Origin of the sequence: Agrobacterium sp. CGMCC 11546 (assembly GCF_013365515.1) — a bacterium.
GTDB lineage: Bacteria > Pseudomonadota > Alphaproteobacteria > Rhizobiales > Rhizobiaceae > Agrobacterium > Agrobacterium fabrum.
The window spans coordinates 566,578-619,436 of record NZ_CP047387.1 but is presented as its reverse complement, the minus strand read 5'-3'; the positions used below and the strand labels follow the sequence as shown (position 1 = coordinate 619,436).

Annotated in this window: 63 protein-coding genes and 1 riboswitch (2 of these 64 only partly in view); of the genes, 24 read left to right on the top strand and 39 right to left on the bottom strand. The window is 60.5% G+C overall.

Features of this window, described 5'->3' with window-relative positions; all coding sequences use genetic code 11:
- The 5 genes in view from GSF67_RS03145 to GSF67_RS03125 are tightly spaced (at most 19 nt apart) and all read right to left on the bottom strand, a layout consistent with a single transcriptional unit that may run on beyond the window.
- A protein-coding gene (locus GSF67_RS03145) for a Na+/H+ antiporter subunit E (protein ID WP_006316625.1) crosses the window boundary here: on the bottom strand, positions 1-98 show its beginning. Its footprint begins 382 nt before the window's first position; only the first 98 of its 480 coding nucleotides appear in the window; the start codon lies at positions 96-98; its stop codon lies beyond the left edge, outside the window.
- Positions 95-1,672 (bottom strand): Na+/H+ antiporter subunit D, encoded by a 1,578-nt coding sequence (locus tag GSF67_RS03140; RefSeq protein WP_006316623.1) that lies wholly within the window; start codon positions 1,670-1,672, stop codon positions 95-97. Before GSF67_RS03140 ends, GSF67_RS03145 begins: the two co-directional genes overlap by 4 nt.
- A 19-nt stretch (positions 1,673-1,691) precedes the next feature.
- On the bottom strand, positions 1,692-2,069 hold the full coding sequence (locus GSF67_RS03135) for a Na+/H+ antiporter subunit C (protein WP_006316622.1): 378 nt from the start codon (positions 2,067-2,069) through the stop codon (positions 1,692-1,694).
- Entirely contained in the window at positions 2,069-2,488 is a 420-nt protein-coding gene (locus GSF67_RS03130) for a Na+/H+ antiporter subunit B (protein ID WP_006316621.1), read from the bottom strand. Before GSF67_RS03130 ends, GSF67_RS03135 begins: the two co-directional genes overlap by 1 nt.
- Positions 2,485-4,854 (bottom strand): putative monovalent cation/H+ antiporter subunit A, encoded by a 2,370-nt coding sequence (locus GSF67_RS03125; RefSeq protein ID WP_006316619.1) that lies wholly within the window; start codon positions 4,852-4,854, stop codon positions 2,485-2,487. The genes GSF67_RS03130 and GSF67_RS03125 overlap by 4 nt, the downstream gene beginning before the upstream one ends.
- 201 nt (positions 4,855-5,055) lie before the next feature.
- Here GSF67_RS03125 and msrB point away from each other — a divergent pair, with 201 nt between their 5' ends.
- Positions 5,056-5,463 carry a peptide-methionine (R)-S-oxide reductase MsrB gene (gene msrB / locus GSF67_RS03120; protein WP_006316617.1) on the top strand — a complete coding sequence of 136 codons (408 nt, stop codon included), beginning with the start codon at positions 5,056-5,058 and terminating at the stop codon, positions 5,461-5,463.
- 87 nt (positions 5,464-5,550) lie between these two features.
- Here msrB and GSF67_RS03115 read toward each other — a convergent pair whose 3' ends face one another.
- The 4 genes from GSF67_RS03115 to GSF67_RS03100 form a co-directional block, all read right to left on the bottom strand.
- The gene (locus GSF67_RS03115) at positions 5,551-6,048 is read right to left on the bottom strand and encodes a GNAT family N-acetyltransferase (protein ID WP_006316616.1); all 498 of its coding nucleotides are present in this window, start codon (positions 6,046-6,048) and stop codon (positions 5,551-5,553) included.
- 102 nt (positions 6,049-6,150) lie between these two features.
- Entirely contained in the window at positions 6,151-6,819 is a 669-nt protein-coding gene (locus GSF67_RS03110; protein ID WP_006316615.1) for a hemolysin III family protein, read from the bottom strand.
- A 324-nt stretch (positions 6,820-7,143) separates the two neighbouring features.
- Entirely contained in the window at positions 7,144-7,464 is a 321-nt protein-coding gene (locus tag GSF67_RS03105; RefSeq protein WP_006316614.1) for a TraR/DksA C4-type zinc finger protein, read from the bottom strand.
- 122 nt (positions 7,465-7,586) lie between these two features.
- Positions 7,587-7,997, bottom strand: coding sequence for a universal stress protein (locus tag GSF67_RS03100; protein ID WP_006316613.1), 411 nt, complete (start codon positions 7,995-7,997; stop codon positions 7,587-7,589).
- 278 nt (positions 7,998-8,275) lie between these two features.
- Between GSF67_RS03100 and GSF67_RS03095 the strand changes: the two genes are divergently transcribed.
- Together GSF67_RS03095 and GSF67_RS03090 are read left to right on the top strand one after the other, a co-directional pair.
- Positions 8,276-9,136 carry a VOC family protein gene (locus GSF67_RS03095; RefSeq protein WP_035216910.1) on the top strand — a complete coding sequence of 287 codons (861 nt, stop codon included), beginning with the start codon at positions 8,276-8,278 and terminating at the stop codon, positions 9,134-9,136.
- A gap of 84 nt (positions 9,137-9,220) precedes the next feature.
- Positions 9,221-10,381: an AI-2E family transporter gene (locus tag GSF67_RS03090; protein ID WP_006316610.1), complete on the top strand. Its 1,161-nt coding sequence runs from the start codon at positions 9,221-9,223 to the stop codon at positions 10,379-10,381.
- Positions 10,382-10,702: 321 nt separating this feature from the next.
- Here the strand turns inward: GSF67_RS03090 and GSF67_RS03085 are convergent, their stop codons facing one another.
- From GSF67_RS03085 to GSF67_RS03070, 4 genes are all read right to left on the bottom strand, one after another.
- Positions 10,703-11,788 (bottom strand): bifunctional transcriptional activator/DNA repair enzyme AdaA, encoded by a 1,086-nt coding sequence (locus GSF67_RS03085; RefSeq protein ID WP_006312171.1) that lies wholly within the window; start codon positions 11,786-11,788, stop codon positions 10,703-10,705.
- A 114-nt stretch (positions 11,789-11,902) separates the two neighbouring features.
- Complete coding sequence (locus GSF67_RS03080) at positions 11,903-12,628, bottom strand: polysaccharide deacetylase family protein (RefSeq protein WP_176072006.1); 726 nt, start codon at positions 12,626-12,628, stop codon at positions 11,903-11,905.
- A gap of 62 nt (positions 12,629-12,690) precedes the next feature.
- Positions 12,691-13,599, bottom strand: a complete 909-nt coding sequence (locus tag GSF67_RS03075; RefSeq protein WP_006312173.1) for a dihydrodipicolinate synthase family protein — start codon at positions 13,597-13,599, stop codon at positions 12,691-12,693.
- A gap of 104 nt (positions 13,600-13,703) precedes the next feature.
- Positions 13,704-14,105: a DUF930 domain-containing protein gene (locus GSF67_RS03070; RefSeq protein ID WP_003511997.1), complete on the bottom strand. Its 402-nt coding sequence runs from the start codon at positions 14,103-14,105 to the stop codon at positions 13,704-13,706.
- 222 nt (positions 14,106-14,327) lie between these two features.
- On the opposite strand from GSF67_RS03070, the gene GSF67_RS03065 reads away from it, so the two are divergent.
- A complete protein-coding gene (locus GSF67_RS03065; RefSeq protein ID WP_006312174.1) occupies positions 14,328-16,427 on the top strand; it encodes a S9 family peptidase in 2,100 nt (699 codons plus the stop codon).
- A gap of 280 nt (positions 16,428-16,707) precedes the next feature.
- Here the strand turns inward: GSF67_RS03065 and GSF67_RS03060 are convergent, their stop codons facing one another.
- Positions 16,708-16,923, bottom strand: coding sequence for a hypothetical protein (locus tag GSF67_RS03060; RefSeq protein WP_162180286.1), 216 nt, complete (start codon positions 16,921-16,923; stop codon positions 16,708-16,710).
- Here GSF67_RS03060 and GSF67_RS03055 point away from each other — a divergent pair, their 5' ends adjacent.
- From GSF67_RS03055 to GSF67_RS03040, 4 genes are all read left to right on the top strand, one after another.
- A complete protein-coding gene (locus GSF67_RS03055; RefSeq protein WP_006312176.1) occupies positions 16,924-17,934 on the top strand; it encodes an ABC transporter substrate-binding protein in 1,011 nt (336 codons plus the stop codon).
- Between the two features lie 245 nt (positions 17,935-18,179).
- Positions 18,180-19,088: a proline/glycine betaine ABC transporter permease gene (locus tag GSF67_RS03050; protein WP_006312177.1), complete on the top strand. Its 909-nt coding sequence runs from the start codon at positions 18,180-18,182 to the stop codon at positions 19,086-19,088.
- Positions 19,081-20,178 carry a glycine betaine/L-proline ABC transporter ATP-binding protein gene (locus tag GSF67_RS03045; RefSeq protein WP_006312178.1) on the top strand — a complete coding sequence of 366 codons (1,098 nt, stop codon included), beginning with the start codon at positions 19,081-19,083 and terminating at the stop codon, positions 20,176-20,178. The genes GSF67_RS03050 and GSF67_RS03045 overlap by 8 nt, the downstream gene beginning before the upstream one ends.
- Positions 20,179-20,570: 392 nt before the next feature.
- Positions 20,571-20,858, top strand: a complete 288-nt coding sequence (locus GSF67_RS03040; RefSeq protein ID WP_006312179.1) for a hypothetical protein — start codon at positions 20,571-20,573, stop codon at positions 20,856-20,858.
- Positions 20,859-20,868: 10 nt separating this feature from the next.
- On the opposite strand, the gene dmeF is transcribed toward GSF67_RS03040, so the two are convergent.
- Positions 20,869-21,876: a CDF family Co(II)/Ni(II) efflux transporter DmeF gene (gene dmeF / locus GSF67_RS03035; protein ID WP_035215048.1), complete on the bottom strand. Its 1,008-nt coding sequence runs from the start codon at positions 21,874-21,876 to the stop codon at positions 20,869-20,871.
- Between the two features lie 78 nt (positions 21,877-21,954).
- Positions 21,955-22,227 (bottom strand): Ni(II)/Co(II)-sensing transcriptional repressor DmeR, encoded by a 273-nt coding sequence (dmeR, locus tag GSF67_RS03030; protein ID WP_006312183.1) that lies wholly within the window; start codon positions 22,225-22,227, stop codon positions 21,955-21,957.
- Between the two features lie 129 nt (positions 22,228-22,356).
- Between dmeR and GSF67_RS03025 the strand changes: the two genes are divergently transcribed.
- The 5 genes from GSF67_RS03025 to GSF67_RS03005 all read left to right on the top strand — a co-directional run bounded on the left by GSF67_RS03025 (position 22,357) and on the right by GSF67_RS03005 (position 25,480).
- On the top strand, positions 22,357-22,704 hold the full coding sequence (locus tag GSF67_RS03025) for a hypothetical protein (RefSeq protein WP_006312184.1): 348 nt from the start codon (positions 22,357-22,359) through the stop codon (positions 22,702-22,704).
- Positions 22,705-22,764: 60 nt separating this feature from the next.
- Complete coding sequence (locus GSF67_RS03020; RefSeq protein ID WP_010971227.1) at positions 22,765-23,178, top strand: helix-turn-helix domain-containing protein; 414 nt, start codon at positions 22,765-22,767, stop codon at positions 23,176-23,178.
- Between the two features lie 83 nt (positions 23,179-23,261).
- Complete coding sequence (gene pip / locus GSF67_RS03015; RefSeq protein ID WP_006312186.1) at positions 23,262-24,209, top strand: prolyl aminopeptidase; 948 nt, start codon at positions 23,262-23,264, stop codon at positions 24,207-24,209.
- A 194-nt stretch (positions 24,210-24,403) separates the two neighbouring features.
- Positions 24,404-24,892, top strand: coding sequence for a GNAT family N-acetyltransferase (locus GSF67_RS03010; protein ID WP_006312187.1), 489 nt, complete (start codon positions 24,404-24,406; stop codon positions 24,890-24,892).
- A gap of 21 nt (positions 24,893-24,913) precedes the next feature.
- The gene (locus GSF67_RS03005) at positions 24,914-25,480 is read left to right on the top strand and encodes a type 1 glutamine amidotransferase family protein (RefSeq protein ID WP_006312188.1); all 567 of its coding nucleotides are present in this window, start codon (positions 24,914-24,916) and stop codon (positions 25,478-25,480) included.
- A 169-nt stretch (positions 25,481-25,649) separates the two neighbouring features.
- Here GSF67_RS03005 and GSF67_RS03000 read toward each other — a convergent pair whose 3' ends face one another.
- From GSF67_RS03000 to GSF67_RS02975, 6 genes are all read right to left on the bottom strand, one after another.
- Entirely contained in the window at positions 25,650-25,964 is a 315-nt protein-coding gene (locus tag GSF67_RS03000) for a hypothetical protein (protein WP_006312189.1), read from the bottom strand.
- A gap of 4 nt (positions 25,965-25,968) precedes the next feature.
- Positions 25,969-26,679, bottom strand: a complete 711-nt coding sequence (locus GSF67_RS02995) for a CbtA family protein (protein WP_006312190.1) — start codon at positions 26,677-26,679, stop codon at positions 25,969-25,971.
- An 11-nt stretch (positions 26,680-26,690) separates the two neighbouring features.
- Positions 26,691-26,873 (bottom strand): CbtB domain-containing protein, encoded by a 183-nt coding sequence (locus GSF67_RS02990; protein WP_006312191.1) that lies wholly within the window; start codon positions 26,871-26,873, stop codon positions 26,691-26,693.
- Positions 26,874-27,034: 161 nt separating this feature from the next.
- Positions 27,035-27,263, bottom strand: a riboswitch (cobalamin riboswitch).
- A gap of 66 nt (positions 27,264-27,329) precedes the next feature.
- On the bottom strand, positions 27,330-28,250 hold the full coding sequence (locus GSF67_RS02985) for a c-type cytochrome (RefSeq protein WP_006312192.1): 921 nt from the start codon (positions 28,248-28,250) through the stop codon (positions 27,330-27,332).
- A gap of 87 nt (positions 28,251-28,337) precedes the next feature.
- Positions 28,338-28,772: a cytochrome c gene (locus GSF67_RS02980; protein ID WP_006312193.1), complete on the bottom strand. Its 435-nt coding sequence runs from the start codon at positions 28,770-28,772 to the stop codon at positions 28,338-28,340.
- Positions 28,773-28,972: 200 nt separating this feature from the next.
- The gene (locus GSF67_RS02975) at positions 28,973-29,617 is read right to left on the bottom strand and encodes a LysE family translocator (protein ID WP_006312197.1); all 645 of its coding nucleotides are present in this window, start codon (positions 29,615-29,617) and stop codon (positions 28,973-28,975) included.
- A 134-nt stretch (positions 29,618-29,751) separates the two neighbouring features.
- On the opposite strand from GSF67_RS02975, the gene GSF67_RS02970 reads away from it, so the two are divergent.
- Positions 29,752-30,483, top strand: a complete 732-nt coding sequence (locus tag GSF67_RS02970; protein WP_006312198.1) for a YafY family protein — start codon at positions 29,752-29,754, stop codon at positions 30,481-30,483.
- On the opposite strand, the gene GSF67_RS02965 is transcribed toward GSF67_RS02970, so the two are convergent.
- Together GSF67_RS02965 and GSF67_RS02960 are read right to left on the bottom strand one after the other, a co-directional pair.
- Positions 30,475-31,326, bottom strand: coding sequence for a metallophosphoesterase (locus tag GSF67_RS02965; RefSeq protein ID WP_006312199.1), 852 nt, complete (start codon positions 31,324-31,326; stop codon positions 30,475-30,477). The two genes, GSF67_RS02970 and GSF67_RS02965, sit on opposite strands and share 9 nt — an antisense overlap.
- 112 nt (positions 31,327-31,438) lie before the next feature.
- Positions 31,439-32,041: a superoxide dismutase gene (locus GSF67_RS02960; protein ID WP_006312200.1), complete on the bottom strand. Its 603-nt coding sequence runs from the start codon at positions 32,039-32,041 to the stop codon at positions 31,439-31,441.
- A gap of 220 nt (positions 32,042-32,261) precedes the next feature.
- Between GSF67_RS02960 and GSF67_RS02955 the strand changes: the two genes are divergently transcribed.
- Positions 32,262-32,606 carry a hypothetical protein gene (locus GSF67_RS02955; RefSeq protein ID WP_165691183.1) on the top strand — a complete coding sequence of 115 codons (345 nt, stop codon included), beginning with the start codon at positions 32,262-32,264 and terminating at the stop codon, positions 32,604-32,606.
- A 5-nt stretch (positions 32,607-32,611) separates the two neighbouring features.
- Here GSF67_RS02955 and GSF67_RS02950 read toward each other — a convergent pair whose 3' ends face one another.
- On the bottom strand, positions 32,612-33,154 hold the full coding sequence (locus GSF67_RS02950) for a GNAT family N-acetyltransferase (protein WP_035215054.1): 543 nt from the start codon (positions 33,152-33,154) through the stop codon (positions 32,612-32,614).
- Between the two features lie 96 nt (positions 33,155-33,250).
- Here GSF67_RS02950 and GSF67_RS02945 point away from each other — a divergent pair, with 96 nt between their 5' ends.
- A complete protein-coding gene (locus GSF67_RS02945; protein ID WP_006312203.1) occupies positions 33,251-34,138 on the top strand; it encodes a LysR family transcriptional regulator in 888 nt (295 codons plus the stop codon).
- Between the two features lie 226 nt (positions 34,139-34,364).
- Here the strand turns inward: GSF67_RS02945 and GSF67_RS02940 are convergent, their stop codons facing one another.
- Both GSF67_RS02940 and GSF67_RS02935 read right to left on the bottom strand, forming a co-directional pair.
- On the bottom strand, positions 34,365-36,722 hold the full coding sequence (locus GSF67_RS02940) for a methyl-accepting chemotaxis protein (protein ID WP_006312204.1): 2,358 nt from the start codon (positions 36,720-36,722) through the stop codon (positions 34,365-34,367).
- Between the two features lie 169 nt (positions 36,723-36,891).
- Positions 36,892-37,773 carry a branched-chain amino acid aminotransferase gene (locus GSF67_RS02935; protein WP_006312205.1) on the bottom strand — a complete coding sequence of 294 codons (882 nt, stop codon included), beginning with the start codon at positions 37,771-37,773 and terminating at the stop codon, positions 36,892-36,894.
- Positions 37,774-38,107: 334 nt separating this feature from the next.
- Here GSF67_RS02935 and tam point away from each other — a divergent pair, with 334 nt between their 5' ends.
- A complete protein-coding gene (gene tam, locus GSF67_RS02930; RefSeq protein WP_006312207.1) occupies positions 38,108-38,878 on the top strand; it encodes a trans-aconitate 2-methyltransferase in 771 nt (256 codons plus the stop codon).
- Positions 38,879-38,883: 5 nt separating this feature from the next.
- On the opposite strand, the gene GSF67_RS02925 is transcribed toward tam, so the two are convergent.
- Together GSF67_RS02925 and GSF67_RS02920 are read right to left on the bottom strand one after the other, a co-directional pair.
- Entirely contained in the window at positions 38,884-39,252 is a 369-nt protein-coding gene (locus GSF67_RS02925; protein WP_006312208.1) for a VOC family protein, read from the bottom strand.
- Positions 39,253-39,300: 48 nt separating this feature from the next.
- Positions 39,301-40,008 (bottom strand): YafY family protein, encoded by a 708-nt coding sequence (locus GSF67_RS02920; protein ID WP_006312210.1) that lies wholly within the window; start codon positions 40,006-40,008, stop codon positions 39,301-39,303.
- A gap of 188 nt (positions 40,009-40,196) precedes the next feature.
- On the opposite strand from GSF67_RS02920, the gene GSF67_RS02915 reads away from it, so the two are divergent.
- Both GSF67_RS02915 and GSF67_RS02910 read left to right on the top strand, forming a co-directional pair.
- Positions 40,197-41,123, top strand: a complete 927-nt coding sequence (locus GSF67_RS02915) for a bestrophin family protein (protein ID WP_006312211.1) — start codon at positions 40,197-40,199, stop codon at positions 41,121-41,123.
- Between the two features lie 110 nt (positions 41,124-41,233).
- Positions 41,234-42,061, top strand: a complete 828-nt coding sequence (locus tag GSF67_RS02910) for an aldo/keto reductase (RefSeq protein WP_006312212.1) — start codon at positions 41,234-41,236, stop codon at positions 42,059-42,061.
- A 24-nt stretch (positions 42,062-42,085) separates the two neighbouring features.
- Here the strand turns inward: GSF67_RS02910 and GSF67_RS02905 are convergent, their stop codons facing one another.
- The 3 genes from GSF67_RS02905 to GSF67_RS02895 all read right to left on the bottom strand — a co-directional run bounded on the left by GSF67_RS02905 (position 42,086) and on the right by GSF67_RS02895 (position 44,465).
- On the bottom strand, positions 42,086-42,697 hold the full coding sequence (locus GSF67_RS02905; RefSeq protein ID WP_006312213.1) for a LysE family translocator: 612 nt from the start codon (positions 42,695-42,697) through the stop codon (positions 42,086-42,088).
- Between the two features lie 117 nt (positions 42,698-42,814).
- A complete protein-coding gene (locus GSF67_RS02900; protein WP_006312214.1) occupies positions 42,815-43,636 on the bottom strand; it encodes an AraC family transcriptional regulator in 822 nt (273 codons plus the stop codon).
- A gap of 70 nt (positions 43,637-43,706) precedes the next feature.
- Positions 43,707-44,465, bottom strand: coding sequence for an SDR family oxidoreductase (locus tag GSF67_RS02895; RefSeq protein ID WP_006312215.1), 759 nt, complete (start codon positions 44,463-44,465; stop codon positions 43,707-43,709).
- Positions 44,466-44,568: 103 nt separating this feature from the next.
- Here GSF67_RS02895 and GSF67_RS02890 point away from each other — a divergent pair, with 103 nt between their 5' ends.
- A complete protein-coding gene (locus GSF67_RS02890) occupies positions 44,569-45,000 on the top strand; it encodes a helix-turn-helix domain-containing protein (protein WP_006312216.1) in 432 nt (143 codons plus the stop codon).
- A gap of 7 nt (positions 45,001-45,007) precedes the next feature.
- On the opposite strand, the gene GSF67_RS02885 is transcribed toward GSF67_RS02890, so the two are convergent.
- A complete protein-coding gene (locus GSF67_RS02885; RefSeq protein ID WP_006312217.1) occupies positions 45,008-45,403 on the bottom strand; it encodes a hypothetical protein in 396 nt (131 codons plus the stop codon).
- Positions 45,404-45,717: 314 nt separating this feature from the next.
- On the opposite strand from GSF67_RS02885, the gene GSF67_RS02880 reads away from it, so the two are divergent.
- Positions 45,718-47,280, top strand: coding sequence for a helicase HerA-like C-terminal domain-containing protein (locus GSF67_RS02880; RefSeq protein ID WP_006312219.1), 1,563 nt, complete (start codon positions 45,718-45,720; stop codon positions 47,278-47,280).
- Between the two features lie 57 nt (positions 47,281-47,337).
- Here GSF67_RS02880 and GSF67_RS02875 read toward each other — a convergent pair whose 3' ends face one another.
- The 3 genes from GSF67_RS02875 to GSF67_RS02865 are packed head-to-tail and all read right to left on the bottom strand — an operon-like array spanning position 47,338 to position 48,894.
- Positions 47,338-47,688 (bottom strand): Atu4866 domain-containing protein, encoded by a 351-nt coding sequence (locus GSF67_RS02875; RefSeq protein WP_006312220.1) that lies wholly within the window; start codon positions 47,686-47,688, stop codon positions 47,338-47,340.
- Positions 47,685-48,161 (bottom strand): carboxymuconolactone decarboxylase family protein, encoded by a 477-nt coding sequence (locus GSF67_RS02870; RefSeq protein WP_006312221.1) that lies wholly within the window; start codon positions 48,159-48,161, stop codon positions 47,685-47,687. Before GSF67_RS02870 ends, GSF67_RS02875 begins: the two co-directional genes overlap by 4 nt.
- Before the next feature lie 10 nt (positions 48,162-48,171).
- Positions 48,172-48,894: an SDR family oxidoreductase gene (locus tag GSF67_RS02865; protein WP_006312223.1), complete on the bottom strand. Its 723-nt coding sequence runs from the start codon at positions 48,892-48,894 to the stop codon at positions 48,172-48,174.
- Positions 48,895-49,016: 122 nt separating this feature from the next.
- Here GSF67_RS02865 and GSF67_RS02860 point away from each other — a divergent pair, with 122 nt between their 5' ends.
- A complete protein-coding gene (locus tag GSF67_RS02860) occupies positions 49,017-49,913 on the top strand; it encodes a LysR family transcriptional regulator (RefSeq protein WP_006312224.1) in 897 nt (298 codons plus the stop codon).
- A 47-nt stretch (positions 49,914-49,960) separates the two neighbouring features.
- Here GSF67_RS02860 and GSF67_RS02855 read toward each other — a convergent pair whose 3' ends face one another.
- The 3 genes from GSF67_RS02855 to GSF67_RS02845 all read right to left on the bottom strand — a co-directional run bounded on the left by GSF67_RS02855 (position 49,961) and on the right by GSF67_RS02845 (position 52,081).
- Positions 49,961-50,740: a VOC family protein gene (locus GSF67_RS02855; protein WP_006312225.1), complete on the bottom strand. Its 780-nt coding sequence runs from the start codon at positions 50,738-50,740 to the stop codon at positions 49,961-49,963.
- A gap of 93 nt (positions 50,741-50,833) precedes the next feature.
- The gene (locus tag GSF67_RS02850; RefSeq protein ID WP_006312226.1) at positions 50,834-51,328 is read right to left on the bottom strand and encodes a DUF1579 domain-containing protein; all 495 of its coding nucleotides are present in this window, start codon (positions 51,326-51,328) and stop codon (positions 50,834-50,836) included.
- Between the two features lie 24 nt (positions 51,329-51,352).
- On the bottom strand, positions 51,353-52,081 hold the full coding sequence (locus tag GSF67_RS02845; protein WP_006312227.1) for a thioredoxin family protein: 729 nt from the start codon (positions 52,079-52,081) through the stop codon (positions 51,353-51,355).
- 149 nt (positions 52,082-52,230) lie between these two features.
- Here GSF67_RS02845 and GSF67_RS02840 point away from each other — a divergent pair, with 149 nt between their 5' ends.
- Together GSF67_RS02840 and GSF67_RS02835 are read left to right on the top strand one after the other, a co-directional pair.
- A complete protein-coding gene (locus GSF67_RS02840) occupies positions 52,231-52,677 on the top strand; it encodes a MarR family winged helix-turn-helix transcriptional regulator (protein ID WP_006312228.1) in 447 nt (148 codons plus the stop codon).
- A gap of 85 nt (positions 52,678-52,762) precedes the next feature.
- Positions 52,763-52,859 carry the beginning of a YciI family protein gene (locus GSF67_RS02835; protein WP_006312229.1) on the top strand. The gene runs 326 nt beyond the window's last position, so only the first 97 of its 423 coding nucleotides appear in the window; it begins with the start codon at positions 52,763-52,765; its stop codon lies off the right edge, out of view.

Here is a 52,859-nt window from a genome sequence, read left to right as displayed (position 1 = left end):
GAAACGATGACGGCGAAGACGATATTCGCCAGCGTGAGGCTGCCCGTCACGGCGAGCCAGACGGCAATAAACACCAATTGCACGGTGTAGAGGCTCATGGCTTGCCCCCTTGCGGAAAGACCGACTGAATATAGGCCTGCGGATTACCAAGACCAGCCGCCGCCTGCTGGCTGAGATTGAGCAGGCTTTCCGGGAACAGGCCGAAAAACACCACCAGCAAAGTCAGCCCCACCAGCGGTGCGACAGACGGGGCCGGCGGACGGGCGGCGGGCTGCAAGGCGGGCTGGCTGGTGGACGCCTTGGCCGGACGCCAGAAACACAGCAGGAAGACCCGCCCGAAGGCGATGGTGGCGATGAAACCGGAGAGGAGGATGGCGGCAGCGAGCCACCAGGCGCCGATATCGATGGCCGATTTGACCAGAACCGCCTTCGGCCAGAAGCCGGAAAAAGGCGGCAGGCCGGAACCGGCGAAAAACAGCGCAAGCGCCAGTGCCGAAAACCACGGGGCCTGCCGGTAAAGGCCGCCAAGCGACGTGAGGCTGAAACCACCGCCGAGGCGGGCGGCATGGCCGGCAGCAAGATAAAGCGCCGTCATCAGCACCATGGAATGCAGGGCATAAAAGATGGCGCCCGATACGCCTGACGGCGTGCCGATGGCGATGCCGGCCATCATGTAGCCGATGCCCGATATGACGATGTAACCGAGCAGGCGGCGGATATCGTTCTGGGCGAGTGCGCCCATGGCGCCCAGTACCATGGTGAGTGCGGCGGAAATGGCGATGACGATGCTCAGTTCTTCCCGCTCGACCGGAAACAGCATGACCATGACGCGCAGCAGCGAATAGATGCCGACCTTGGTGAGCAGGCCACCAAAGAGCGAGGAAACGACGATGCGCGGCGTGTGATAAGAGGCGGGCAGCCAGAAATTCACCGGAAAGGCGGCGGCCTTCATGGCGAAGGCGAGCGCGAAGAGGCTGGCGAGCGTCATCAACGGCGCGATGCCACGCAGCTCCGTTGCCTTCAGCGCAATATCGGCCATGTTGAGCGTGCCGAAGATGGCATAAAGATATCCGACCGTGATCAGGAACAGGGTCGTGCCGATGAGGTTCAGGATGGCGTATTTCAGCGCGCCGTCGATCTGCTCGCGCGTGGAACCGAGCACGATGAGGCCGAAGGAGGAGATCAGCAGCACCTCGAACCAGACATAGAGGTTGAAGAGATCACCGGTCAGGAAAGCGCCGGTGACACCCGCCATCAGCAGCATCAGGAAAGGATAAAAACCATAACGCCTGCCGCTGGCATCGATATCCGCGCCGGCATGGATGGCGCCGGCAAGCGCGACGATGGCGGCGGCGAGCGACAGGAGCGCGCCGGTGAGATCGGCGGTGAAGGCAATGCCGAAGGGCGGCAGCCAGCGGCCCATGACCATGGTGAATGGGCCTTGTGTCGCAACCTTCCAGAGCAGTGCTGCGTCGAGGATCACCAGCAAAGAAAGTGCGGCTATGGCGACTGCGGCATGGTGGCGGATGGCGTGGCGCATCATCATCAGCACGGCCCCTGCGCCGATGCATAGCGCGATGGGCAGGATGATCAGCCAGTCGGCAAGCGGCACGGGCGCCATCACAAGCGCTGCGGAAAGATCGGTCACGGTTGATGTGGTGGAGGAAGCCATGTCGTCTCTGCCTCGCCGCTCAATAACCGAGCGGCGGCAAGGGCTCGCCGGCGGGTTCTGCGGTGCGCATTTCGTCCGTATCGTCGGTCTGCAATTCCTGGAAGGCGCGCCAGGTCAGAACCAGAAGGAAACAGAAGAAGGAAAAGGAAATCACGATCGCCGTCAGGATAAGCGCCTGCGGCAGCGGATTGGCGGCACCTGCGGGCAGCGTGTCCATGCCCGCCGGAATGATCGGCGGCACATCCCGCGTCAGCCTGCCCGCCGTGAACAGGAGCAGATTGACCGCATTGCCGAGAATGGCGATGCCGAGCAGCATGCGGATGCTGTGGCGCGACAGCATGAGATAGATCGCCACGGAAAAGAAGATGCCGACGAGAATGGAGAAGACCGCTTCCATCAGTCGCTTTCCCTTTCTTCCAGCGCCAGTGCAATGGAGGTGATGGCGCCGACAACGACGAGATAGACCCCGATATCGAAGGACATGACGGTGGAGAGCGGCACCTCGACGCCGAACAGGCTCGGATAGACCCAGAGGCCGGTCATGAAAGGCACGCCTGATGCCATGGAGACGAGGCCTGACAGCATGGCCAGAAGCAGCCCTGCCCCGGCAATCGAGAGCGGATGAAAGACGATGGCGCGCCGGACCGCCGTCACGCCATAGGCGATGCCGTAGATCGAGAGTGCGGAGACGGCAATCAACCCGCCGATAAATCCACCGCCCGGCTCGTTATGGCCCCGCAGCAGAACGAAGATGGAAAACAGCACCATGAGGCTGGTCACGACAGGCGCGACCGTGCGCAGGATGAGCGTGTTCATGTCCGCGCTCCCTTCTTTTTCACCGTCTTCGCCGGCCCCTTGAGGACGGCGGCGGGGCGGATGCGGATGAGCGCGAGGATGGCAAGACCGGTTATCATCACGACGGCGATTTCGCCGAGCGTATCCGTGCCGCGGAAATCGACGATGATGACATTCACCACATTTGCGCCGTGGGCGATGACCTTGGAATAGGTGTTGTAGAAGTCGGTCAGGCGGTTGTCGAAGCTCGCTTGCGTCGCCCGCATCAGGAACAGGGCAAAGCCGGTTCCGCAGGCAATGGCGATGGTGCTGTCGAGCAGTTTCTGGCCAAGCCCGCGATGGTCCGATGGCGACAGGCGTAGCCGCGTCATGACAAGCGTCAGGATGACGACCGAGAGCGTCTCGACCATGAATTGCGTGAAGGAGAGATCAGGCGCGCCGAACAGCAGGAAGATAACCGCCACCGCAAAACCCTGTATGCCGAGCGCGATGATGGCCGTCAGCCGGCTCGATGCCGTCAAGACCGCGAGGAGACCCGCCACCGCGATGACGATGAAGGTCAGCTCATGGATGGGCATATCATGCGGCCAGGCCGGGATCGACGGTAGTTCGTCATAGAGGAACAGCGGCACCAGCAGCACGGCGGCGATGACGGCGAAGGTGGCGGTGACGTAGAACTCCAGCCGGCCGGGCTGGATAAGCCGCGTGACGTGGAAGGACATCCTCACCAGCGTTTCGATGAAGACGTCAAAGCCCCTGTCCGGCCCGGCCCCGAGCGCCTTGAAGCTGCGGTCCATCAGGCTGCGCACCCTGGAAAGCTGCGTGTAGAGAGCGATGCCGAGCGCGATTGTCAACAACGACAGGCTGAGCGGCAGGCCTATATGAGGAATGAGCGAGATTTCCACCGGGCGCGGCTCTCCCGCAATCGCGCTTGCCATGGGGGTGGAGATGTAAAAATGCGCGATGCCGGCAAAAAGCGCTGTCGTGAGCCCCTTCAGCGCCAGAAGCGCCGGGCCGAGCCAGAGCAGCGGCGGTCCCTCATGCGCGTGTTTCGGCGTTTTCACCGGCTTGCCGAGGAAGGGTTTCAAGCCCACGGCAAAGGCGACGGCGAACATCAGCCCGTTGCCGAGAATGGCGATGCCGGTGAACAGCACGGCGCGCGGATTGCCATGCGCCAGCGCATAATAAATCTCTTCCTTGGCGAGGAAGCCAAAAAATGGCGGCAGGCCGGCCATGGAGATGGCTGCGGCAAGTGCGGCGGCGAAGGTGATGGGCATGGCCTTGCGCAGGCCGGCAAGCTTCGTGACGTCACGGGTGCCGGTCTCGTGATCGATGATGCCGGCGACCATGAACAGCGCGCCCTTGAACAGCGAGTGTGCCACCAGATAAAGCACCGCCGCCTCGATGGCGTGGTCCGAGCCGAAGCCCGTGAGCATGACGAGCAGGCCGAGCGAGGAGACGGTGGTATAGGCAAGCATCAGCTTCAGATCGGTCTGGCGCACGGCGAGCAGCGCGCCGGTGAGCATGGTCAGGCCGCCGAAGAAGGGCAGCAGGATCTGCCAGGCGGCAGTATCGCCGAGAACCGGGTTGAGCCTCATCAGGAGATAGACGCCGGCCTTCACCATGGTTGCCGAATGCAGATAGGCCGAGACCGGCGTGGGCGCTTCCATGGCGTTGGGTAGCCAGAAATGGAAGGGAAACTGCGCCGATTTGGTGAAGGCACCGCCAAGGACCAGAAGCAGCGCCGCCAGATAAAACGGGCTGTCGCGCAGAATATCGCCGCCGCGCACCAGCATCGACAACTGCGTCAAACCACTGATGTCCCAGATGAATATCAGCCCGGCAAGCAGCAGCAGCCCACCACCGCCCGTCACCACCAGCGCCTGTAGCGCAGCCCGGCGCGAGGCGGCGCGCTCATGGTCGAAGCCGATCAGCAGGAAGGAGGTAATCGAGGTGAGTTCCCAGAACACGAACAGCATCAGCAGGCTGTCGGAGACCACGACACCCAGCATCGCGCCCATGAACAGCAGCAGGAAGGAGAGGAACCGGCCCTGCTGCGGATGCCCCTTCATGTAACCGCCGGCATAAAGCACGATCAGCACGCCAATGCCTGTTATCAGCAGTGCGAAGGTGAGCGACAGGCCATCGATGAACCAGGAGAAGCTGAGATTGAAGCTCGGCACCCAGGCGTAACCGCCCGTCACCACGCCGCCCGCCGCAATCTGCGGCAGCATCAGCGCAAAATGCACGAAGGCAATGGCCGGCGCGATCGCGATGATCCATGCGGCATTATGGCCGAACCTTTTCACGAGGGCCGGCGCGGCAAGCGCTGCCAGAAACGGCAGAAACAGCGACAGGAATGTCAGCGCCGTGACATCTGATGTCATTCACATCTCCTGGGATGTCCCCCATCCCCGCGCGCCAATGAACGGCGTCTTTCTCAAATCGATTTTTCAGTTAAGGCATAGGCACGGTCATCTCAACCCAAATCGGTACTCTCGCCCCATAACGAACGCGTTATGACGCCTCGCCCCTTTCAATCGGCGGCGGCGATGATTATTTGAGGCGGGAACAGAAAGGATCATTCCATGAGCGATCTGACATCCCCCAAAGTCAACAAGACCGATGCCGAATGGCGTGAGCAGCTGACGCCGGAGCAATACCGTATTCTGCGCGAACAGGGCACCGAGCGCCCTTTCACCGGACCCTACTGGAACTCGACGGAAAAAGGCCTCTACCGCTGTGCGGCTTGCGACGAGCCGCTGTTCCTCTCCGACACGAAATTCGATGCCGGCTGCGGCTGGCCGAGCTATTTCGAGCCCGTGAAGCCAGGTGCCGTGACGGAACATCGCGATGCGACGCACGGCATGGTGCGCACCGAAATCCGCTGCGCCAACTGCGGCGGCCATCTCGGCCACGTCTTCCCCGACGGCCCGCCACCCACCGGCCTGCGTTATTGCATCAACGGCCATTCGATGGTGTTCGAGCCGGTTTGAGCGGCAAGACCGTGCCGCGAATTTCTTCTCCCCGCCGGGGAGAAGAAACAAGCGGCATAAGCCCGATCCGGAGATGGCGTTAAGCTTTCAGCCCAGCTTCAGCTCCATACAGGTCAAATCCAGCCAGCGGCCGAACTTGGTGCCGACTTCCGAAAATCTTCCGACGACCCTGAAGCCGAGGCTTTCATGCAGGCGGATGGAGGCAGTGTTTTCCGCCTCGATGGCGGCGATCAGCACATGGACGTCATTGCCGCCGGCATGGTCGATCAGCGCCTGCATCAGCCGCTTGCCGATGCCGTGCCCGCGGGCATCCTTGTGCACATAGACCGAATGTTCGCGGGTGTGGCGATAGCCGTCAAAGGCGCGCCAGTCGCCGTAGGATGCATAACCGGCAACCTTGCCGTCGAGAATGGCGACGATGACCGGGAAACCGCGTGACGTGCGGGCGGCGAACCAATCCTTGCGGTTCTCCAGATCGACCACGACCTCGTTCCAGATCGCCGTCGTGTTCACCACCGCATCGTTATAAATCTCCATGATGCCGGAGAGATCGTCCACGGTCGCGTCGCGCAGTTCCACGCTCATATTGCTTCGCCCTCATATTTCTGAATGAGCGGCTGCTGAAAGGCGGCGGCTCTGCGACGAGCCTTAAGCGATGACGCGGAGCGATGTCCAGTGCGCCGGTCGTTATGATGCGAGCGGAACGAGGCTGAAGGCGGTGACCACGGCGAAATAATGGACGGCGGCGGCGGAGACGACGAAACCGTGCCAGATGGCGTTCTGGAAGCGTAGCTTTTCCCAGACGTGGAAGATCACGCCGAGCGAATAGATGACACCGCCGGCGACGATGAGCCAGAGCGTAACGGGGGCGAGGTGCGACGACAGAGGTTCCACCACCATGATACCGCTCCAGCCCATGGCGAGATAAAGGCCGATGGCCACTCGGTCGTAGCGGCCGGGAAACAGGCATTTGAGGAGGATGCCGCAGATGGCCGCAAGCCAGATCAGCCCCAGCATCACGGCGATCAGCGGATCATGAATGCCGCGCATCAGGAACGGCGTATAGGTGGCGGCGATGAGAATGAAGATCGCCGAATGATCGAGCCGGCGCAGGAACCATTTCACCCTGGAATGCGGCCAGATATTGTAGGTGAAGGACACGGAAAGACAGGCGACGAGGCCCAGACCGTAAATCCATGCGGCCGCAATCGCACTCAGGCTGCCCCAAGCCATCGCGTAGAAAATCAGCGCCGTCGCGCCGATGAGCGCAAATACAATGCCGACACCGTGGACGATGCCATCGGCGACGATCTCATAAAAATCATATTGGCGCCCGAACCGCCACAAATCACTCATAGTCCAATCCCGTCTGCGTGCTTTCACCAAAGCATGAAGGCAATATTAGACAGGAACAAGACAGCGGCCGGTTAACGGCGATCAAATTGCGTTCGAGGTTGTTGCGAAAGGAGAGGTCTCATTTCACTCGAGCCTTCCAGCAGCGGTATAGTGAGTGGTCGCCGCTTGTTTCTTCTCCCCGCTGCGGAGAAGTCCGCGGCAGCGGGATGAGGGGGCGAGGGCAGTGATATTCGGCAACGTTGCCCCCTCATCCGGCCCTTCGGGCCACCTTCTCCCCGGCGGGGAGAAGAAACGGGAGGCGACCTCTCACTCCCAAGTTACCCATCACAAAGCCGCAGCGCATTCCTGGCAAAACGGCGTGTAAGGCACTGCCTTCAGCCGATCCTCCGAAATCTTCCTGCCGCATTTGACGCAGGTGCCAAAAGTGCCGCTCGCGATGCGGGCAAGCGCGGCGTCGATGGCGCGCAGTTCGTCCTGGCCCACCTGCCCCAGCTCGTCCAGCACCTCGTCATTGCTGCGTTCGCTGGCGCGATCCTCGTCGTCGGGATTGCGCGGCTCCTCGAAATCGGCCTCGATTTTGTGCAGGCGGCGATAAAGCTCGCGCTGACGGTCACGCAGGATTTTTTCGTAACTTTCGACATTCATGGACTTTCCTCCAGCCGATCTTCTTGTTTTGTCGCATTTCCGGACGGAAACCCGGCTTCCACTTTTCCTGGAAATGCTTTGGGGGGCGGGAAAACCGCCTGCAACCCTAAAATGTCAAACTCTTACCGATCCACCAGCACCGAGCACTTGGCGTGGCGCACCACGCGGTCGGCGGTGGCGCCGATGAAATAATTGCTGAAGTCCGGCGTGTGCGACGCGATGATGATGAGATCCGCCCTGTGTTCCTCGGCGGCGGCGATGATCTCGCGTGCGGGGGCGCCGCTTCTGATTTCCTGACTGCCCTTGAAACCGGCCTTGGTCTTGAGGTCTGAAAGCTTCGCCTTGGCGTCCTTGATGGCGTTTTCGATAAGGTCGACAGGCAGGTCGATCGCCATATACCCCGGCAGTTCCTCCACCACGTTGATGAGAACGATCTCGCCGTCGGGGTCCAGCAGCGCCTTGGCCTTTTCGAGGATCTTTTCCCCCTTGTCGGTGGCGCTGAGGTCTACCGGTACGATGATCTTCTTGTACATGGCTGTCTCCTTTTGCTTGATCCGCCATTTCGTGTGTCGGGTTAGGCTCATATTTCCCCGGCAGCGCCACCTTTGCCTTGATCGAAGTCAAAGCCACAGCGGCACCAGCGGGTGATATTGTCAACGAATAATGAACAGTCAATCGCCGCAATGCGATCTTTGCTGAACGACGAAACCAGCCCATATTCGGCTCTAACAAACGCCGCAAAGCGGCGTCGGCCGATAGCATCGGCGACCGATCCGCCCCTTGGCGCTTCGGATTCAATATGGAGATCAAGATGAGTGAAATCAAACAATTCGCCCTGACGCGGCCGGCCTATGTCGGTCAGGCGCATCTCGTCGTTCACGATCTGCCGCGCGTTTCGGATTTCTACCAGAAGATCATCGGTCTTTCCGTTCTCGAAAAGAACCCGAGCGGCGAAGTGCTTGGCGTAAACGGCCAGCCGTTGCTGACGCTCTCCACCTCCGACACGGCGGAACGTGCGCCGCGCAATGCCGCCGGCCTGTTCCACACCGCCTTCCTGATGCCGAGCCGCAACGATCTCGCCCATTGGCTGGCGCATGCCGCCCATCACAATATCCAGCTTCAGGGCGCATCCGACCATCTGGTCAGTGAGGCGATCTATCTCGCCGACCCAGAAGGCAATGGTATCGAAGTCTATCGCGACCGTTCGCCCGACGAATGGAGCTACCAGCCTGACGGCACGGTGGAGATGGCGACGATCGGCCTCAACCTGCAGGCGCTTTACGACAGCGCCCCGAAGACGGCCTTTACCGGTGCGGCTGATGGCACCGCCATCGGCCACATTCATCTGCAGGTCGGCAATATTCCACAGGCGGATGAGTTTTATCAGGATGTGCTGGGGCTTAAGATCATGGCGCGGTATCCGGGTGCGAGCTTCTTCGGCTCGGGGGCCTATCACCATCATGTCGCCGCCAATATCTGGAACAGCCGCGGTGCCTCGACCCGCAAGGACAGCATGACGGGCCTTGCCGGCTATTCGCTGAAGTTCAACGAGAAGGCGGCGCTCGACACGGCGATCGCGGCCCTCGACCGGCTGGAAATCGCCACCGAAAGACAAAGCGATGGCATCGTCCTCAAAGACCCCTGGGGCATCGGCCTGAAGCTCTCGGCGTGAGCTAAAACGGGGCGGCGGAAATTTGCGCCGCCCCGGAACCGCCTGAGGTGTCGGACGTTAAATGCCCTATTGGGGGATAGTCCGATGAATAAGAATGCAAAGCCGGATTTGGCCGGCACGGCGGCCTTGGCGCTAGACAAGGGCGATCCACTTTTGACACCGGCCTCGGTTTCGCAGCGGGATGACGCGCGCAGCCAGCAACCGCTCGGGCGGGAGGCGTTGGATGTCTTCGTTGCCTGGTCGATCATCGGCATTTTCCTGATCATGTCCATGGCGGTCATCCATGAACTGTCGATGATCCTGATGCCAGTGGTCATGGCGGTGGTTGTCGGCATGATCCTCGGGATTTCGGCTGAGAAGCTGGCCTCCTACGGCATTCCGGGCGCAGGTGTCGCCCTCATCCTGTCCACGCTCGTCGCCGCCGTGATCTTTTTCGTGGTGAACTCGCTGATCGACCCCGTGTCGCAGCTTGCAACCGAAGGTCCTGCCCTGATCGAACGCAGTATCGATCGCTTCCTGCCCTATGTCCAAAACCTGCGATGGCTGAATATTTCCGCAGCGACGTTCAGCATGGGTTCGATGTCGATGGAATCGCTGATTTCGCGTAGCGGCGAAATCATCACGCTGCTCGGCGCGAACGTCACGCCTGCGATCGTCCAGGGGCTGATCTTCCTTGCGGCTCTCCTGATGTTTCTCTACAGCCGCCTGCGGCTGCGCAAGGCCCTCATCATGGTCTTCCCTGCGCGCCATCAGCGGCTGAGAACCATCCGCATCATCGGCTCGGTGGAAAAAGTGCTCGGCACCTATTTCGCCACGGCAAGCCTCATCTACGCCGCGCTGGGTGTCACCATGATCGTGATCGCTTATCTCGGCGGCCTTTCCATGCCGCTTCTGTGGGGGCTCTTTGCCTTCCTCTCGAGCTTCGTGCCCTTTCTCGGCATCACCCTCATGACCATATCGCTCACCATCGCCGGCATCATCGCCCATGACAACATGATCCTTGCGCTGCTGCCGGCGGGTGTTTTCTTCACCATTCACCTGTTGATGGAAAATCTCGCCTTCCCGGCGGTCGTCGGCCGCAACATGGAAATCAACCCCTTCCTCGTCTTCGTAATGATCATTTTCTGGACGTGGATGTGGGGCGCGGCCGGTGCCATGCTGGCACTGCCGCTGTCGCTGATCGCCATGACGGTGACGCGGGAACTGTTTCCCTCGCGCCGGGTGGTGCCCAAGCTGCCGGATTAGATGCCGGGTTTCTGGTGGGAAATGTGACGAAACAAGGAATTGGAGTGTATTGTCCGTTGACGGTGAGCGTGTGTGGCTACCCCCCCTCTGCCCTGCCGGGCATCTCCCCCTCAAGGGGGGAGATCGATTCGCGGCTATTTTTCGCCCATCTCAACGTTTGAGTATGAAGTGAAGAAAGAGCGTCTTGCTAATCTCCCCCCTTGAGGGGGAGATGCCCGGCAGGGCAGAGGGGGGTAAGCCACACCCACACCCACACCCACACCCACACCCACGCCCGCTCAACTAACTGAACGACCTACCCAAACCCAACGGCCAAGCCACTCAGGAAGCGAGCGGCATTCCCAGCATCTGCCTCTGCGCCACCCGGCGCTCGTGCTCAATCAGCCATTTCTTGCGCCACAGCCCGCCACCATACCCCGTCAGACTGCCATCCGCACCCAGCACCCGGTGGCAGGGAACGACGATGGCAATCTGGTTGGCGCCATTGGCGCGGGCCACCGCCCGCACGGCGGTAGGCCTCTCCATCGCGGTTGCGAGCGAGGAATAGCTGACGATCTCACCCGCCGGGATTTCCCGCAGGTTCCGCCAGACATCGCGCTCGAAGGGCGTGCCGTGGCCGGCGAGCCGGGTTTCGAAACTGCCCGAACGGCCGGCGAAATAGGCCGCAAGTTCCGCGGCGATCTGGCCGGTGACCGCGGTGCGGCCCAGCACCATATCCGCGCCGGTGCGGGCCTTCAGCCGTTTCAGCTCGGCGGGAAGAGCCGGCCGGTCGGCGAATTCGAGGAGATGCAGGGCGTGGTCGTCGGCAACGGCCAGCATCGGGCCAATCGGCGTGTCGATCCAGTCGCCCTTCAGGAACCCCCTGCCCTTCATGGCGGCGGGAGAGGTGCCGAACAACTGGTTGATGGCCGAGCGAAAGCCGCTGCCGGATTCATAACCGGCATCGATCTGCGCGCCGATCACCGCTTCGCCGGAGGCAAGGCTTTCCGCCGCGTCCCCCACCCGCCGCAGCCGGGCGATTTCCAGAAAGCTCATGCCGAAACGGCGCTTGAAGCTGCGCCGCACGGTGGAGGGATCATGGCCGAGCGCCACCACATCCTCCTCGCGCCAGCGCCGCGCCGGTTCGTTTTCCAGCGCTGTCAGGAGCGCAGTAACGGTCCCGTCGGGCGTGCCGTAAGACAGCATCGGCTTGCAGCGCTTGCAGGGGCGGAAACCGGCCTCCAGGCATTCCGCGATAGTCTCCCGGAACCGGCAGTTCTCGATCTTCGGCTTGCGCGCCGTGCAGGTGAAGCGGCAGAAAATCTTCGTGGATGTCACGCAGACATAGGCCACGCCTTCATAGGCGGGATCCTTGTTCACAAGGGCGGAATAGAGTGTTTCAGTGTCGGGGCGTTTGAACAGCATCATGGGAGGGATGCTAGCGCAATTTTGAGAGGCATGCCGCCGAAAAACGGGCGTGGATGTGGCTCACGACCTCATTCCTGTGCTTGTCACAGGAATGAGGAAAAATCTGTCCCCGTTTCAATTCCCCGGTGGCGCGAAGGACGGGTCGTCCAGCCGGGCGAAGATGACGCCGCGGGCTTTCAGCGCCAGAAGGCCCTTCACCACACCCTCGCCCGCCTCGTGGGTGGGCTGGTTGATGTGGGAGATGATGACATCGCCATTCTTGGCGGCAGCGATGTGTTTTGCCGTCATGGCTGCACCGAGCAGCGAGCCGCCATCGCCGTTGACGGAATAACCGGCCACCCGCATGCCGAGGCGGTTGATGGTGGCCATGGAGGAATTGGTATATTTGGCCGTCGCCCCACGAAACCATTGCGGCTGGAGACCGGTGGCGGCGACGATCGCCTGACGACCACCTTCGACTTCCTGCACGACCGCCGCTTCCGATCCGGCAGCCGCGATGCCATAGATGGCAACGGGCTTATCCACCGCCGGCACATGGTTTTCGCCGTGGTTTTCGATCTCGAAGAGGTCAGGATGGGCCATCAGAACCGCCAGCGCCTCGCCATTGTGCTTCAGCCAGCGGGCGGTGACGAAGATCGTGGCAGGGATACGCTCGTGCACCAGCGTATCGAGGATGCGGTGGTCGGTCTTGCCCATGCAGGCATCGAGCGTCATCGCCACCCGAACCTTGCCGTCATGCTGCGGCGTCATTTTCAGCGACGGCTCGACCAGGCCGTTCCCCGCAAAGGCGGTGGAGGCGGCAGAGGCAAACAGGGCAGCAAGCAGGAGGCGACGCATCATTTTCATTTTCCGCAGTGTCATGCAGTGTATTCCCGTGGCAATCCGCCCGCAAAGCGCCCGAATTATGGCGCGGTTTCTAGCGCGGATAGTGCCTCCAGCGCCTCTTCCACCCGCTGGCGCTCCGCGCTGGTGAGCGGCAGGATCGGCCGGGGTGGTTCGCTGACCGTCAGCGACAGGATGTTGGCGGCGGCATAGATCACGCGGATACTGCCGAATTCCTTAAACAGCGCCCAGAGCGGCTGGAAGGTCGCATCGAGCCTTTTTGCCTCCTCCGCATTACCGGCCTGAGCCGCCCGCATCAGTTGCAACGCCGGAACCGGGAGCAGACCGGCAACCACGCTGTACCAGGTGTCACCGCCGGCAAGTGTGGCGTCAGTGCAGCCCCAGTCACCGCTGTAACCGATGGCGAAATCGTCCGACAGCTTGGGGCGCAGACGTGCAAGCTCGCCGGCATAATCGGCATCGGCGGGCAGCGGCATCTTGATGGCGCGGATATTCGGGATATAGGCCAGCCGCACGAGAAGCTCGTCGCTGAAGGTGAAGCGGGTGGTCGTCGGGTTGTTGTAGATCGCGAGCGGCAGGGCCGTCGCACCCGCGACGGCGGCGAAATGGTGATAGGCCTCTTCCTGCGTCAGCGGCGTGTAGGAAACGGGTGCGAGCAGCAGCGCGTCCGCACCGGCTGCTTCAGCGTCCTTCGCCAGCGCCACGGCCTCATCGGTGCGCAACGCGCCGACGCCTGCCATCAGCGTGCGCCTGCCCCTGAGGATCGTGGCGGCTGCCTCGATGGCGCGGCGTCTCTCCTCACGCGTGAGATACATATAGATGCCGGTGCTGCCGAGGATGCCGACGGAATCGACCTCCGCCGCATCCAGCCGCGCGATCAGGGCGGAGAAGGCCTCAATATCGACTCGCCCGGCCTCGTCAGCCGGCGTGATCGGAAAAGCCGAAAGTCCCTTGAATCGTGTCGCCATGTCCGTCTCCCTCGCTTTGATCGGCAAGCAGGGTTACAGAGCCACTGGCGGAGCGGCAAGAAAAGCGGGGCTAAACTTCCTCAAGACGCCGAAAATTTCGGCGGTCAGTCATAAAGATACAACTTCTTCCACTGCTCTTCGGGAATCTTGTCGCCGACACGGTAATCGAAGGACTGGATGGAGAGGCTGTCGCTTTTCAGCTGGCACTTGTATTTGAGCTTGTACCATTCACCGGCGCTTCTGAAGACTGCACCCGACGCCTTGATCGAATTCTTGCCAACCTCGGGATCACCGAAAGTATAGGCAATGACCTTATCCGGCTTCATACCCTTCTGCTCGGTCGCGATCCGCTCCATCGCCTCTATATCGCAACGCTGCTCCAGACGCTCCTCGGGGGCGAGCACGTTAAGCTGCCTCATGACGTTGGCGTCTATTGCGAAAGCAGGTGTAGAGGCCTGCAAGGCAAGGAAAAACGCAGAAAGAGCAGCGGGAAGAAACTTTCGCATGGGATCCTGTCAGTTTTCGTTTGTTCTTATCGATGGACGGCAGGCCGGTGGCAGGCGCGCATCATCGCTGATTTGCCGGATATTGCCAAAATGTGATCGAAAACTGACGAAATTGTGCCCAAGCCTCATTTCCCCTGTTGAGATTTGAAACTTGATCGGGCGTGAGGGGCACTCTACATCTTGGTCCCGCCCATCGATTTTTCATAGTAAAGCGAGTTTCCCTTGCCTATTTTCAAGAACCTGCCCGCCGCTCCGACCGCCGAAAAACGGCCCGTCCAGGACACGCATCACGGCATCACCCGCATCGATGACTACGCATGGTTCCGGGCCGATAACTGGCAGGCCATGTTCAAGGACCCCACCCTGCTCGACCCGGCCATCCGCGCCCATCTGGAGGCGGAGAATGCCTATATGGAAGCCGCCATGGGCGACACCAGGGCGCTTCAGGAAAAGCTGTTCGAGGAGATGAAGGGCCGCATCAAGCAGGACGATTCCTCCGTTCCGGTCAATGACGGGCCCTTTGCCTATGGCACGCTGTTCGTGACCGGCGGCGAGCAGCCGCATTATTTCCGCACGCCGCGTGATGGCGGCGACAAACATGTGCTGCTGGATGGTGACAAGGAAGCGCAAGGCAAGGATTATTTCCGTCTTGCCGGCCTCGACCAGTCGTCCGATCACAGTTACGGCATCTGGGGTTACGACGACAAGGGTTCGGAATATTTCACACTGCGCATCCGCAACCTCGAAACCGGTGAAGACCTTGCCGATGTCGTGGAAAATACCGGCGGCGGCGGCGCGTGGGCGCCTGACGGCAAGAGCTTCTTCTATACGCTGCAGGACGAGAACCACCGTCCTTCGAAAGTCTTCCACCACATTATCGGTGAGCCGCAATCGGCCGACCGGCTGGTCTATGAGGAAAAGGACCCGGGTTTTTTCATGGGCGTCGGAGCTTCTGTCCTCGACGATTTCATCTTCATCGATATTCACGACCATGAAACCAGCGAATATCGCATTCTCTCCACCAAAGACCTGACGGCTGAGCCAAAGGTGGTGGCGGAGCGCGAAGAGGGCATCGAATATTCGATGTGCGAAGGCGGCGATGTCTTCTTCATCCTTACCAATGATGGTGACGCCAAGGATTTCCGCATCATGGAAACGCCGGTTACCGCGCCGGGCAAGGAAAACTGGAAGGAGGTGGTGCCGCATGAGCCGGGCCGTCTCATCCTGTCCGTCGATGCCTATGCCCGCCATCTGATCTGGCTGGAGCGCCGCGACGGCCTGCCGCGCATCGTCATCCGCGATCGCCGCACCGGCGAGGAACATTCCATCGCCTTTGCCGAAGAGGCCTATTCGCTCGGCCTGCATGGTGCGGCGGAATACGACACCGACGTCATCCGCTTCTCCTATTCGTCGATGACGACGCCGAGCCAGTTGTTCGATTACGATATGGTGACGCGCGAGCGTACGCTTCTGAAGACGCAGGAAGTGCCCTCGGGCCACAATCCGGATGATTACATCACCCGCCGCATCATGGCGCCTGCCCATGATGGCGAGCTGGTGCCGGTCTCCCTGCTCTACCGCAAGGATGTAGCGCTCGATGGCTCTGCTCCCTGCCTGCTTTATGGTTATGGCGCTTACGGCATCACCATTCCCGCTTCCTTCTCCACCACCACGCTATCTTTGGCCGACCGTGGTTTCATCTACGCCATCGCCCATATTCGCGGCGGCAAGGACAAGGGTTTCGAATGGTACGAAACCGGCAAGATGGAAAACAAGCAGAACACGTTCAAGGATTTCATCGCGGCTGCCGATCATCTGGTACAGGAAGGCTTCACCTCCTATGAGGGCATCATCGCGGAAGGCGGTTCGGCGGGCGGCATGCTAATGGGTGCCGTCGCCAATATGGCGCCGGAGAAATTCGCCGGCATCATCGCCGCCGTTCCCTTCGTGGACGTGCTGACGACCATGCTCGATGACACGCTGCCGCTGACCCCGCCGGAATGGCCGGAATGGGGCAATCCGCTGGAATCGGAAGAGGAATATGGCTGGATCGCTGCCTACAGCCCCTATGACAATGTCGGGGAAAAATCCTATCCGCCGCTGCTTGCGCTTTCCGGCCTCACAGACCCGCGCGTGACCTATTGGGAGCCGACCAAATGGGTGGCGAAGCTGCGCGAGAAGACGACGGGGGAAGCCCCCATCCTGCTCAAGACCAACATGGCGGCTGGCCATGGTGGCAAGTCGGGCCGTTTCCAGCGGCTGGAGGAAGTCGCCTTCGAATATGCCTTCGCCCTGAAGGTCGCGGGCAAGGACGCCGTGTGACACGCTGAATGCAGAAACGGGCGGCGATCCAATCGTCGCCCGATCTTATTTTGGACGAAAATACCTGCAAAAATCTCGTTTCTGAATATTTTTTCCACAAATTATCAACTGCATCTTTTATTTAAATACCATCTTTGCGGCCAGTGAATTTTTATTTTCAGTTACTGCAACTTAGAATATATCTTGCACAAATACAAATATAGCTCATGTATTATTCGACCGGAAAAAATGTTCCAGAAATCGAACGCATGGCTGCGTTGCGCCGTTTCGCGTTGCAATATCACTTTTTGGCCGTATTATCCGGGCCGTTGACATATTCATGCGCCTTTTCGCCGCCTTTCTCGCGGCAATCCTGCAGAACGTCTTGCGGATAATCTTCTCGCCGGATTTTTTCGGCTTTTCCATGCGCCATGTCAGTTCGCCCTTGGCAATCCGGGCTTTGCAGTGCTCCCGCTTTGCCAAATGAAAACACTGCATCAGACTTGGAGGTCTCCACATGAAGAAACTCCTGGCCTCGACCATTCTCGTAACGGGCTTTATCATCGCTGCCGGTGCAGCAAATTCCGCCAATGCCGCAGAGACATGCGGCAACATCACCATCGCCGAAATGAACTGGGCATCTGCCGGTGTCGCGGCTTACGTCGACAAGTTCATCATGGAAAACGGCTATGATTGCACGGTCAACGTCATCAGTGGCGACACCACTCCGACATTCACCTCGATGAACGAAAAGGGCCAACCGGATATGGCGCCCGAAATGTGGGTGAACACCCTTGGCACCCCCTATGAGGAAGCCGTCAAGAAGGGCAACCTCATCCAGGAAGTCAAAATTCTGAGCGAGGGCGGTGTCGAAGGCTGGTGGATTCCCAAATATCTCGCCGACGAACATCCTGACATCAAGACGGTTGAGGATGCACTCAAGCATCCCGAGCTTTTCCCCGCACCTGAAGATGCCAGCAAGGGTGCCGTTTTCGGCTGCCCGCCGGGCTGGGGCTGCCAGCCGACGACCGCCAACCTGTTCAAGGCACGCAAGGCTGACGAAAAGGGGTTCGCCCTGATCGACACCGGCTCCGCGGCGGGCCTCGATGGCTCGATTTCCAATGCCTACGAGAAGAAGCAGGGCTGGCTCGGCTATTACTGGTCTCCGACAGCCATTCTCGGCAAATATGACATGGTGAAGCTGGACGATGGCGTGGCACTCGACCGCGAGGCCTACGACACTTGCATCGCCAAGCCGGATTGTGCCGATCCCAAGCCAAACGCCTATCCGGTAGCCGAGGTGTTCACTGTTGTGACCAAGGACTTTGCGGAAAAGGCCGGTCCGTCCATCGACTATATCCGCAAGCGGCAGTGGGACAACGCGACGGTTGCCGGGGTTCTGGCCTGGATGGATGACAACCAGGGCACCAACGAGGACGGCGCCGAGTATTTCCTCGAGAACCACGAGGATATCTGGACGAAGTGGGTTTCGCCCGAGGTGGCGGAGAAGATCAAGGCTTCGATGTGAGTGGTTGATGGGGGAGTCGGCGCAAGCCGCCTACCCCCCTCTGCCCTGCCGGGCATCTCCCCCACAAGGAGGGAGATCGGCTGGGCGCACCCTTCTCACAAATCCGCAACCTGTTTGATGGGCGAAACGTTGCCGCGGGTCGATCTCCCCCCTTGAGGGGGAGATGTCCGGCAGGACAGAGGGGGGTAACCCTAGACTCCGTTGCCCGCCGCACCACCATCAAACCCAAAGGGAAAACAACAATAATGGCCCTCTGCAACTACCTGCCGGATTTGCTCTGCAAATTCCCGGCAATCGACAACTCCACGATGCGTGTGGCACGCAAAACTATCGATGACGGTTTTCGCGACATCGTGCGCAACTACGGCGATGCGATCGATGTGGTCGTGCATCCATTGCAACTCTTCCTCAACGCCTCGGAGCGGCTGTTCATCCAGACGCCGTGGATCATCACGATGCTCGCCATTCTCGCGATCGTGCATCTGGCCGGGCGCAGCTTCAAGATCACCGGTGGCACCGCAATCTCCCTCTTCATGATCGGCGCCGTCGGCCTCTGGCGCGACGCCATGACGACGCTTTCCATTGTCGCCATCGCCACGCTGATCGCCATCGTCATCGGCCTGCCGCTCGGCATTCTGATGGGTCGTTCCGAACGCCTGCAACGCCTCATCAATCCCGTGCTCGACGTGATGCAGACCCTGCCAAGCTTCGTTTATCTCATCCCCGTGGTGGTGATTTTCGGCATCGGCAAGGTACCGGGCCTGATCGCAGTGGTGATCTACGCCATTCCGCCCGTCATTCGCCTGACGAGCCTCGGCATCCGCCTGGTGGACCGGGAAGTGCTGGAAGCGGCGGATGCCTTCGGTTCCTCCAACGGCCAGAAGCTGTTCAACGTGCAGCTGCCGCTGGCGCTGCCCACCATCATGACCGGCATCAACCAGACCATCATGATGGCGCTCGCCATGGTCGTCGTCGCCTCGATGGTCGGCGTCGGTGGTCTCGGCAAGAATGTGCTGCAGGCCATCAACAACCAGTTTTTCACGGTGGGCTTCCTGAACGGTTTCGCTCTGGTCGCCATCGCCATCATGTTTGATCGGGCAAGCCAGGCTTTCGGCAAGCGCCTGCAGAAATACCGCGAGGTCTCCCATGGCTAAAAGCATCGAAATCCGTAACCTTTACAAGATCTTCGGCAAGCATCCCGAGAAATATCTCGAAGCGGTGCGGTCGGGCATGGACAAGGTCGAGCTGAACGACAAACACAGTCACGTGCTTGGCCTCAACAACATCAACATCACCATGCCGGGCGGCAAGATCACCGTCGTCATGGGATTGTCCGGCTCCGGCAAGTCGACGCTGATCCGCCACATCAACCGGCTGATCGACCCGACCGCCGGTGAAGTTCTCTATGACGGCGAGGACATTTGCGGCATGAGCACCTCGGCGCTCCGGAAATTCCGCCGCCACAAGACGGCGATGGTGTTCCAGAAATTCGGCCTCTTGCCGCATCGCACAGTGCTCGAAAACAGCGTCTACGGTCTCGACATCCAGGGCGTGCCGCGCAAGGAAAGCGAAACAAAGGGCCGTTACTGGCTCAATCGTGTCGGCCTTGACGGCTACGAGGATTATTATCCGAACCAGCTTTCCGGCGGCATGCAGCAGCGCGTCGGCCTTGCCCGGGCGCTTGCCAATGACGCCGATATTCTGCTGATGGACGAGGCCTATTCGGCGCTCGATCCGCTGATCCGCGTCGACATGCAGACGATGCTGCTCGATCTTCAGCAGGAACTGAAAAAGACCGTGGTGTTCATCACTCACGATCTGGACGAGGCTTTGCGGCTCGGGGACCATATCGCCATCCTCAAAGACGGCGAAGTGGTGCAGCAGGGCGACGGCCAGAGCATCATCCTTTCCCCTGCGGATGGTTACGTCACCGACTTCGTTCGCGACGTGAACCGCAGCCGCGTGTTGCAGGCGACCACTGTCATGGAACCGCTGGACAGCAAGCCGGAAGGCATGTCCGTGCCTGAGAACGCCACGCTGGAAACCATTGCCCGCGACATGTCGGAGGCCAATGAAACCCAGGCCCATGTGGTGGATGAGGACGGCAAGCCGGTCGGCAGCATCGGCCTCGACACGCTGGTGGCGGCCATGGTGACGCCTGCGCCGCAGGAGACGGCGGCGACGGTTGAGGTGGAGGAGGAGATGCGGGAGCCCGTTGCTCCGGCTGAGAAGGAAACGGCGTGATCCGGTCATTTAAAATGACGGAAACATCGCCTCCGTCATTCCCGGACTTGTCCCACTGCAGTCCGGTTTAGATTTCCATTGAGGCTGCAATGTCCTTGAGACCGGTTCGAAGGGTAAACATACCCCCGACGTCATCCTCGGCCCTGTGCCGAGGATCTAATCACGTCGAATAAAATCAATCGGTTGCAGATAACAGGGACAAGCCCGAGGATGACGTCGAATGAGGGTGCAGTCGGCGATCCAATATCACCCGCCCCGCCCCTCCATGCAAAAACGAAGCACTACTTCGCCGACTGTCAACCCTCGACCGTCATTGCAGCGCAGCAGACGCAAGCTTCAGACAAGTCGCCGCCGTTAACTATTCGTTAACTTTTGAACGCGGAATCACCCAAATGCAGATCGAAAGCAATATTGGCGGATATAATTATCAGGGTCGCATCCGCGACCTCGAAAAAGCTGGCAGCGCGCAAAGCACGCCGGAGGAGCAGGCCGTAAAACGCGGTCCCGGCAACCCGACCGTTTCCAGCACCATTCTTTCCCAGTCGCTGGCCAATGTGCTGTGGGCCGTCGGCAATGGCAGCGCCCCCGCCTATCAGGATACGCCGGCCGCCTCCGCCGAAGACAAGGCGGAAGCCCAGGCCGAATGGGTACGCGGCGCCTATTCGGAATATACCGAATAGGCGATTCCGATCAGGCCCTTGCCGGGCTGACTTCCACTGTCACATGCGACAGTTCATGTATGGCGGCAAGTTTCTGTTTATAAAAGGCCGGCGCTTTCGGCGCCTGCGAATGGATCGCGACGATGGCCGCATGGTGGCCCGGGCCAACCTGCCAGACATGCAGATCGGTGATGCGATCTTCTTCCGTTTCCACCGTATCACGGATTTCCTGCGGCAGGTCGTCCGTCAGCGGCACCGCATCGACCAGCGTCGTTGCCGTGGAGCGAATGAGCCCCCATGACCAGCGGGCGATGACCAGACCGCCGACAATGCCCATCAATGGGTCGAGAAAGTTCCAGCCATTCCACTTGCCGAGCAGCAACGCAACGATGGCAAGGACTGAGGTCAGCGCATCCGCCAGCACATGCAGATAGGCGGCGCGCAGATTATTGTCCCGCCCGCCCTTTGCGCCGTGCTGCGCATGCGAACCGTGATCGTGGTGGGCATGGCTGCCATGGCCGTGATGGGCATGCGAAGCGTGACCATGGCCGTGGCCGTGGCCATGATCGTGATGATGGTCATCCTTCAACAGCACGGCGCTGACGAGATTGACGACAAGGCCGATGACGGCAACGAGAATAGCCTGATTGAAATCGATCTGGACGGGACTGACGAGACGCAGGCCACTTTCAACCGCAATGAGCAGCGCCACCACGGCAAGCACGACGGCGCTGGCAAAACCGGCGAGATCACCGAACTTGCCGGTGCCGAAGCTGAAGCGCGGATTGCGCGCCTCGCGCCTTGCATAGAGATAGGCGAGCGCCGAAATCAACATCGCGCCCGCATGGGTAGACATGTGCCAGCCATCCGCCGTCAGCGCCATGGAGCCGAACCAGTGGCCGGCGACGATCTCCGCCACCATCATGACGGTGGTCAATGCAATGACCATCCAGACGCGCCTTTCATTGCGCTCATGATTCTGGCCGAGATAAATATGGTGATGCTCCGCCGTGGCGAAAGGTTCGGAAGTCGTCGTCATGTCGCTCAATCCTCTCTCGACTCTACCGGCCTTTCTCAACTCTGCCGGCTTCTTTTCATTCTGCTGGCCTGCGTTGACCTACCGGATGTAGGTCTTCAGCACCTGGGCCAGCTCTTCCGCCGCCCGCGCCCGCTCGTCTTCATTTTCGGCATGGACCACGTGTTCGTGCAGATGCTCCTGCATCACCTCCCCCGTCAGGCCTGAAAGCGCGCCGCGCACGGAGGCGAGCAATTGCAGCACCTCGCCGCAGGGCTTGGCATCGTCCAATGCGCGTTCCACCGCCTCCATCTGCCCTTTCAGGCGGCGGATGCGGGCCAGCAGCTTGTCCTTGTTGCGGATCGTGTGGGACATGTGCACCTCATATACTATAGGGGGGTATACTATATTGCAGTTATTTTTTGCACAAGGCGTGCATGACGCAATCCTCGCGAATGTTTCGGACCTTAAAAATGCTCCATCAGAACTAGGGGACTCACAGTCATGACGACTATCGCAGCAACCAGCAGCATCAATTTCGCCTCTCCGGTCCGCGGCATCGCGCCAGCGCACAGCCGGGAGAGCCAGTCCACCACCGAGGCTTTGCAGGAGCTGACGCGGGCGGCCCATCGCGCCATTTCGGTGGCGGGCAATGTCGCCACAGCCGTCGCTCCGCTGGCCGGTGCCTCCGCCAGCCTCGCCGCTGCTCTCTGGGACATGAACAGCGGCGCTTCCGCCTCCACTGGCGCCAATGCTGACGTGGTCGCTTCCGCCCAGCCGGATATGGCAAGCCTCGAATCGCAGGTTCTGAAGGCACTGGCCCAAGCGCTTGGCGTCAACGATGCCGCTTGAGGCCATTGAATCGGTCGTGAAAAAGCCATATCTCTAGAGACTGGAGATATGGAGAAAGCCATGCTGTCCATCGGTGAACTGTCGAAACGCACCGGCGTGAAGGTGCCGACGATCCGCTATTACGAGCAGATGGGCCTCATCCGCGAGGCGGACCGTTCGGACGGCAACCAGCGCCGTTACGAAAAATCCGACCTCGAAAGGCTGGCCTTCATCCGCCATGCGCGCGATCTCGGCCTGAATATCGAGGCCATCCGCGAGCTGCTCGCGCTCAGCCAGCACCGGCAGATGCCTTGCGAAGGTGCCGACCGCATCGCCGCCGAGCATCTTGCCCATGTGCGCGAAAAGATTGCCAGCCTGAAGAAGCTGGAACACGAGCTGGAACGCATCGTCTCCCATTGCCACGGCCATTCGATCGAGGATTGTTACGTCATCCGCGCGCTTTCCAACCACGGCATGTGCGAGGGCGAGCATTGAACAAGCGGCGAATACGAGACTGACATTCAACTGTCATCCACGCCCTGTATGCGCCTCCCACCCGCTTGAAAAAGGGATACCGGATGGCCGAGATATTTCCCGAAATCACCCCGTTCGAGACTATGTTGCTCGACGTTTCCGAAGGCCACAGGCTGCATGTGACGATTGCCGGCAATCCGGCGGGACGGGCGGCGATCCTGCTGCATGGTGGCCCCGGCTCCGGGCTTTCGGCGACGGCGCGGCGCTATTTCGATCCGGCCTTTTATCGCATCATCCAGTTCGACCAGCGCGGCTGCGGCAAAAGCACACCGAACGCCGCCGACAACCTCGAGCATAACACCACGCACCATCTGATCGATGACATGGAGGCCATTCGCTCCGCCCTCGGGGTAGACGACTGGCTGGTTTATGGCAGTTCCTGGGGCGCCACACTCGCACTGGCCTATGCCCAGCAGCATCCGGAATACGTGCGCGCGGTGGTGCTGGCAGGCGTTACCACCACACGACAGAAGGAAATCGACTGGCTGTACAAGGGACTGGCGATGTTCCTGCCGCAACAGTGGCAGCGTTTCGTTGCGGCAATTCCGGATCACATGTCGAAAGACGATCCGGTTGGCGCTTATCACCGGCTCCTGAACGATGCTGACCCAGCCGTCCGAGGGATGGCCGCCTTCGAATGGCACCTGTGGGAGGCGGGTTCGATTACCGCAGAGAGCACCTCGGCCTTCCCGGAAAAATGGCGCGACGACGACTATATTCTGACGCGCGCGCGCCTTTGCGCCCATTATTTTCACCACGCAGCATGGCTTGACGACGGCGTACTTCTCCGCAACGCCGGCAGTTTGTCCGGCATCCCCGGCATACTCATTCAGGGCATGCGCGATTTGCAGGGACCGCCCATCACGGCTTACGAACTCGCAGCCGCATGGCCGGGAAGCCAGCTGATTGCCATCGACGGCGCTGGTCATTCTACCGGCGATGCTGGAATGGAAGAGGCCATCGTATCGGCAATCGCGCGATTTGCGAATTGACCCGCTTGACAGAATATGGATTCGGGCGCATTGCATTCCCCATGATCAACGAACGCGCACCCATCTCCTGCTCGTATTTTTGGGCCTTCCTTTAAGGGCGGCTCGACAGATCATATTGTCAACAAGCCGCCGTCAGGCGGCTTTGTTGTTTTCAAACGTCCTGACGGCACCGATAAGACCAAAGGACCGAAAAAATGACCGAAGATAGCTCCCTTACACTGGAAAGACCGCCCGTCGTCATCATTCGCGGCGCGCGCAAGACCGATCTGCCCGAGCTCAACGAGATGATCACCCTGCTTGCCTCCTACCACGGCGATGCGGCGGCCATCACGCCGGCCAAGTTGGAACGCGACCTGTTCGGCCCCCTGCCCTGGGTGCATGGGCTCGTGGCCGAGGCCGATGACGCGCTGATCGGTTACGCCCTGCTTTTGCCGCTCTACAGGGCGCAGGAAGGCCGGCGCGGGCTCGAGCTGCATCATCTCTTCGTGCGTGACGGTCATCGCGGCCATGGCACCGGCCAGCATCTGGTGTCCCGTGCGCGGGATATCGCCAAGCGCCTCGGCTGTGACTATCTTTCCGTCAGCGCCACGACCGGCAATGTGGCGGCGCATCGTTTCTACGAAAACATGGATTTCGCGCCGCGGCCGGTCACCGGCATGCGCTACATGCAGTCCATCGCCTGATTAAAACCCACGGAGACGGCCATGACACGGATCGCCATTGCGCTCGCGCAGGATTTTGCGGACTGGGAACCGGCGCTGCTTGCGGCGGCAGCGCGCAGCTATCTCGGTGTCGAGATCGTGCACGCCACGCCTGATGGCATGCCCGTGACCTCGATGGGCGGGCTGAAGGTGACGCCGGACACATCCTATGACGCGCTCGATCCCGTTGACATCGATGCGCTTGTCATTCCCGGCGGTCTCAGCTGGGAAAAGGGAACGGCTGCCGATCTTGGCGGGCTGGTCAAGCGGTTTCGCGACAGGGACCGGCTGGTCGCCGGCATCTGCGCGGCGGCAAGCGCGCTCGGCGGCACGGGTGTGCTCAACGATGTCGCCCATACCGGCAATGCGCTGGCATCGCACAAGGCGTATCCGGCCTATCGCGGTGAGGCGCATTATCGCGATCAGCCGAAAGCGGTCAGCGATGGCGGCATCATCACGGCGGCCGGCAGTGCGCCGGTCAGTTTCGCGGTGGAAATTCTGAAAAGCCTCGGCCTCTTTGGTCCGGAAGCCGAGGCGGAACTTCAGGTTTTCGCGGCGGAGCATCGCTGAGGCGTACCGGCCTTTGCTGTCCGTAACATGTTCTCTCCGTCATTCCGGCCTTGAGCCGGAATCCAGCCGACGCGCGTCTGCGCGGCGAAAAGAGTCTTTTCAGCCCATGGACTTGGGCTGGCTGGATCCCGGCTCAAGGCCGGGATGACGGAGGTGAGAACGGCGATGACTACCCCCGATCAAGCACCCGGCAAACGCGGGGCGTGACGTCCTCGCCCTCACCTGAAATCGCACGGCGAATATCGCGGCTGTTCAGATGCAGGCTGCGGCCGGCGGGCAAATTTGCGCGCTTTATCTTGCTGAGCGCCGCAGCGATAAAAGCAGCTTCGTGTTCATGAAAACAGGCGAGAGCCGCCTCGCGCTCCGGGGTTGCCCCAAGAACTGCCTTGAAGGCAAGGCGGTGCACGGCACAGAAAGCGCCGTGACCGGGAACGGCAAAACGCAGCGCATCGAGTTCCTCACTCCATTCCGCCGCGTCCTGCATAAGCTTATGCCTGCTGGAAGCGTTTCAGGAAAAGCGCGCTCAACGTGCCGATCAGCGCCCAGAAGACGAAGCTGGTGATGGTGGCGGCAACGATGAACTGACGCTCCAGCGGCAACGGCGCCAGCGCGTGTTCGCCTTCCGGCGGCAGGGGTGCGCCGATCACATGCGGCGCGACGATCAACACCAGCGCCAAAAGCACCGCCCAAGGTTCGCGGCGGAAGGCGATCAACGCAATGCCGCCCGCGGTTGCGGCGACGGTCGCGAGCCACCAGATCTGCCGCGCCTCAAGTGCGGCGGCCGGGCTTCCCGGCAGTTCCGGCGGCAGGCCGATCATCGGGGCGAGCATAACGGCGGCAAAGCCGGCGACGCCCCACAAAAGCCCCTCACGCCAGCCGGTATCGGTGCCACGCAGCGAAATGAGGCCCGTCAGCACCAGCGCGTAACCGATGGCGGTCAGCACATTGGCGGCGACGGTATAGGCCGTGCGCTCGAAACCATCGGCCGGAGCCCAGGCCTCCTCATTATGCTCATGGGCGGGAACGGCAGCGCCGGGCGCCGGTGCATCATGGCTATGGGGCGCTTCGCCGGCGCTTTCAAAGGTTTCCGCCTGCAGGATGAGCGGCGTGGTACTGACCGCCTGCATGACAGACACGGCGAAGCCGCCGACGATACCAACGAGAATGGCGGTGAAGACGATATTGCGAAAAAATGACATGCCGTTTCCCCTCAATGGCAGGGGAAGGCATTGGCATGGCGCGTATCATGCGCGGCATTGTGAACGGCCTCCACATGGGAAAAGCCGACATAACCGACGACGAACAGGCCTAGCACGATCGCTGTCAGCGACTGCGCGACGCTGGCTGTTTTTACGGAAACGGCTGAATTGGCCGTATTCAGGTTGGTGGACATGGTGACCCCTCTCCCGGCGCGACCCCGCGCCTTTAGATGCGGGCGAACGGCAAAAGCCGCAGGACCGCATGCGATATACTTCACCACGGGGATACGAGACTGACACAGGGAGGCATTGATGCCACCACCCTGAAATTCCGCTCTTCCGGACACCCCGCCGGCATGGATATTTCCGTGATGGCAGGTCTCCTGGCTTACGGGTCAAAACCTGAAACACCTTCCCGGCATTGCCTTCGCCCTTGATGGAGGCGAGATGGCTTGCCAGTGGCATTTCGTTTCAGGCTCTCCGCTCACAGTTGCGGGGGCAGCCACGAATGAGGATTTCTCCCTATCGTGTTCCCTTTTCACCTTCCGGAACGCCCGGAAGGAACCATCACGGACATGTTATCCGTCGGGCAGATGCAGGAGTCAATGGTAGGCCTGCTTTCGACCCGCGTACCTTGCCTCGGCTGAGGGTTACCGCGCCGGAATGGCCTTGAGATAAGCGGCGATCGCATCGCGGTCTTCGGTGGTCAGATGCGCCATGTTCTGCTGCACCTTGACCATGGAGCCGCCGACGCTGTCGAATTCCGGCGTGAAGCCGGTTTCGAGATAGCTGGCAATATCGGCTTCGGCCCAGCTTTCGATGCTTTGCGAACCGGGGGTGATGTCGGGAATACGGCCCTCGCCTTCCGGGTTGGGGCCACCGGCCAGCCATTTATCGGCAAGGAAACCACCGAGCGCGTCGCGGGGCGTATGGCATTCGCCGCAATGGCCCGGCCCTTCCACCAGATATTGGCCGCGCAGCAATTCGGCATTGGCATTGGCGAGTTCGACGCGCGGCGGTGCGGCGGGATCGAAGTAAAGGAATTTCCAGCCGCCCAGCGCCATGCGCAGGTTGAAGGGGAAAGGCAGCTCGTGATCCAGCGCATCATTCTGGCTGGCGGGCAGAACCTTCAGATAACCGAAGAGATCGTTGATGTCCTTCTGCGTCATCCGGGCATAGGAAGCATAGGGAAAGGACGGGTAAAGATGTTCGCCGTTCTTGCCGACGCCGCGCGTCATCGCATCGCCGAATTCCGCCAGCGTCCAGCCGCCGATGCCGTGCTGCGGATCAGAGGAAATATTGGGAACGTGAAAGGTGCCGAAAGGGCTTTTCAGCGCCTGCCCGCCGGAAAGCGTCAGCAGCCCCTCGCCCTTGACATCGGGTGCGGCGTGACAGCTTGCGCAGCCGCCGGCCCAGAACAGGGTTTCGCCATTGGCGAGATCCGGCTCACCGAGGCTCACCCAATGGCTCGGCGCTTGACGTTCTGGTGCGGTAACCCAGGCAAAAATTCCGTAGCCCGCAATGGCCGCAACCACTGCCCCGCCAACAAGCTTCGTCCAGATGGAGGACATACCCCTCTCCCCATTCTCACCTGACCCGGTCAGATGCCTTTCGTGCCGAAAAACGCCGCCGATGGGCGGCGTTTTCAGAGGCTTCGATTATTTTTTCAGACGATAGGTCTGGTGGCAGGTGCCGCAATCGGCGCCGAGCGTCTTCATGGCAGTGGCGACGCCGGCCTGATCAGTGGGGAGATTGGCGAGAACCGCGTCGGCATCCGTTCCGAGCTTCGCGGCCTTGGCCTTGAAGTCGTCGAAGTTTTCCCAGATGGCGGGAGCAGCCGCGCTGCCTGTCTCTGAGCCGACGGGGAACTGGTCGGGGAAAGCCTTGGCATTGGTGCTGATGGTCGTCACGGCAGCCTTGACGGCGGCAGCGTCAAAGGGCTTTTCGCCCTTGGAGATGGCGGCAAGCGCACCCATGGAGCCGCCGATCTGCTTCATCATGCCTTCACGTTTTTCGACTTCGCCGGCAGCATAAACAGCTCCGGCGCAAAGACAGCCGAACAGCATGGCCGCCGTGATGGTTTTCAGTTTCATGCACACTCTCCTTGATTCCGGCATGGACACCGGCGCTTTATCGAACCGGGCGAGGATGCCCTTTCCGCATGGCGAAAAAAAGTCACATTGCGGTGAATTCCGCCGTGAAAACAGAAGTCTAGACGAGGCTCCGGTGCGGAGCAGGGATGGGCTTTATGGCACGTATCTGACGGCTGGCTGAAATTGCGCGACATCCTCAATCATTCGCCCATGCTCCAGGAAAATGCCTCCCAAAACGTCATGAGGGCGGCGGCAATCAGCAGAAAGCCTGCGGCGCGGCCGATGAAAATCGTGGCAGCGGGCGAGGAGATAAGCCAAGCGCGGCTTCTGTCGGCCGTCAGGGCCACGGCTCCATAGACGGCAAACTGCGTCACGGCCACCATTGCCCCCATCACCAACCCCTGCATCCAGATCGGCCCGAAGCCGGGTTTGATGAATTGCGGATAGACCGCCATCATGAAAAGATAGGCTTTGGGATTGGAAAGGCAGGTAATCACCGCCCTCCAGAATGCCTTTCTGGCAGAGGTGCTTGCCTGCGCCTCATCGCCATTGACGGTGATGGCGCTGCGCATCAGGCCGAAGCCGATCCAGACCATATAGGCAGCCCCGCCGACAAGAAGCGGCAGAAACAGAGATGGCAGCCAGGTGGCGAGCAACCCGACACCGGCGGCTCCATAAAGAGAATGCACCATGCCGCCAGCACTCATGCCGCTTGCCGCAGAAAGCCCCGTTTTCCTGCCGCCGGTCAGCGCGCTTGCCAGCACAAACATCATGTCCATGCCCGGCAGGATGATGATGCCGAACAGGAGCAGGAAGAAAAGCCAGAGATTTTCAGCGTAATTCATGTCAGGATCCCTTAAAGAAGATGATGACACATTCGGGAAAGCATTTGTTTCTCAATGTGTTTTTCCGCTTATAAAAAATGCCAACTGACAACGTTGTGTCAGTTGTGTCGCCCTATCACATGGAAATGTACAATATGCGCAAGGCGTCGAGACTGTTCGAGATCATCCAGATCCTGCGGCTGGCGCGCCGCCCGGTGACCGCGCAGACAATTGCTGACATGCTGGAGGTGACCGCGCGCTCGGTCTATCGCGATATCGCCGCGCTTCAGACCATGCGTGTGCCGATCGAAGGCGAGCGCGGCGTCGGTTACATCCTGCGTCCCGGCTTCAACCTGCCGCCGCTGATGTTTTCCATCGAGGAGACGGAGGCGATCGTGCTGGCGCTCGCCATGGTCGGCCGCTCCGGTGACGCGGAATTGCGCCAGGCGGCGAAAAAGGTCAGCGACAAGATCGCCGCCTCCCTGCCCGAACCGCTGTCGAAGACACTTTCCGCCAATGCCCTGCATGCCTGGGGCAACATCGCCCCCGCGCCCGCCGGCATCGACCTTGCAACGGTCAGGCGGGCGGTGCGCGATGAAGAGCGGCTGGACCTGCGCTATCGCGACGAAAGCGGTGTGGAAACGCAGCGGCGAATCCGGCCGATTGCGGTGATCTATTATTCCGAGACGGTGAATATCGTCGCCTGGTGCGAATTGCGCCACGCCATCCGCAATTTCCGTTCGGACCGGGTGCTTGATTGTGCCGCGACAGGCAGCTTCTTCAAGATGGAAGGCGAGAAGCTGCGGCAACTGTGGATGAGCGGCTGGCAGAGCGGCCAGCCGGGTGGAGAGGTGGAACGGTCGATCTCAGGCGTCACTTTACCGTAAGTACTGCAACACCCGATCCTCCTCGCGTCCAAAACCGCGAATCGCGATCCGATCGGCGAAGACATCGGCGATGGCAAAGGTGTTCTGGTCGGGCGTATCCACCATGCCCTTGAAATTGACGAAGTGGGTGGTGCCGAGCGTCCCGTAATTACCCTCGTGATTATGGCCGTTGAACCATGCGGCAACGGACGCGTGGGAGCCGAGAAGATCGAGGATGCGCGGCGCGTCCCACATGTTGTGGGCATTTTCCGGATAGACGGGATAGTGGCACAGCACGATGACTTTTTCGCCCGCCGCATCCGCCTGTTGCAGAACGGTGCGTAGCCATTCGAATTGGCCGTCACTGAGCGAAGCGTTCCAGTCCTGCGCATTGATCGCTTCGGCATCCCTCAGGCGCTTCAACCGCTCCTGCGCGACCAGGCGGCGCGGATCGTCAGGCGGCGGGGCGAAGAGGCTGACATCGTTGCCGTCAAGCACGACGAAGCGGATGCCGCTTATGGCAAAATCATGCCAGGGAGCCTTCATGCCGAGGCGGGCGTGGATGGCGGAAAGATGCTCGGGGGCGACGGCGAAATCGTGATTGCCCGGCAGCAGCACCGAGGGGTGGCGAAGCCCGTCATAAACGCTGAGGATCGCATCGAAATTTTCAAAGCCGCGATCGATGATATCGCCGAGCGTCACCACGAAGGCGAGGTCTTCGCGGTTGAAGGCGTCAATCGCCTCAGCCAGCTTTTTCGGGCTTTCGGCATAAAAACGACCCATGTCCGGGCGGGGATCGGCGTCGGCATATTGGGGATCGGCGACGATGCCGAAGGAGAAGAGAGGTGTGCTTTTTTCAGTCATGATGCGCCGCGATAAACCCGGCTGATGACAGGCTTGTGACAACGCGCGACATGCCAAAAGCAGAACACCCGGCACGAAGGCCGGGTGTTCGAAAAATTCCGTTCGCCAAGCCTTACTTGGTAGCGGCTTCGTAACGCTCCAGGACGTAGTCCCAGTTGATGAGGTTATCAACGAAGGCTTCGAGGTACTTCGGACGCAGGTTGCGGTAGTCGATGTAATAGGAGTGTTCCCACACGTCGACGCCGAGGATCGGATCTGCGCCGTGAACCAGCGGGTTTTCGCCGTTCGGGGTCTTGGAGATTTCAAGCTTGCCGTTCTTGACGGAGAGCCATGCCCAGCCGGAGCCGAACTGCGTGGTGCCGGCAGCGATGAAATCTGCCTTGAACTTGTCGTAGCCGCCGAGATCGGAAGCGAATGCCTGTTCCAGCTTGCCCGGCAGCTTGTTGCCGCCGCCGTCCTTCTTCATCCACTTCCAGAAATGGACGTGGTTGTAGTGCTGGGCAGCATTGTTGAAGAGGCCGGCATTGGTGCCAAACGACTTCTTCACGACTTCTTCGAGCGACAGGTCGGAAAGACCGGCTTCTGCAGCCAGCTTGTTGCCGTTGTCGACATAAGCCTTGTGGTGCTTGTCGTGATGGAACTCGAGCGTCTCGCGCGACATGTAAGGTGCAAGCGCGTCGTAGTCGTAGGGGAGTTCAGGAAGTTCGAAGGCCATGGTTTTTACTCCTTTTTGCAGCGGGTTACCGCTCCTAGAAACCGTGTGAGCGGACCATAGGAGCGAACCTCTGTTTGGGCAACCTGTGAAATATCAAAATGTTCCGACAAAAGAGAAAATTCCTCTCAAGCCAGCCGCCACCACATTTGTTTCACAACCCTGGCGTACCGTTTTCCACCCTATCGGTTCGCTTTTGATGACATTGCAGGAAGGAAATTCCATGACCCGCGCTTTGATCCGTCCCCTTATCCTTGCCGCCGCCCTCTCCTCCCTCGCCCTGCCGGCCGCCGCATCGTCGGATGATGCCTGGAAGGAATTCGTGGCGGACGTGCAGACAGCTTGCCTTGCCGGAGCGAAGGACATGATCGAGGATGCCAAGGCGGTGGTCGATCCAGTCGGCAGCGAAAATTACGGTCTCGCTATCCTCACCGGCAAAGCGAAGGGTGCCGATGCGACGGTCAGCCATATCTGCGTCTACGACAAGAAGACCAAGGCCGTGGAGCTGGGTAGCGAGCTTGCCGGCGACACGCTGAAGGTGGAAATCCCCGGCTCCACAAAGCCCTGAAAGACTTAGAAACGCGGCGTGGTATCGCCCTCACCCAAGGCCCGCTGCATCAGTACCGTATCCAGCCATTGGCCATGTTTCCAGCCGATGGATTTGAAGGTGCCGACAAGCTCGAAACCGGCAGCGCGGTGCACGCCGACCGAAGCCGCATTGGCGCTATCGCCGATGACGGCGATCATCTGCCGGAAGCCACGCGCGGTGGCTTCCGCGATCAGCGCATCGAGCAGTTTGCGCCCGATGCCCATGCCCTTCATGGCCGGATCGATATAAACGGAATCCTCGACCGTCGCGCCATAGGCCGGGCGGGCGCGATAGGCACCGGCATAGGCATATCCGGCTACCTTTTCATCGTGTTCGGCGACGAGATAGGGGTAATTGCCCTCCACCAGCAGGCGGCGGCGCTCGGCCATGGTCGCCACATCAGGCGGATCGATCTCGAAGCTGGCGCGGCCATACAAAACGGCATCCCGGTAAATTTCGGTAATGGCTGGAATATCCGCCTCCTCACAGGGGCGGATCGAAAGGCTGAAAACGGTGGAAAGGGTCATTCTCTTGTCCTGCGGATCATTCACGCCCTCATTGTGCATTGCGACGCAGCCAAAATAAAGATTATCTGTCTTATACAAACGATAAGGTTTTCTTTGATGATTGACCTCGATCTCAGGCAAATGCGCAGTTTCATGGATGTGGCCAAGCTCGGCAGTTTTTCCGCCGCCGCCGACAAGGCCGGGCTGACGCAGCCGGCCGTCAGCCTGCATATAAGGCTTCTGGAAAAGCGGCTGGGTGTGCGGCTGATCGAGAGGGTCGGCAGGCGCGCGCAGCCAACGGCGGCAGGGAGGGATTTTCTCATCCACGCAAGGCGCATATCCGAAGAGGTGGCGCATGCGATCGAAACGGTTGCGCCGCACCGCAGCGGGGCGACGGGAAGCCTGCGCATTGGCACCGGCGCCACCGCCTGTATCTATCTGCTGCCGCCGGTGCTTGGCCGCATCCGGCAGGCGATGCCGGGCATCGACATCGTCGTGCAAACAGGCAATACCCACGATATATTGCGGCTTCTGGAGGCCAATACGATCGACGCGGCGGTGGTGGCCCTGCCCGCCAGCGGCCGCAGCCTCGATATCCGCGACATCCATCTCGACGAACTCGTCGCGGTGTTTCCGCGCGGCGCCGTGCCGGCCAGAACCACGCTGACTGCCGAAACGTTGTCGACGCGATCTCTGCTGCTTTACGAGGGCGGCAATACGCGCAAGCTCGTGGACCAATGGTTTTCGGCAAGCGGCCGCACCGTGCAGCCCGCCATGGAACTGGGCAGCGTCGAGGCCATCAAGAAACTGGCGGGCGCGGGTCTTGGCCTTGCCGTCGTACCGCGCATGGCTGTGGAACACGAAGGAGCCGCATCCGGGCTTGAATGGCGCTCGCTCGAACCGCCGCTGGAACGGCGGATTGCGCTGGCGATGAGGCGTGACAAGCACATGACTGCGCCGCTTCGGGCGCTGGCCGGTGCGTTACCGGATGTGCGGAAAGGGTGAAGTGGATCGCAGATTTTAGATAAAGGCCAGGCCATCGAAACTGATGGCGAATGATGCGCATTTTCTCGACGGCATCCTTGGGCTTGTCCCAAGGATCTAAACACGCCACCAAAATCAATCGTTTGCAGATCCTCGGGACAAGCCCGAGGATGACGTTGCGGGTGGAGAAAGCCTCGTTAACAACGTAGCCCGCGCCATTTGATGACGCGGGCCAGACTTACGAACCTCAGAACTCCGTCCAGTCATCACCCTTCACGGCTAGCGCCGCGTTGCCGCGCGTGGCAACGGGACGGGCCCGTGGCGGTGCTGCGACGGGTGCGGCCGGAGCGCGCGCAGGGTTTGCGACGCGTTGCATATGCCGTGCCGTCTCCCGCAGTGCCGAGGCCTGCTGGCCGAGCTGGAACTGCGCAAGCAGAGCCTGGAGATTGGCGCATTCCTGCGCGAGACCGGCACCGGCCGCGTTCATTTCCTCGACCATGGCGGCGTTCTGCTGCGTGGCCTGATCCATGTGGTTGACGGCGGTATTGACCTCGGAGAGACCGGCGGACTGTTCCTGCGCCGCCGTGGCGATGGCGTCCATATGGCTGTTGACGGACAGTACCAGCTGCTCGATTTCGGAAAGCCCGACGCCGGTATCGGCAACCAGCTTCACGCCCTCACCCACCGCAACGGCTGAGGTGTTGATGAGCTGCTTGATTTCCTTCGCCGCATTGGCGGAACGCTGCGCCAGTTCGCGAACTTCCTGCGCAACGACGGCAAAGCCCTTGCCGGCATCGCCCGCCCTTGCCGCCTCGACGCCCGCATTCAGCGCCAGAAGGTTGGTCTGGAAGGCGATTTCGTCGATGACGCCGATGATCTGGCCGATCTGGCGCGAGGAATGTTCGATGCGTTCCATGGCGGCGACAGCATCGCGCACCACCTTGCCGGAAAGATCGGCCTTGGTCCGTGCTTCCCGCACCGTGTCACGCGCCTCGCCAGCCCGCTTGGAGGTGGCGGAGACATTGGCGGTGATCTCTTCCAGTGCTGCCGCAGTCTCTTCAAGCGATGCAGCCTGCTGCTCGGTGCGGCGGGAAAGATCGTCGGAGGCAGAGGAAACCTCATGGGCGCCGCCATTCACCGTCTGCACGGACTGGCCGACACTCGTCAGCGCCTCACGCAGCTGATGCACGGAGCTGTTGAAATCGTGCCGCAGCGCTTCGAATTGCGGTGCGAACGGCGTGGCGATCTCGCAGACCATGTCACCGGAGGCGAGACGGCGAAGACCGCCCGCCAGCGAACCCGTGGCCTGGTTGAGCCGTTCTTCGGCCTCGGCCTCGGCGCGCTGCTGCAGCTCGATGCGGTCGCGTTCGGCCTGCTCCCGGTTGGCGACGGCGTCCGCCTCCAGCTGCCGGTTGCGGATGGCCGCCTCGCGGAAGACTTCCACGGCACGGGCCATCTCGCCGATCTCGTCGCCGCGCTTTGCGCCGGCGATATCGATTGCAAGATTGCCGCCCGAAAGCGCCATCATCGCGTTGGTCAGGCGGCTGATCGGCCGGGTGACGCGGCCGACGATGACGGCGAGCGAGACAATGCAGGGCGCCAGTGTGGCTATGAAGACCGCCAGATAGACCACCGAACCGATAAAGGCGTCCTGTTTTGCCTTTTCTGCATTGGCATCGAGGACATCCATGGCGGCAGAGGCGATCTTGGCAATCGTGCCGAGATTTTCCGTAACGGTGGTGCGCCAGCTGTCCAGGGTAAAGGTCGGCGTGCGGCCATTGTTGAGGTCTTCGATGAGCTTGGTGCGCTGAGTGTTGAAATCGCCCTTGAAATAGGTCTTGTCCGCAGTGGCGTAGATGTCCTTGAGCGATTGCGGCGTTGATTCATGCGCGACGAGATCACCCGTCGCCTTCCACGCAAATGCCGCGCCAGCATCGAAGGCACCGAGCTGCTGCATTTCCTGGGCGGTAAGCGGCCGGTTCTGCGCCACGGCGGCGTTGAGGACAACGGTGGCGCTGCCGCCAAGCGCACGGGCGGACCAGCCGTAGGAGCGCAGCTGGATGAGACCGGTCTGGCCCTGATCGAGAGAGCGGACAGCCCCCTCCAGCGCCGTCGAACCCGCTTCCAGCGAGGCGAGGAAGTCGCCGCCGAGCGTCATGACGGTCTTGTCGAGACCGCCCTCGCGCCGGTCGAGCGGCTGCGAGACATTGGCGTCAACCTTCTTTCGCAGTTCAACGAACTGTGCGTAGACATCCTTTACGCGTTTGAGCGGCCCTTGCAGCCTGGCATCTTCAAGCGACGAAGACTGTGTGAGGAATGCCGTCATGGCGGCATCCACCTTCTGGCGTGCCGCCGCAACACTGGCGATGCTGCCAGCCGACTTCGATGGATCGAGCGTCAGCGCCGTGGCGCTGTCGCCACGTTCGCTGCGGAAATTCAGGAGTGCGTTGAAAAGAAGCTTGTCCAGCGAGACGAGCTGCGCGACCTCGGAAAAGGCGCTGGCGCGATTGACCGAGCGCCACGATTGCGTGCCGACGAAACCGGCAAGTGCAAGGCTGATGGTGAGGAAAAAACCAACAAGTATATTACGAATGCTGAAAGACATCTGGCGGCCCCCGCTAGCCGGAAATGAAGATGCCGCAAACTAAAATAAGCTTGTCTAAAATTGGATTAAACTCCCCCATCTTTTTGGGGATTTTTTTGCGCCGCAACAAAAACGGCCATGACCGGACGAATGCCTGCCATGGCCGCGTTTAACGCAATGGATGCGGATTTCAGACGTCTGCGCCGAGACGTGCCCAATCCATATAGAGATCAAGCGCCTTGCGCGCGACCGGGCCCGCCTGCAATTCGCGGTCATCCAGCTTCACGACAGGCGAAACCTTGGAATAATTGCCCGAGCAGAAGATTTCATCAGCCTCGTTGAAATCCTCGACCGAGAGCGTGGCTTCCCGCACGTCGAAACCGGCCTGGCGCAGAAGACCGATCACACGCGAACGGGTGATGCCGGCAAGAAAGGTGCGGTTGGGCACCGGCGTGAAGACAACGCCGTCCTTGACCATGAAGATGTTGGCCGAGGCGGATTCGGCGACATTGCCGTTCATGTCGCGCATCAGGGCATTGTCGAAACCGCGTGCGCGGGCTTCCAGAATGGCGCGGCCGCTATTGGGATAAAGACTGCCGGCCTTGGCGTCGGTCATCGCGGTTTCCGGCGACGGACGACGCAGCGGCGAGACGGTGAGCGTCAGCGGCTTGCCGGCGTCCATCGGCGCTTCGAACAGGCAGAGCGCAAAACGGGTGGAGCTGGCATCCGGCGCGACAACGCTGCCGGGCATGCCGTGTTCGGCCCAATACATCGGCTTGATGTAGATCGCCATCCTGCCGTCGAATTTCCTCACACCCTCAAGCGCAAGCGTCTCGATCTCTTCCGCCGTCATGGTCGGCTTCATGCCCATGTTGGTGGCTGAGCGATTGACACGCTGGCAATGCAGATCGAGATCGGGTGCCACGCCATCAAACCAGCGTGCACCGTCAAATACCGTGGAGGCCAGCCACATGGCATGCGAGGTCGGGCCGATGAGCGGCGGATTGCCGGGCAGCCATTGACCGTCAACATAGGTCCAGGTGGTTGATCGGGGTGCGGTATCGACGCTCATAACGGTCTCCTGTGTCAAGCATTTCCGCCTGGCGAAAACGCTCCGTCTTTTGTCTTGATGCATTTCCGGACGCAAAACGTTTCGCGTTCTTAACCGGCATGTGCTGGAAATCGGCCGGAGTGAATGCCTCTCGCCCAGACAGGTCAAGTTTTAATTGCCGCCATATTTGATTTTGATGGAAAATAACAAATGCAGGCCCTGACAGAGACGTTTTGTGAGGCGAAACAAAAGGTTGATGAATAGAATCATCACAATAATTCATTGATCCGATGATGGCGGGGCCGTTTCGGCTATGCGATGCTGACGATCTGACGGCAGTCCGCAGGAGGAAATCATGGCGTGGTCCGCGCAACAATATCTGAAATTCGAAGACGAACGGACGCGCCCCGCGCGGGATCTTCTGGCCCAGGTGCCGCTGGAGCGCGTGCTGAATGGTTATGACCTCGGCTGCGGCCCGGGCAATTCCACCGAGCTTCTGACCGACCGTTACGGCGTCAACGTCATCACCGGCATCGACAGCGACGACGACATGCTGGAAAAGGCGGCGGACCGGCTACCGAATACCAATTTCGGCAAGGCCGACCTTGCGACGTGGAAACCGGCGCAGAAGGCGGACCTGCTTTACGCCAATGCCGTTTTCCAGTGGGTGCCGGACCATCTTGCCGTTCTGTCACAACTGATGGACCAGCTGGAAAGCGGCGGTGTTCTCGCCGTGCAGATGCCTGACAATCTGCAGGAGCCGACGCATATCGCGATGCATGAAACGGCCGACGGGGGACCGTGGAAGGACGCTTTTTCCGGTGGCGGCCTGCGTCGCAAACCTCTTCCCCCACCCTCGGACTATTTTAATGCGCTTTCGCCGAAATCCTCGCGGGTGGATGTCTGGCACACCGTCTATAATCACCCGATGAAGGATGCGGACAGCATTGTCGAATGGGTGAAGGGCACGGGGCTGCGCCCCTATCTCGCCGCCGCAGGCGAGGAAAACCGCGAAGCCTTCCTCGCCGATTATACGCGACGCATCGCGGCGGCCTATCCTCCCATGGCGGACGGCCGGTTGCTGCTGCGTTTTCCCCGGCTTTTCGTGGTGGCGGTGAAGAAATAGGGTTATCAACCCGCGAAGGCATAGACCCGGAGGCGGTGGCTGTCTGGGTCGGCGGCCGTGAAGGTATAACCGAACTCCATTTTCGCGGGCTGCTGCAGCATGGCGACACCAGTTGCCTTCCACCCGGCGAAAGTCTCATCCACCTGCGCGTCGTTTTCGACACGGAAAGCAAGCTCTCCGCCACCGCCCGTCACGGAGGCCTTCGGCTCCACGGTGTGCCGTGACCAGAGGCCGAGCTTCATGCCGTTGGCAAGGACGAAGAGGGAAAAAGTCGGGGAGGATTCGACGGGATCGACACCCAGTAGCGCCTTGTAGAACTGCGTGCTGGCCGGCGGGTTGTCGACATAGAGGATGGTGAAATCGGGGTGGGTCATGGTCGTTCTCCTGTGTTGCGGATGAACGGTTTCTAGACCCGCCTGTTGTCAGTTTTTGTCAGCATGATTGCGTCGCCGCTGTTTCTCCCGCTCGCGCCATTCTTTCATCAGCGCCGGGCGGCGGCGCGGGTAACGGTTGTCGAGAGGACGGAAGCTTTCGATGCGGTCAGCCCGGAAGCTGCGGAAATCCTGCCGGGTTTCGCACCATGCCAGCACCACGCGCACCAGATCGAAAAAAGCGAGCGCAAAGGGCCAGATGACCCGCTCCGTCAGGTCTCCCTTCTCATCACGATAGGTCATCACCGCCTTGCTCTCTTTCCTGATGGTTTCGCGAATGGCGGCCAGATCGACACGGATGGCGGCAAGGCCCTGCCCCGGGCCGACAAGCAGGGTGGAATTATCGAGTTCCTCACGCAGTGCATCGGGCAGAACGGCAGCGATCTTGACGAGTGCGGCACGCGCGGCCTCGGCCAGCCCGGCATCGGCGCGGCCCGCCACCCAGCGCGAGCCCAGCACCAGCGCCTCGATTTCCTGTTGCGAAAACATCAGCGGCGGCAACAGGAAACCGGGACGCAGCACATAACCCACGCCTGCCTCACCCTCGATATCCGCGCCCTGCGCCTGCAGCGTCGCTATATCGCGGTAGAGCGTGCGCAGGCTGACGCCGGTCTCGGCGGCAAGCGCCGCACCGCTGACCGGCATGCGGTGGGAGCGCAGGATCTGCAGGAGATCGAGAAGCCGTTGTGAGCGTGACACGCGAGATTTCCTTCCATCCGCATCGTCGGATCCTACCGGTCAGGTTTGCCGGCATCCGAGGGGTAACCCCGCCCGCCGCCGGGCGCAACCACGCAAAAAAGGGTGGACAAGCCCGAGCCGCCATCATGTAGATAGGGGCCGGGATTTTCGCATCCTCGCCACCATCCCCGGCCTTTCGAGTTTTCGCCATGATCGTTCGTTCAAAACCGAACCTGCTGCAGCTTTTCTTCATTGTGCGCGGCTCCATCATCGTCCGCATCTTTCCGCAGGTGCTCGCCGTTTTTATACTGTCGACGCTGGTCGTCTGGGCACACAAGGACCGGCCCGATCTGGTGCCGGCGCTGAACGGTGCGCCGTTTTCGCTGCTCGGCATCGCGCTTTCGGTGTTCCTAGGCTTTCGCGCCAATGCCTGTTACGACCGCTGGTGGGAAGCCCGCAAGCAATGGGGGGCGTTGATTACCGTGGCGCGCACGCTGGCGCGCCAAAGCGCCCTGCTCGAGAGCCGGCAGGATGTGGCCGAACCGGTGGCCCGCCGGCGGGTGATCGATCTCGCCATCGCCTTCTGCCACGCGCTGGTCTCGCATCTGCGCCCCGGTGAGGCGACCGGCACCGCAACCCGCCTCATCCCGGACGATCTGGCCGAGACCTATGCCCGCAGCCGCAACCGGCCGGACATGCTGCTGCGGGAACTCTCCGGTGCTTTCATCGCCGCCAACGCCAAAGGGCAGATCAGCGATATCCAGCTGCAGATGTTGGATACCACCGTGCAGCAGATGGCGGCCGCGCAGGCTTCCTGCGAGCGCATCCGCCACACGCCGGTTCCCTTCGGTTATTCGCTACTGCTGCACCGCACCGCGCATCTTTTCTGCCTTCTCTTGCCGTTCGGTTTCACCGATCTGCTCGGCTGGGCGACGCCATTTACCAGCACGCTCGTCGCTTATACGTTTTTCGGTCTCGATGCGCTGTCCGACGAGCTGGAGGATCCCTTCGGCACCGGCCTCAATGCGCTGCCGATCAATGCGCTCGCCACCACCATCGAGATCAATCTGCGCGAGGCGATGGGCGAGACGGGTCTGCCTGAAGACCCGCGTCCGGTGGATTATGTGCTGATGTGATCCTGTCCTCGTGGTTGAAACCGATCGCGCCGACACCAGTTAAAGAAAGACGCCTTCCCCTAACCGGCCTCTTCCGCCGGCCATGTTTTCAGCAAACAGGAGAGACACCCATGTACGACGTCAGCGCGAATGGCGCGAATATTCCCGCCCTCGGTTTCGGCACCTTCCGCATTCCGGAAGACGATGTCAGGCGCATTCTGCCGGAAGCGCTGAAACTTGGTTTCCGCCATGTCGATACCGCCCAGATATACAAGAACGAGGGTGCCGTCGGCGAGGTCATCGCGCAGTCGGGCATTTCCCGGCATGATATCTTTCTCACCACCAAAGTCTGGGTGGACCGCTACCGCCATGACGATTTTCTCGCCTCCGTCGATGAAAGCCTTGCAAAACTGAAGACCGACTATGTCGACCTGCTGCTTCTGCACTGGCCAAAGAGCGACGTGCCGCTTGCCGAGCGCATGGGTGCGCTGAATGCGGTGCGCAAGGCCGGCAAGGCCCGCAATATCGGCATTTCCAACTTCAACGTGGCACTGACCGAAGAAGCGGTGAAACTTTCCGACACACCGCTTGCCACCAACCAGATCGAATATCACCCCTATCTTGACCAGACGAAGGTGATTTCGGCTGCCCGTAAACACGGCATGTCGGTGACGGCCTATTATCTGATGGCCGACGGCAAGGTGCCGAACGATCCTGTTCTGACAGATATCGGCGCGAAACACGGCAAGACTGCCGCGCAGGTGACCCTGCGCTGGGCGGTGCAGCAACCGGATATCGTGGCGCTTTCCAAGACGGCGACGGAAAGCCGCCTCAAGGAGAATTTCGACATTTTCGATTTTGCGCTCACTGAAGACGAAATGCAGGCGATCCATGCGCTTGCCAGGCCGAATGGCCGCATCGTCAGCCCCGGTCACCTCGCGCCCGATTGGGACGACTGAGGCGGCCGGTCATCCGGTTCGGTCTCACCGCTCGGTAAAGGCGAGCTTCGCCCCCAGCGCCACGAAAGCGGCGGCGAAGCTGCGCCTTAGCCAGGTGAAAACCGCAGGACGCGAAACGACCTGCTGCCGGACCGAGGCGGCAAAACTGCCGTAAAGCGCAAACACCAGAAAGGTCATGGCCATGAAGACCAGCCCGAGCTCAGTCATCTGGCCTGTCGGTGAAAGCTCGCCCGGGGCGATGAACTGCGGCAGGAAGGCGAAAAAGAAGATCGACAGTTTCGGGTTCAGCAGATTGATGAGGATCGCCTCACCGATAACGCGGGCGGGTTTTTGCGGTTGCCTCGCCTCATCGATCGTCAGCGCGCCATTCTCCCGCAGCGTGTTCCACGCCATGTAAAGCAGATAGGCGACCCCCAGATATTTGACCACGCTGAAGGCCAGCGCACTGGTGTGCAGAATGGCGGCAAGCCCGGTGATGGCGGCGAGAAGATGCGGCACGATGCCGAGCGTGCAGCCGAAAGCCGCAATGATACTCGCCTTTGCCCCCTGCGAGAGGCCGGCGGCCAGTGTGTAAACCACGCCGGTTCCGGGAGAAGCGGCGACGATGAAGGATGTGATGAGGAATTCGGGTGTCATGGTGCGGGTCTGTCCTGTGGGTGGAGGACAGGAGCATGATGATGCTTGGGGTGGGTGTCTTGGATGAAATTGCAGAGTTGATGACTGGAGGCTCCCTTTCCCGCATTCCTGTGCTCGTCACAGGATTGAAGGAGAAGTGAGCGCAGCCCGATACACACCCGGCGTCACCCCGAACTGGCGCACGAAAACCCGGTTCAGATGGCTTTGGTCGGCAAAACCGGCCATAAAAGCTACCTCGGCCGGCGGCTTACCTCCGGCCAGCGCGTGCCGGGCCAGATGGACGCGCCGCTGGAGAAGATAGCTGTGCGGCGTAAGGCCCGTGGCTTTGGCGAAGGCCCGCAGGAAACGGAATTGGCTCATGCCGGCCTCCCCGGCCAGATCGGCAAGGCGGAACGGGTGGGCAGGGTCGTCATCGATGCTGCTTTTCGCGCGCCTGATGGTGTCGGGCGAAGTCACCACAGGCGGTTTAGCCGCCGTCTCCATCGAAGTCGCCAGAAGCATCAGCAAGGTCTCGTCGCCGTGTAGGGTCTCGCCCGGTCGTTCCTTCGCAGTGACAGCGGAAAAGACAGCGTCGAACCGCTCCGCCAGCGGCCTTGCATCAACGGGATAGGCGAATTCGAAAAAGCCGCCATCCTTCTCACAGACATCGGCAATGACATCGCGCACGATATCGATGTCGAGATAGAGCATTCGCCAAGCGCGGCCGCCCTCCCCGAGCGGGATACCGTCATGTATTTCGCCGGGATTGACGGTGATGACCTGACCGGCGGCCGCTTCCACCATGCCACGACCAGAAAGCGATTTCTGCGCACCGCGTTTGATGAGACCGATGCCGTATTGATCATGCATATGGCGCGGAAAGGAACGGTCGCTATCGGCCACCACGGCGACGATACCGGGCATGCTGGTTTTCGGCATCAGGAACCGGCCATTGGCCATGAAAGCGCGCGCTCCTCAGATAGGAGCACGACGCTATCACAGGATGCCCCCATGCGACAGACGCTGCCGTTTACGGATGCATATGGTTGATCATGGCAAAGACCTGATCGAAATTTCCGTTATGCGCGGCAAAACGCAAAGGCTTGCAGCGTTCCACCACCACTTCCTTCTGGTCCGGGTGGTTGGCGAGAATATCCATCACTTCGGAAATGAACGCTTCAAGCGGCATAGCTCTTTCGTCAGTGGCCTGCCCCTCGCCCATCAGCGTCGTCTGCACATAAGGCGGCACGATTTCTATGACCTCCACGGACGTCTCCTTCAGTTGCTCGCGTAGCGCAACCGAATAGGCATGGATGGCCGATTTGGTGGCGCTGTAAGTGGGGGTCAGCACCATGGGCACGAAAGCGAGGCCGGAGGAGACCGTCAGCACCGTGGCGGCCGGCTGCTTGAGGAAATGCGGCAAAAGCGCCGCCGTCAGACGGATGGGGGCAAGGAGGTTGGTCGCAATGGTTTCTTCCGCCGTGTCGAGATAGTCAGGCGCGGCGGCGATTTCTTCCGGGCGCATGATGCCGGCATTGTTGATGACGGCATTGAGGGTGGGATGGGCCTTTACCAGCGCCTCGGCAAAAGCGCGGATGCCTTCGGCATCGCCGGCATCCATGACCATTGAGGCCATGCCGGGATTGGCGGCCGTTACCTCATCGAGCACAGCCTGGCGGCGGCCGGAAATGATGACCCTGTTGCCGGCCTGATGAAACGCTTCCGCCAGCGCCCTACCGATGCCGGAGCCGCCGCCGGTGATGAGAATGGTATTGCCGGTGATTTTCATTGGAACATCCTTTGCTTGTTGGCTGAAAGGAAGTTAGCTATGATACTCTCCAATCGAAAGTAGGCACCCAAAAGATTTATACTTACCCAAAGGAGAGTGTAAGATGAAATGGCACGCCGCCGACCCGGCCATCGAGAGCCGGCGTAAGGTTCCGCCGCCCACGGATACCAATCCGGCGATTGAGGCGCTGGTTCAGGATATCATTGCGAAGGTGGCCGATAAATGGACGATGCTCATTCTCGAGGTGCTGGAAGAGCATGGGACGCAGCGCTTCACGCAGATCGGCAAACATGTGGGCAATATCAGCCAGAAGATGCTGACGAAAACGCTGCGGCAGATGGAAAGCGACGGGCTGGTGCGCCGCACGGTGCACCCCGTCATTCCGCCGCATGTGGATTACGGCCTGACAACCCTTGGCCGCACACTCGGCAGCGCTTTTTGCGGCGTGTGGATCTGGGCGGAGACGCACCATGCCGAAATAGAAGAGGCGCGGCGGCGGTTCAACGAACAGCCGCCGCGCCCTGCGATGGAGTAAACTCGCCTCAAGCGAACTGGCTGAGGCCCGGCACCGAGGCGATCACCTGATCGACGGTCTCATCGCCCGCATGCTGGCGGGCTACGGCGATAGTTTCCTTGGCGAGCGTGGAAATCTCGCTCATGCCGAGGCCTTGGCTCATCAGCTGCTGGCCGAGGCCCATGATGCCGCCGCCGCCGAGCGCGCTCATCAGTCCGCCAAGCAGACCGCCGCCGCCACCGGTGCCTTCGCCATTATACTGGGCAACCAGATCGCTGGCGCCGGGAATGGCTTCGATCATCCGGGCGATCGGGCCGTCTTCCGCCTCGCGCTGGAGAAAACCGAGAATCATGCCAATGGCCTTTTCAGCCAGTTCAGGGTCGATCCCCGCCTTTGCGGCGATCTGATCCACGACTTCGTTCATTCTTGCCTCCTGTTGAAAAACGACGCCAACATCGAATAACTGACGTTAACGTCAACGTAAAACAATCCAGTGCCGCATTCAAGCGGCCATGAATGGTGCGGCAACTTTCATCAAGCGGTTTTTCTTCATCGCCATCAAGCAGTTGTTGCGCCTTGAAACTGCCCTTATAAGATCATCACAACCAGACTATGAAAAGGCCGCTTTCGCGAGGAACGGCCAAAGCATGCCAGTTACGCATTCATTCGGACATGACTTTTTACAAAATCCGCGTTGATTTTTAAGGGTCATGCATCAGCCGCAGGAGAAAATGGTCGATGTTGCAGGACGGACAGCTCTATATCGGCACCAGCCGCAATCCGGACGACAGCCTGAACAAGGGCGAATATCTGGAACTGAAATTCGGCAACCGCCACGGCCTCATCACCGGTGCGACGGGAACGGGCAAGACCGTGACCCTGCAGGTGCTCGCCGAAGGTTTTTCCAAGGCAGGCGTGCCGGTCTTCTGCGCCGATATCAAGGGTGACCTTTCCGGTATCGCACTGGAAGGCGAAGCAAAAGACTGGGTGCAGAAACGCGCCGAACAGATCGGTTTCACCGATTTTTCCTATAGCAAGTCGCCCGTGATCTTCTGGGATCTCTACGGTGAAAAAGGCCATCGCGTGCGCGCCACCATCGCCGAAATGGGACCGTTGCTGCTCGCCCGGCTGATGGACGCTTCGGAAGCGCAGGAAGGCGTGCTCAACATCGCCTTCAAGATCGCCGATCAGGGTGGGTTGCCGCTGCTCGATCTGAAAGACCTGCAATCGCTCTTGAACTATATGGGCGAAAACGCATCGGCGCTTTCCAGCCAGTTCGGCCTGATTTCCAAGGCCTCGGTCGGTTCGCTGCAGCGTGGGCTACTCGTTCTCGAACAGCAGGGCGCGGCCAATTTCTTCGGCGAACCGGCGCTGAAGATCGCCGACATCATGCGCGTCGGCGCGGATGGGCGCGGCACGGTTTCGGTCCTCGCCGCCGACAAGCTGATGATGAACCCGCGCCTTTACGCCACCTTCCTGCTCTGGATGCTGTCGGAACTGTTCGAGGAACTGCCTGAAGTGGGTGACCCGGAAAAACCGCGCCTGGTGTTCTTCTTCGACGAAGCGCATCTGCTGTTCAACGATGCCCCGCGGGTGCTGGTGGAACGCGTGGAACAGGTCGTGCGTCTCATCCGCTCCAAGGGCGTCGGCGTCTATTTCGTGACGCAGAACCCGCTCGACGTGCCGGAAACCGTTCTTGCCCAGCTCGGCAACCGCGTGCAGCATGCGCTGCGCGCCTATACGCCGCGCGAACAGAAGGCAGTGCGCACCGCCGCCGATACATTCCGCCAGAACCCCGCTTTCAGCACGGCCGATACCATCACCACGCTCGGCACGGGTGAAGCGCTGATCTCCACCCTGCATGACAAGGGTGCGCCTTCCATCGTCGAGCGCACGCTCGTGCGCCCGCCATCCGGCCGCGTCGGGCCGCTGACGGATGCGGAGCGCAAGTCGCTGATCGATCTAAGCCCCGTCTCCGGCCAGTATGACAAGGATATCGACCGGGAATCGGCCTTCGAAATCCTTAACGCCCGCGCCCAGAAGGCGGCGGAAGCAGAAGCCGCCAAGCGCGCCGAGGAAGAAAATGCCGCCAACCAGTCCGACAACGCCTCGGGGCGCTGGCGCCTGCCCGGCTTCGGTGATGAGGAGCCCAAACAGGCCTCGACCACCGGCGCCCGCAAGACGAGCGGTTATCAGCGCGAAACGGTGATCGAGGCGGCAATGAAAAGCGCTGCCCGCTCGGTTGCGACTTCGGTCGGCCGCGCCATCGTGCGCGGGATTTTGGGAAGCCTTAAGCGGTAGAAACAAGCGCGCCGCCTACCCGCTCGATGGGCGGGCGGCGCTTTAACGTCGCGGCGGTTACTTCTGACGATAGAAGATCATGCCGCCGTGATGGAGCACATCATCGACGAATTCGCCATCGGCCGTGAAGCCGGTATCGTCCCAATAGTCGATGTGGTTTCCCTTCACCTCATAACGTCCCTGATAGGCGCTTTTGCGTTTGCCCCGCGCCTCGTCATAACGGCCATTAGGCAGAAGTTCCTGACGAATGTGGCCATCGCCGGTGACCCACGTGCCGACATAAGGGTGGTTCTCTATTTGAGCCGTCTCCGTCATGTTCACTTCCGTGGCGTTGCTAGATTTGCGGCTCTCTACTTCGGCGGAAGCCGCCGCAAGCAGAAGCGCAACCGATGTCGATACGATGTTCATTTTCTTTCCACTCCCGTCGCGGCATTCGCGCGGCGTTCCTCGAACAGTTCCGCAAGCGTGCGTGATGCGGCGATAGCCTTAGGGAAACCGGCGGGAACGGTGATGAGATAGATCATCTCCTTCAGTTCCTCGTCGGTCGCGCCGACATTCAGTGCATAACCGGCATGGACCTTCATCAGATCACGCTCGCCAAGGGCCGCCATGACCGCGACGGCGGCCAGCTGGCGGGTGCGGTTGTCCAGGCCCGCCCGCGACCAGACCTCTCCCAAGGCGTAACCCTCCGTTGCTTCCGCCAGGAACGGAAACTCCTGCCGCATACGCTCCAGATTGGCTTGCGGCTGGCCATTGTTGAGGCTGCGGACGACATCATCGCCGCGTTTCAACCGGTCATCCATGTGCTGCGTATTTGCGAGTGCGGCGGCAGATCCTGCGAACATTGCAATCGCAAACGCGGTCGGAAAAATGGCTTTCATGTCGATCTCCTCAGGCGGCGGTGGGGCGGATGACGATTTCATTGACATCGACGTCATCGGGTTGCTCGATGGCGTAACGGACGGCGCGGCCGATGGCGTCGGGCTTCAGGGCGATGGCCCGGTAGCTCTGCATCAGTTCCGCGGCGGCCGGATCGGTGATGGTGTGGGCGAGTTCGCTTTCCACCACGCCGGGGTGAATGCAGGTGACGCGAAGGTCACGGTTCTCCTGACGCAGCCCGTCCGAAATGGCGCGGACCGCAAATTTCGTCGCGCAATAAACGGCAGCCGTCGGCGAGACGGCCAGCGCACCGATGGAGGCGATGTTGATGATGTGTCCGGAAGCGCGTGCCGTCATTTCCGGCAGCACCGCGGCGACGCCGTAAAGCACGCCCTTGATGTTGACGTCGATCATGCGGTCCCATTCGTCGACTTTGAGCGACGACATCAGCGACAGCGGCATGATGCCCGCATTGTTGACGATAACGTCGATCTGGCCGAAGGCCTTGCGTCCCGCCTCGGCAAAAGCCTCGACGCTCTGCCTGTCCGTTACATCAAGCGTATGGATGACGACCTCGGCACCCTTCCGACGCAGTTCTTCCGCGAGGGACTGCAAACGGTCCATGCGGCGTGCGCCGAGCACCAGCTTCGCTCCGGCACCCGCAAGCTCCCTTGCGATGCCCTCACCGATCCCGCTCGATGCACCCGTGATGAGAACGACTTTGTTCAATGTCATGGCTTTCTCCTTGCTGTTACGGCCGGCTTTTTCTGGAAGCGACCGTTGCGGGCAAGATAAAGCTTTGGCATTGTCGTGATAATCGCCTCAATTATAACCTCGATGGGTAGAATTTCTAACCAATGAATATCGATCTCAACGCGCTGTCGACTTTCTGCCTGGTGGCCGAGGAACGAAACTTCCGGGCGGTGGCGGACAGGCTCGGCGTGACCCGATCCGCTGTCAGCCAGACCATGCGCAAGCTCGAGGAGACCATGGGCATAGCGCTGGTACGGCGAACGACACGCAGCGTCAGTCTGACGGAAGCGGGACAGCAGCTTTATGCGGATGTTTCGCCGTCAATCGGCGCGATCTCGCAGGCGGCACAGGCCGCGTCGTCCCTGAGCGGCACTGTGCGGGGGCAGCTTCGGCTCGCCGTTTCCTCCATTGCGGAGCGCTTTCTCTCGGGACCGCTGCTTGCGAGTTTTGCCGACGCCCATCCCGAAGTGCAGCTCGACATCGTCGTGACGGACGAAGAATTCGATATTGTCGCCGAACAGTACGATGCCGGCGTGCGCCTTGGAGAGCTGATCGAACAGGATATGATCGCCGTTCCTGTATCGGCGCCGCAGCGACAGCTCGCCGTCTGCTCCCCTGGATATCGCGACCGTTTCGGCCGGCCGACGCAGCCGCGCGAATTGATCGATCACAGATGCATCGGCTGGCGGGCGCGTCCGGGTGTTGCACCTTATCGGTGGGAATTTGCCGAGAGCGGCCGCGAATTTGCGGTGGCGGTGCAGCCGGACTTCACCACCAACGACATGCAGTTGATGATCAAGCTGGCATGCGCCGGTGCTGGCATCACCTTCGGCATGGAAGAGACGTTCCGTCCCTATCTGGAAAGCGGGAAGCTCATTGCGATGCTGGAGGACTATTCGCCTATTTTTGCTGGGTTTTATCTCTATTATCCCAGCCGCCGCCACATTGCGCCGAAGTTGCGCGCCTTCATCGATCATGTCAGGCTATCGAGAGAGCGGTAATCTGCCGGAGCGGACCCCCGGCAGATCGTTTTCGAGAAGAAGCAAGATTATTTCTTCTGCGAGACCAGCGAGAAATAGGCGCCCTGCGGATCGACGCAGTTGACGATCCAGCTTTCGCCGGGAACTTCCATGGGCCCGTTGACGACCTTGCCGCCGCCGGTGCTGACACGGGTGATCGCGTCCTCGATACCATCGACATTGAAGTAATAACCCCAATGGCAGACGGGAACCTGCGGCATGCGCTTCATGATGCCGCCGACGGCTTTGCCCTTGTGGGCGAAGATGCGGTACGGACCCATCTCGCCCATGTCGAAATCATGGTCCTTGGTCCAGCCGAAGACTTCGCCGTAAAAAGCCATTGCCTCATCGACATTGTCGGTAAAGAGTTCGTACCAGCCGACATGGCCCTTCTTTTCCTGCATATCCTCGGGGAAACCACCGGTCTCCATCGGCAGCGGCGTCAGGATGCAGAGCACTGCACCATAGGGATCGGCGACCACGGCAAAACGGCCGATTTCGGGAATATCCTGCGGCGGGCGTCTGATCGCGCCGCCCTTGTCAGCGAACAGCTTTGCCGTGGCATCGACATCGTCGACATCGACATAGGCCGTCCAGTTCGGGGGAATGCCCTGCCCCTTATGCTCTTCCGTCAGTTCCATGACGCCGCCCATGCCTTTGCCGTCTGCTTCCAGCACCAGATAGGGCATTTCCGGCGAACCGAAATCCTTGGTCTGCCAGCCGACGACATGACCGTAAAAGCGGGCAGCAGCCTCCATGTCGGGCGTCATCAATTCGACCCAGATGAATTTTCCATGTGTATCGGACATTGTCGTCTCCTCTGGAGATTGGGTGCGTGGTGTGGCTAAGTGCCCGCCGCAGGACGCGGCGGCGCTTGTCATGCAGACAGAACCCGGCGCAAATTACGTCTTGCGCCGGAACTCCGATGTCATGAAGGTCTTGAAGGTGCCATCCGGCTGCTTGACGCTGCCGGAAAAGCTGCGGTGATTGTCATCATGCAGCACCAGCACGTCGTGGTAGGTGGCGGTGTCTCCGGAACCGTCGAAGGCAGGACCTTCGGCCTCCAGTGTCAGGGTCTTGCCGTCCTCTTCCAGCCAACCCTTGTAAACCCAGAGATTGGTCATCATCGAGCCCACCCAGGTGCCGACGAAATTGCCCTTGGCCGGGTCGAAACCAACCGTGATGACAGCGGTCATGCTGGTACCGTCAGGCATTTTTCCGGTGCCCTCGCCGATGATCCAGAGGCCACCGATGGAGCGCACCTTCTCGGTGAATACCTGTTCGGGATCATTGGGGTCGTAGGCCTCATGGCCGGAGCTGGCGGTCATGATCCAGTCTCCGACGATCCTGTTCAGGAACTCGTGTTCCTTCTGCGGCTTGGCGGTTGGAATTTCCATTGTCTTCTCCTCCTATGTCCCGGTTCAATGGCAGCAGGATGCGGCTTTCGGCGCATCCTCATACTGGTCATGGCGGCGCACCCAATCCATTACCTCATCTTCATTACGGCCTTTTGGCACCAGATCGAGAAGCATCAACGTGCCGAGCGTCTGCTCGGCGCCACGGGCGTAAGTGGAATAGGTGTGGTAGATCTTGTCGTCCTCGCCCTTGGCGAAAACGCTGATGCCGTGCAGGTCCTTCAAGTCGCCAAAGGGCGCCATGTCGCGGTAATTATAGGTGATTTCACCTTTTTCCACGTCCTCGTCGCGAAACGAGGCCTGGTAATCATAGTTGAAATCGCTGCCCTCGGCCGAAACCCAGGGGAATTTCCAGCCCATGCGGTTTTTATAGCCTTCGATCTTTTCAAGCGGCGCACGCGAAACCGCGACGAAACCCGCATCGCCATGCCTGAGATGAACGAGCGCGCCATCGACATGATCGGCGAAGAAGGAGCAACCGACGCAGCCCTCCTCCCAGTCCGGCGCCAGCATGAAGTGATAAACGATGAGCTGACTGCAATCGCCGAATAGTTCTTTCAGTGACCTGGGGCCGGAAGGTGCATCGAAGATATAGTCCTTCGTCACCTCCTCCCAGGGCAGCGCGCGCCGGGCCTCATTCAGCCTGTCACGGGCGCGGGTCAGTTCCTTTTCCTTCACCAGTAGATCGCGGCGGGCCGCAAGCCACTCCTCCTTCGAAACGACGGGATGAGACATGATCTTTCCTCCTTGGATCCGTCTTTCACCGCGGCACACTCCGCTCCACCGAAGGGCGCCGCTTATTTCTGTACTGAAAGGCAATAAACAGTCTGCGGAGCAACCAAGTTCCGCTTGACTAATTAGGTTGATATCAACATATTTATTGCATGTCAAACGCCGGCGTGATTCCTTTTTCGACAACCCTTCTCGTGCGAGACTCCTGTCTTTGCCTGCATGCGCAGCGTGCGGCGCGGGCTTTGGCGCGACTTTTCGACAATGCATTGAAACCAGCGGGAATCACCAATGGCCAGTTTTCCCTGCTGATATCGCTCAACCGGCCGGAGCCGCCGCCGATGGGGCCGGTTGCCAATCTTCTGGCGATGGACCGCACGACGCTGACGGCGGCGCTCAAACCGCTGGAGCGGCGCGGGCTGGTTCGCATCGAGCCTGACCCAAAGGACAAGCGCGGCAAGCGGCTGCGGCTGACGCCGGAGGGCATGGCGGTGCTTGCGGTCGCCTTCCCCATCTGGGAGCAGACCCACGCCGAAGTGGAGACAAAGATCGGCAGCGGCGACCCGGGCCGGCTGCGCCGCGATCTCATCGATATCGGCTGACGGGATGATTTATCGGTAAAAATGTCATCCGGCCGTCGCGCCGGGGAGCGAAACTGAGCAGAACGCAAATCAAGGAGGAAAGATCATGCGTGCAATCGTTTTTGTAAAAGCCACCAAAAGCAGCGAAGAAGGCGTCATGCCCACGACCGAACTCATGGAGGCCATGGGGAAATTCAACGAGG

Bases quoted from the DNA above. Each gene is read 5' to 3' on its own strand.
- GSF67_RS03140 (WP_006316623.1), bottom strand. From the start codon at position 1,672: ATGGCTTCCTCCACCACATCAACCGTGACCGATCTTTCCGCAGCGCTT.
- GSF67_RS03135 (WP_006316622.1), bottom strand. From the start codon at position 2,069: ATGGAAGCGGTCTTCTCCATTCTCGTCGGCATCTTCTTTTCCGTGGCG.
- GSF67_RS03130 (WP_006316621.1), bottom strand. From the start codon at position 2,488: ATGAACACGCTCATCCTGCGCACGGTCGCGCCTGTCGTGACCAGCCTC.
- GSF67_RS03125 (WP_006316619.1), bottom strand. From the start codon at position 4,854: ATGACATCAGATGTCACGGCGCTGACATTCCTGTCGCTGTTTCTGCCG.
- msrB (WP_006316617.1), top strand. From the start codon at position 5,056: ATGAGCGATCTGACATCCCCCAAAGTCAACAAGACCGATGCCGAATGG.
- GSF67_RS03115 (WP_006316616.1), bottom strand. From the start codon at position 6,048: ATGAGCGTGGAACTGCGCGACGCGACCGTGGACGATCTCTCCGGCATC.
- GSF67_RS03110 (WP_006316615.1), bottom strand. From the start codon at position 6,819: ATGAGTGATTTGTGGCGGTTCGGGCGCCAATATGATTTTTATGAGATC.
- GSF67_RS03105 (WP_006316614.1), bottom strand. From the start codon at position 7,464: ATGAATGTCGAAAGTTACGAAAAAATCCTGCGTGACCGTCAGCGCGAG.
- GSF67_RS03100 (WP_006316613.1), bottom strand. From the start codon at position 7,997: ATGTACAAGAAGATCATCGTACCGGTAGACCTCAGCGCCACCGACAAG.
- GSF67_RS03095 (WP_035216910.1), top strand. From the start codon at position 8,276: ATGAGTGAAATCAAACAATTCGCCCTGACGCGGCCGGCCTATGTCGGT.
- GSF67_RS03090 (WP_006316610.1), top strand. From the start codon at position 9,221: ATGAATAAGAATGCAAAGCCGGATTTGGCCGGCACGGCGGCCTTGGCG.
- GSF67_RS03085 (WP_006312171.1), bottom strand. From the start codon at position 11,788: ATGATGCTGTTCAAACGCCCCGACACTGAAACACTCTATTCCGCCCTT.
- GSF67_RS03080 (WP_176072006.1), bottom strand. From the start codon at position 12,628: ATGATGCGTCGCCTCCTGCTTGCTGCCCTGTTTGCCTCTGCCGCCTCC.
- GSF67_RS03075 (WP_006312173.1), bottom strand. From the start codon at position 13,599: ATGGCGACACGATTCAAGGGACTTTCGGCTTTTCCGATCACGCCGGCT.
- GSF67_RS03070 (WP_003511997.1), bottom strand. From the start codon at position 14,105: ATGCGAAAGTTTCTTCCCGCTGCTCTTTCTGCGTTTTTCCTTGCCTTG.
- GSF67_RS03055 (WP_006312176.1), top strand. From the start codon at position 16,924: ATGAAGAAACTCCTGGCCTCGACCATTCTCGTAACGGGCTTTATCATC.
- GSF67_RS03050 (WP_006312177.1), top strand. From the start codon at position 18,180: ATGGCCCTCTGCAACTACCTGCCGGATTTGCTCTGCAAATTCCCGGCA.
- GSF67_RS03045 (WP_006312178.1), top strand. From the start codon at position 19,081: ATGGCTAAAAGCATCGAAATCCGTAACCTTTACAAGATCTTCGGCAAG.
- GSF67_RS03040 (WP_006312179.1), top strand. From the start codon at position 20,571: ATGCAGATCGAAAGCAATATTGGCGGATATAATTATCAGGGTCGCATC.
- dmeF (WP_035215048.1), bottom strand. From the start codon at position 21,876: ATGACGACGACTTCCGAACCTTTCGCCACGGCGGAGCATCACCATATT.
- dmeR (WP_006312183.1), bottom strand. From the start codon at position 22,227: ATGTCCCACACGATCCGCAACAAGGACAAGCTGCTGGCCCGCATCCGC.
- GSF67_RS03025 (WP_006312184.1), top strand. From the start codon at position 22,357: ATGACGACTATCGCAGCAACCAGCAGCATCAATTTCGCCTCTCCGGTC.
- GSF67_RS03020 (WP_010971227.1), top strand. From the start codon at position 22,765: ATGCTGTCCATCGGTGAACTGTCGAAACGCACCGGCGTGAAGGTGCCG.
- pip (WP_006312186.1), top strand. From the start codon at position 23,262: ATGGCCGAGATATTTCCCGAAATCACCCCGTTCGAGACTATGTTGCTC.
- GSF67_RS03010 (WP_006312187.1), top strand. From the start codon at position 24,404: ATGACCGAAGATAGCTCCCTTACACTGGAAAGACCGCCCGTCGTCATC.
- GSF67_RS03005 (WP_006312188.1), top strand. From the start codon at position 24,914: ATGACACGGATCGCCATTGCGCTCGCGCAGGATTTTGCGGACTGGGAA.
- GSF67_RS03000 (WP_006312189.1), bottom strand. From the start codon at position 25,964: ATGCAGGACGCGGCGGAATGGAGTGAGGAACTCGATGCGCTGCGTTTT.
- GSF67_RS02995 (WP_006312190.1), bottom strand. From the start codon at position 26,679: ATGTCATTTTTTCGCAATATCGTCTTCACCGCCATTCTCGTTGGTATC.
- GSF67_RS02990 (WP_006312191.1), bottom strand. From the start codon at position 26,873: ATGTCCACCAACCTGAATACGGCCAATTCAGCCGTTTCCGTAAAAACA.
- GSF67_RS02985 (WP_006312192.1), bottom strand. From the start codon at position 28,250: ATGTCCTCCATCTGGACGAAGCTTGTTGGCGGGGCAGTGGTTGCGGCC.
- GSF67_RS02980 (WP_006312193.1), bottom strand. From the start codon at position 28,772: ATGAAACTGAAAACCATCACGGCGGCCATGCTGTTCGGCTGTCTTTGC.
- GSF67_RS02975 (WP_006312197.1), bottom strand. From the start codon at position 29,617: ATGAATTACGCTGAAAATCTCTGGCTTTTCTTCCTGCTCCTGTTCGGC.
- GSF67_RS02970 (WP_006312198.1), top strand. From the start codon at position 29,752: ATGCGCAAGGCGTCGAGACTGTTCGAGATCATCCAGATCCTGCGGCTG.
- GSF67_RS02965 (WP_006312199.1), bottom strand. From the start codon at position 31,326: ATGACTGAAAAAAGCACACCTCTCTTCTCCTTCGGCATCGTCGCCGAT.
- GSF67_RS02960 (WP_006312200.1), bottom strand. From the start codon at position 32,041: ATGGCCTTCGAACTTCCTGAACTCCCCTACGACTACGACGCGCTTGCA.
- GSF67_RS02955 (WP_165691183.1), top strand. From the start codon at position 32,262: ATGACCCGCGCTTTGATCCGTCCCCTTATCCTTGCCGCCGCCCTCTCC.
- GSF67_RS02950 (WP_035215054.1), bottom strand. From the start codon at position 33,154: ATGACCCTTTCCACCGTTTTCAGCCTTTCGATCCGCCCCTGTGAGGAG.
- GSF67_RS02945 (WP_006312203.1), top strand. From the start codon at position 33,251: ATGATTGACCTCGATCTCAGGCAAATGCGCAGTTTCATGGATGTGGCC.
- GSF67_RS02940 (WP_006312204.1), bottom strand. From the start codon at position 36,722: ATGTCTTTCAGCATTCGTAATATACTTGTTGGTTTTTTCCTCACCATC.
- GSF67_RS02935 (WP_006312205.1), bottom strand. From the start codon at position 37,773: ATGAGCGTCGATACCGCACCCCGATCAACCACCTGGACCTATGTTGAC.
- tam (WP_006312207.1), top strand. From the start codon at position 38,108: ATGGCGTGGTCCGCGCAACAATATCTGAAATTCGAAGACGAACGGACG.
- GSF67_RS02925 (WP_006312208.1), bottom strand. From the start codon at position 39,252: ATGACCCACCCCGATTTCACCATCCTCTATGTCGACAACCCGCCGGCC.
- GSF67_RS02915 (WP_006312211.1), top strand. From the start codon at position 40,197: ATGATCGTTCGTTCAAAACCGAACCTGCTGCAGCTTTTCTTCATTGTG.
- GSF67_RS02910 (WP_006312212.1), top strand. From the start codon at position 41,234: ATGTACGACGTCAGCGCGAATGGCGCGAATATTCCCGCCCTCGGTTTC.
- GSF67_RS02905 (WP_006312213.1), bottom strand. From the start codon at position 42,697: ATGACACCCGAATTCCTCATCACATCCTTCATCGTCGCCGCTTCTCCC.
- GSF67_RS02900 (WP_006312214.1), bottom strand. From the start codon at position 43,636: ATGGCCAATGGCCGGTTCCTGATGCCGAAAACCAGCATGCCCGGTATC.
- GSF67_RS02895 (WP_006312215.1), bottom strand. From the start codon at position 44,465: ATGAAAATCACCGGCAATACCATTCTCATCACCGGCGGCGGCTCCGGC.
- GSF67_RS02890 (WP_006312216.1), top strand. From the start codon at position 44,569: ATGAAATGGCACGCCGCCGACCCGGCCATCGAGAGCCGGCGTAAGGTT.
- GSF67_RS02885 (WP_006312217.1), bottom strand. From the start codon at position 45,403: ATGAACGAAGTCGTGGATCAGATCGCCGCAAAGGCGGGGATCGACCCT.
- GSF67_RS02880 (WP_006312219.1), top strand. From the start codon at position 45,718: ATGTTGCAGGACGGACAGCTCTATATCGGCACCAGCCGCAATCCGGAC.
- GSF67_RS02875 (WP_006312220.1), bottom strand. From the start codon at position 47,688: ATGAACATCGTATCGACATCGGTTGCGCTTCTGCTTGCGGCGGCTTCC.
- GSF67_RS02870 (WP_006312221.1), bottom strand. From the start codon at position 48,161: ATGAAAGCCATTTTTCCGACCGCGTTTGCGATTGCAATGTTCGCAGGA.
- GSF67_RS02865 (WP_006312223.1), bottom strand. From the start codon at position 48,894: ATGACATTGAACAAAGTCGTTCTCATCACGGGTGCATCGAGCGGGATC.
- GSF67_RS02860 (WP_006312224.1), top strand. From the start codon at position 49,017: ATGAATATCGATCTCAACGCGCTGTCGACTTTCTGCCTGGTGGCCGAG.
- GSF67_RS02855 (WP_006312225.1), bottom strand. From the start codon at position 50,740: ATGTCCGATACACATGGAAAATTCATCTGGGTCGAATTGATGACGCCC.
- GSF67_RS02850 (WP_006312226.1), bottom strand. From the start codon at position 51,328: ATGGAAATTCCAACCGCCAAGCCGCAGAAGGAACACGAGTTCCTGAAC.
- GSF67_RS02845 (WP_006312227.1), bottom strand. From the start codon at position 52,081: ATGTCTCATCCCGTCGTTTCGAAGGAGGAGTGGCTTGCGGCCCGCCGC.
- GSF67_RS02840 (WP_006312228.1), top strand. From the start codon at position 52,231: ATGTCAAACGCCGGCGTGATTCCTTTTTCGACAACCCTTCTCGTGCGA.